Source organism: Verrucomicrobium sp. BvORR034 (assembly GCF_000739635.1).
GTDB lineage: Bacteria > Verrucomicrobiota > Verrucomicrobiia > Verrucomicrobiales > Verrucomicrobiaceae > Verrucomicrobium.
Window position 1 is genome coordinate 1 of record NZ_BATQ01000085.1, and the last position, 57,671, is coordinate 57,671.

41 protein-coding genes (1 of these 41 running past the window's edge) are annotated in these 57,671 nt (G+C 62.5%); 17 read left to right on the forward strand and 24 right to left on the reverse strand.

From position 1 onward, the window contains the following. From BV034_RS36825 to BV034_RS14545, 5 genes are all read right to left on the reverse strand, one after another. Positions 1-290, reverse strand: a 290-nt coding sequence (locus BV034_RS36825) for a DEAD/DEAH box helicase (protein ID WP_343123291.1), incomplete at its 3' end; no start/stop codon positions are given. Then, positions 241-1,098 carry a hypothetical protein gene (locus tag BV034_RS14530; protein ID WP_050027730.1) on the reverse strand — a complete coding sequence of 286 codons (858 nt, stop codon included), beginning with the start codon at positions 1,096-1,098 and terminating at the stop codon, positions 241-243. The genes BV034_RS36825 and BV034_RS14530, both read right to left, overlap by 50 nt. 37 nt (positions 1,099-1,135) lie before the next feature. Then, entirely contained in the window at positions 1,136-2,764 is a 1,629-nt protein-coding gene (locus tag BV034_RS14535) for a hypothetical protein (RefSeq protein ID WP_265593011.1), read from the reverse strand. Positions 2,765-2,823: 59 nt separating this feature from the next. Next, on the reverse strand, positions 2,824-3,423 hold the full coding sequence (locus BV034_RS14540) for a hypothetical protein (RefSeq protein ID WP_265593012.1): 600 nt from the start codon (positions 3,421-3,423) through the stop codon (positions 2,824-2,826). A 57-nt stretch (positions 3,424-3,480) separates the two neighbouring features. Then, positions 3,481-3,843 (reverse strand): FmdB family zinc ribbon protein, encoded by a 363-nt coding sequence (locus BV034_RS14545; protein ID WP_050027825.1) that lies wholly within the window; start codon positions 3,841-3,843, stop codon positions 3,481-3,483. Positions 3,844-4,023: 180 nt separating this feature from the next. On the opposite strand from BV034_RS14545, the gene BV034_RS14550 reads away from it, so the two are divergent. Further along, positions 4,024-4,674 carry a L,D-transpeptidase family protein gene (locus tag BV034_RS14550; protein ID WP_050027733.1) on the forward strand — a complete coding sequence of 217 codons (651 nt, stop codon included), beginning with the start codon at positions 4,024-4,026 and terminating at the stop codon, positions 4,672-4,674. A gap of 19 nt (positions 4,675-4,693) precedes the next feature. Continuing rightward, positions 4,694-5,026, forward strand: coding sequence for a rhodanese-like domain-containing protein (locus BV034_RS14555; protein ID WP_050027734.1), 333 nt, complete (start codon positions 4,694-4,696; stop codon positions 5,024-5,026). Positions 5,027-5,204: 178 nt separating this feature from the next. Here the strand turns inward: BV034_RS14555 and BV034_RS14560 are convergent, their stop codons facing one another. The 9 genes from BV034_RS14560 to BV034_RS14600 all read right to left on the reverse strand — a co-directional run bounded on the left by BV034_RS14560 (position 5,205) and on the right by BV034_RS14600 (position 15,573). Then, positions 5,205-5,561, reverse strand: a complete 357-nt coding sequence (locus BV034_RS14560) for a DUF1801 domain-containing protein (protein ID WP_343123292.1) — start codon at positions 5,559-5,561, stop codon at positions 5,205-5,207. An 11-nt stretch (positions 5,562-5,572) separates the two neighbouring features. Then, entirely contained in the window at positions 5,573-5,908 is a 336-nt protein-coding gene (locus BV034_RS14565) for a hypothetical protein (protein WP_050027736.1), read from the reverse strand. Between the two features lie 590 nt (positions 5,909-6,498). Continuing rightward, on the reverse strand, positions 6,499-7,035 hold the full coding sequence (locus BV034_RS14570) for a hypothetical protein (protein ID WP_050027737.1): 537 nt from the start codon (positions 7,033-7,035) through the stop codon (positions 6,499-6,501). A 448-nt stretch (positions 7,036-7,483) separates the two neighbouring features. Continuing rightward, on the reverse strand, positions 7,484-8,155 hold the full coding sequence (locus BV034_RS14575) for a hypothetical protein (protein ID WP_050027738.1): 672 nt from the start codon (positions 8,153-8,155) through the stop codon (positions 7,484-7,486). 130 nt (positions 8,156-8,285) lie between these two features. Next, entirely contained in the window at positions 8,286-8,999 is a 714-nt protein-coding gene (locus BV034_RS14580) for a zinc metallopeptidase (protein WP_050027739.1), read from the reverse strand. A gap of 60 nt (positions 9,000-9,059) precedes the next feature. Beyond that, entirely contained in the window at positions 9,060-11,639 is a 2,580-nt protein-coding gene (gene hrpB, locus BV034_RS14585) for an ATP-dependent helicase HrpB (RefSeq protein ID WP_050027740.1), read from the reverse strand. Positions 11,640-11,780: 141 nt separating this feature from the next. Beyond that, positions 11,781-12,326, reverse strand: a complete 546-nt coding sequence (locus BV034_RS14590; RefSeq protein WP_265593013.1) for a DUF4112 domain-containing protein — start codon at positions 12,324-12,326, stop codon at positions 11,781-11,783. 335 nt (positions 12,327-12,661) lie between these two features. Beyond that, positions 12,662-14,767, reverse strand: a complete 2,106-nt coding sequence (gene rho / locus BV034_RS36045) for a transcription termination factor Rho (protein ID WP_265593014.1) — start codon at positions 14,765-14,767, stop codon at positions 12,662-12,664. Between the two features lie 53 nt (positions 14,768-14,820). Next, positions 14,821-15,573, reverse strand: coding sequence for a YebC/PmpR family DNA-binding transcriptional regulator (locus BV034_RS14600; RefSeq protein WP_009962695.1), 753 nt, complete (start codon positions 15,571-15,573; stop codon positions 14,821-14,823). A gap of 373 nt (positions 15,574-15,946) precedes the next feature. On the opposite strand from BV034_RS14600, the gene BV034_RS14605 reads away from it, so the two are divergent. Next, positions 15,947-16,177, forward strand: a complete 231-nt coding sequence (locus BV034_RS14605; protein WP_050027742.1) for a hypothetical protein — start codon at positions 15,947-15,949, stop codon at positions 16,175-16,177. Positions 16,178-17,005: 828 nt separating this feature from the next. Here the strand turns inward: BV034_RS14605 and BV034_RS14610 are convergent. From BV034_RS14610 to BV034_RS14630, 5 genes are all read right to left on the reverse strand, one after another. After that, positions 17,006-18,868: an acyl-CoA dehydrogenase family protein gene (locus tag BV034_RS14610; protein WP_050027743.1), complete on the reverse strand. Its 1,863-nt coding sequence runs from the start codon at positions 18,866-18,868 to the stop codon at positions 17,006-17,008. Continuing rightward, positions 18,865-20,967 carry an FAD-dependent oxidoreductase gene (locus BV034_RS14615; protein ID WP_050027744.1) on the reverse strand — a complete coding sequence of 701 codons (2,103 nt, stop codon included), beginning with the start codon at positions 20,965-20,967 and terminating at the stop codon, positions 18,865-18,867. Before BV034_RS14615 ends, BV034_RS14610 begins: the two co-directional genes overlap by 4 nt. 56 nt (positions 20,968-21,023) lie before the next feature. Continuing rightward, positions 21,024-22,307 carry a thiolase family protein gene (locus tag BV034_RS14620; RefSeq protein WP_050027745.1) on the reverse strand — a complete coding sequence of 428 codons (1,284 nt, stop codon included), beginning with the start codon at positions 22,305-22,307 and terminating at the stop codon, positions 21,024-21,026. A 63-nt stretch (positions 22,308-22,370) separates the two neighbouring features. Then, positions 22,371-23,891, reverse strand: coding sequence for an AMP-binding protein (locus BV034_RS14625; RefSeq protein ID WP_050027746.1), 1,521 nt, complete (start codon positions 23,889-23,891; stop codon positions 22,371-22,373). Positions 23,892-23,966: 75 nt separating this feature from the next. Continuing rightward, the gene (locus BV034_RS14630) at positions 23,967-25,112 is read right to left on the reverse strand and encodes a patatin-like phospholipase family protein (protein WP_050027747.1); all 1,146 of its coding nucleotides are present in this window, start codon (positions 25,110-25,112) and stop codon (positions 23,967-23,969) included. Between the two features lie 233 nt (positions 25,113-25,345). Between BV034_RS14630 and BV034_RS14635 the strand changes: the two genes are divergently transcribed. Next, positions 25,346-27,904, forward strand: coding sequence for a CehA/McbA family metallohydrolase (locus BV034_RS14635; RefSeq protein WP_050027748.1), 2,559 nt, complete (start codon positions 25,346-25,348; stop codon positions 27,902-27,904). A 191-nt stretch (positions 27,905-28,095) separates the two neighbouring features. On the opposite strand, the gene BV034_RS14640 is transcribed toward BV034_RS14635, so the two are convergent. Continuing rightward, a complete protein-coding gene (locus BV034_RS14640; RefSeq protein WP_050027749.1) occupies positions 28,096-30,990 on the reverse strand; it encodes a penicillin-binding transpeptidase domain-containing protein in 2,895 nt (964 codons plus the stop codon). Beyond that, positions 30,987-31,436: a BlaI/MecI/CopY family transcriptional regulator gene (locus tag BV034_RS14645; RefSeq protein ID WP_081887827.1), complete on the reverse strand. Its 450-nt coding sequence runs from the start codon at positions 31,434-31,436 to the stop codon at positions 30,987-30,989. The genes BV034_RS14640 and BV034_RS14645 overlap by 4 nt, the downstream gene beginning before the upstream one ends. A gap of 767 nt (positions 31,437-32,203) precedes the next feature. Between BV034_RS14645 and BV034_RS14650 the strand changes: the two genes are divergently transcribed. The 13 genes from BV034_RS14650 (at position 32,204) to BV034_RS14710 (ending at position 55,154) form a co-directional block, all read left to right on the forward strand. Beyond that, entirely contained in the window at positions 32,204-34,342 is a 2,139-nt protein-coding gene (locus BV034_RS14650) for a cellulase family glycosylhydrolase (protein ID WP_050027750.1), read from the forward strand. A gap of 211 nt (positions 34,343-34,553) precedes the next feature. Further along, the gene (locus BV034_RS14655) at positions 34,554-35,006 is read left to right on the forward strand and encodes a MarR family transcriptional regulator (protein ID WP_265593015.1); all 453 of its coding nucleotides are present in this window, start codon (positions 34,554-34,556) and stop codon (positions 35,004-35,006) included. A 34-nt stretch (positions 35,007-35,040) separates the two neighbouring features. After that, positions 35,041-36,201 (forward strand): ABC transporter permease, encoded by a 1,161-nt coding sequence (locus BV034_RS14660; protein WP_050027752.1) that lies wholly within the window; start codon positions 35,041-35,043, stop codon positions 36,199-36,201. 34 nt (positions 36,202-36,235) lie between these two features. Continuing rightward, on the forward strand, positions 36,236-36,982 hold the full coding sequence (locus BV034_RS14665) for an ABC transporter ATP-binding protein (RefSeq protein WP_050027753.1): 747 nt from the start codon (positions 36,236-36,238) through the stop codon (positions 36,980-36,982). A gap of 27 nt (positions 36,983-37,009) precedes the next feature. Next, the gene (locus tag BV034_RS14670) at positions 37,010-38,011 is read left to right on the forward strand and encodes an HlyD family efflux transporter periplasmic adaptor subunit (protein WP_050027754.1); all 1,002 of its coding nucleotides are present in this window, start codon (positions 37,010-37,012) and stop codon (positions 38,009-38,011) included. Between the two features lie 102 nt (positions 38,012-38,113). After that, positions 38,114-39,967 (forward strand): hypothetical protein, encoded by a 1,854-nt coding sequence (locus BV034_RS14675; RefSeq protein ID WP_265593016.1) that lies wholly within the window; start codon positions 38,114-38,116, stop codon positions 39,965-39,967. An 82-nt stretch (positions 39,968-40,049) separates the two neighbouring features. Beyond that, positions 40,050-42,080, forward strand: coding sequence for a hypothetical protein (locus tag BV034_RS14680; RefSeq protein WP_265593017.1), 2,031 nt, complete (start codon positions 40,050-40,052; stop codon positions 42,078-42,080). Positions 42,081-42,192: 112 nt separating this feature from the next. Beyond that, on the forward strand, positions 42,193-44,064 hold the full coding sequence (locus BV034_RS14685) for a hypothetical protein (protein WP_050027757.1): 1,872 nt from the start codon (positions 42,193-42,195) through the stop codon (positions 44,062-44,064). Positions 44,065-44,118: 54 nt separating this feature from the next. Continuing rightward, positions 44,119-45,303 (forward strand): MoxR family ATPase, encoded by a 1,185-nt coding sequence (locus BV034_RS14690; RefSeq protein WP_081887829.1) that lies wholly within the window; start codon positions 44,119-44,121, stop codon positions 45,301-45,303. Positions 45,304-45,319: 16 nt separating this feature from the next. Then, positions 45,320-49,669, forward strand: coding sequence for a PQQ-binding-like beta-propeller repeat protein (locus tag BV034_RS14695; RefSeq protein ID WP_050027758.1), 4,350 nt, complete (start codon positions 45,320-45,322; stop codon positions 49,667-49,669). Next, positions 49,666-50,574, forward strand: a complete 909-nt coding sequence (locus BV034_RS14700) for a DUF58 domain-containing protein (protein WP_050027759.1) — start codon at positions 49,666-49,668, stop codon at positions 50,572-50,574. The genes BV034_RS14695 and BV034_RS14700 overlap by 4 nt, the downstream gene beginning before the upstream one ends. A 54-nt stretch (positions 50,575-50,628) precedes the next feature. Next, on the forward strand, positions 50,629-52,503 hold the full coding sequence (locus BV034_RS14705; RefSeq protein WP_050027760.1) for a BatA and WFA domain-containing protein: 1,875 nt from the start codon (positions 50,629-50,631) through the stop codon (positions 52,501-52,503). Positions 52,504-52,547: 44 nt separating this feature from the next. Then, positions 52,548-55,154, forward strand: coding sequence for a VWA domain-containing protein (locus BV034_RS14710; protein WP_050027761.1), 2,607 nt, complete (start codon positions 52,548-52,550; stop codon positions 55,152-55,154). Positions 55,155-55,927: 773 nt separating this feature from the next. On the opposite strand, the gene BV034_RS14715 is transcribed toward BV034_RS14710, so the two are convergent. The 3 genes from BV034_RS14715 to BV034_RS36055 form a co-directional block, all read right to left on the reverse strand. Further along, complete coding sequence (locus BV034_RS14715) at positions 55,928-56,482, reverse strand: hypothetical protein (RefSeq protein ID WP_050027762.1); 555 nt, start codon at positions 56,480-56,482, stop codon at positions 55,928-55,930. A 58-nt stretch (positions 56,483-56,540) separates the two neighbouring features. Beyond that, complete coding sequence (locus BV034_RS36050; RefSeq protein WP_050027763.1) at positions 56,541-56,999, reverse strand: host attachment protein; 459 nt, start codon at positions 56,997-56,999, stop codon at positions 56,541-56,543. Between the two features lie 85 nt (positions 57,000-57,084). Next, a protein-coding gene (locus tag BV034_RS36055; RefSeq protein ID WP_050027764.1) for a glycine zipper domain-containing protein crosses the window boundary here: on the reverse strand, positions 57,085-57,671 show its 3' portion. The gene runs 13 nt beyond the window's last position; 587 of the gene's 600 nt are visible here — the last part of the coding sequence; the start codon falls outside the window, past its right edge; its stop codon occupies positions 57,085-57,087.

The window sequence follows — 57,671 nt, forward strand, 5'->3', positions numbered from 1 at the left end:
TACACGGCCTGCCCCTTGGGTGGCGAGGCCTTCACAAAGAGCTCGAAGACGTAGGTCTTCCCGGCACCGGTCGGTGCACTCACAATGACATCACTGCCCGCCCGCAGGTGGTTGACCGCGGCATGCTGCCACAGATCGGGCAGTTTCAGGTGCTGGGTGAGGGCTTCGAACATGAGGGCAGCGAGGCAGTTCCGGCGCAGCCTCCTGCCGGCGGTGCGGGAAACAACGTGCGCCGGGAATTTATTCCTCGAACTCCTGCTGGATCGCGTCGAGATACCGGGATACGGCATCGGCGCGGGGAATGCTCTGTTTGTCCAGATCGTCCCGCAGCTTCATGTAGTCGTCGAAGGCATGGCTGTAGGTTTGCGTCTGGGAGGCTTCGTACCAGTCCACATAGGACTCTGCCGCGCGGGCCATCTCACGTACCTCCAGGTGGCGCTTGCGGATGGCGGCGAGCTGTTCCGCCACCCCGGTCTCGCGGCCCATCATGAGGCTTTGGATGACGGCGGCGTATTCGCCGATAACGGGCCTGTAGAGAGGGTGAGCCCGCAGTTTCACACTGTTGATGTGGTTGAGGGTGCGCTTGAAGATCTCATTGCGATCCTTGCGCTTGCCCAGTTTGGCGAAGTCTTCCAGCGGCAGCAGGTTGGGATCCGTCGGGCGGGTACCGGGCAGGGGGAGCGGGGATCCCGTATCCGTGTCTATATCTGGAGGGGGCGGGGTGGGGTCACCCGTCAGGAACGGGAGGCCCAGGGGCATCTCGGGCGAGGCCATCTGAGGATCGCCGGGCGCAGGGGGCACCGGCGAAAGACCGGGAGGAAGCGGCTCATCGGGGCGGCGTTCGCCTGCACTGGCCGGCATGGCGAGCTCCGGCAGGGCGTTGGGATTGGGTGCCGTGGATGTCTCACCTGCAGGCTTGGCGGGCTCATTTTTCCCCGGGGCAGGCGGGCCTACGAATTCGGGGTCAACGGGCACAATGGCAGCTGCCACCTCTTCCTTGGGCGCGCCTTCGGGCTTGTCCGTTTCCTTCCCTTTCTCTTTGCCCTGAGCTTCAGCTTCCATCTTGTCCGGTTCGTCCGCCTTGGTCGCACCCTTCACAGGAGCGGCGGGTTTGGCTGCGGGCTTTTCGACCGTTTCAGCAGGGGGCTTTTTTGGTTTGAGCAGCTCTGCGGGGCGTTGTTGCAGGCTTGTTGGTTTCGGCCGGGGCAGGAGTCGGTGCTGGGGCGGGCGCGGGCGTAGGCTGGGCCTCCTCTTTTTTGCGACCAAAGATTCCGCGGAACCCGCGGGGCTTCCTGGTTTCCTCAGCGGGTGCTGCTGCTGCGGGAGCCGCGGCGTTGCCAGGGGCTGCGGTAGCGGCGGCGGGTCTATTGCTGGCTGCAGGAGTGGGAGGTTTGGCTGGAGTCTGGCCGTCAACATCCTCTGGCTTGGCCCTGATCGGAGCAGCAATTTTGCGACCGCCACTGAAGTTGAAGAACCCACGCTTTTTCGGAGTCTCCTCCGGGGTGGGCGTTGCGGGCGTATTGGCAGGAGGGGGTGTGGCCGCAGGTCCCGGAGCGGGAGTCGTCGGGACCGCCGGGGCGGGAGCTGGCTGTGTCGGAGCCGCCGCTTCTTCCTTGCCGGTTTCAGTGTTTGTTTCCTCGTCCTTGTCCTTCCGGCCGAAGCGGAACCAGCTGCGGGATTTCTTCTCTGGCTGGGTTTCTGGGGGGGCTGGTTGAGCCTCGGCAGGGTTGCCAGACGCTGGCTTGTTACCGGAGCCGTTATGCTGCTCTGGCAGGCGGAAGGTGAGGGCTGGCTCCAGCGCCTCCTCCGTCTGCACGTAGGTCATGGCCTCGAACGTGGAAGGCGTCGCCAGGGAGGCCATCTGCAGGGTCCACCATTTCTCCAGACTGTTCTTGGAAACGCCCAGCGTGGGGAAGTGCTCCTTTAGAAGCTCGCGGTCGCCCTTTTTGCCGTTGGCCAGGGCGCTGAGGAAGCGGGAGAAGCGCAGACCGCCGTCGGCCTGGTCCAGCAGGGCCAGCACCAGGGCGCATGAGGAAGTTTCATAGATCCCGCGGGCCAGGGCATCGAGCTCCTTGGGATTCGCCTCGATGATGCGGTCAATGCTGTACACCTGGCCGCTGCGGAACACGGCGGCAAAGAGGGCGCTGGGCCGGCTGCGGCTGCGGAACTCCATGGCCTGGGTCACCCCCGTGAGCAGCCATCCGGAGAGGAGCTGGCTGCGGGTAGTCTGCACCTCCTTGTGGTTGCGCAGGATGCGCTCCGCCAGGAGCATGCGGACGAGTTCCTTGGAAAAGTCCTCCGTATTGAAGTCCTTGCGCAGCTCCACATTGATCTGCAGGTGGAAGCCGCCGTACGCCAGCTGGCTGAAGCTGGTGGTGATGACCGGCTCGCTCAGGTTGATGTTCGGCGGGGTCTTGAGCACCACTACGATGGGCAGGGCAAAACGCCCGTCATCCTTGAGCAGGCGACCCAGGTCGGAGGCGATGTCCTCGCACAGCAGGCAGAAGGCGCCGCGGGTCTGGAGGTCGGCTCCGTAGATGATGAACTGCTTGGTGGCGCTGGTGGAGCTGGTCACCTGAGCGCTCGTGTTCACCGAGGTCACGGCACCGGAAGTGGCCGACGTGCCAGGCGTGGTGGAAGTCGCGGGCGCAGTCATCAGCCCCTGCTGCGACTGCACGGCAGGGGGCAGGGAGGAGGGGCTTTGGGCTGGGCCTTGGACCGCGAAGGCGACGGTCAAGGCAGGCAATATGGAGGCCAGTCTCATGCGGGATGGGGCGCCGGAGGCTTTGCTTGCGCGGGGGCTTGCTTGCGTTGCGGACTTGCTTACTTGAGGGCTTCAGATCGCGGATCGAGGATCAATCTGTCCTTCTCAAAGCGGATCTTGTTCATTTGAAATAGCGTGTAAATCTCAACTTCGAGGCCTTTGGTCATCGTGTGCAGCGGGGGCAGCAGGGTACACAGGATGCCTCGGGGGAGGGGGAGCTGACCAAAGCGGCCATGGCGGGGCTCAATTATGAACTGCCCGCCGCGCCGGTCGATGGTAAAATTCAGGGTCGCAGTGGAAACCAGACCAAAGGGGCCTTTCCACGAGAAGCAGGCCTTTGACTCGCCCGCTTCCAGATCCAGGGCGACCCGGTCAAACTTCGTGCCCAGCAGGCTCGCGAAGGTCTGGCGACCCTCCAAGGCGCTGGCGAGGTAGCGGTTCACTTCGGCTTCCGTGATCTGCATCTCCGCATTGCGGCGGAAAACGGCCTGCTCCATACGGTCGAGCAGTGCGGGAGGTGCCGTTTTGGCGGTGCCTTCCGGTGCTGGCTCCAGACCCTGGATCTGTGACCAGTCCGCAGGGCGGTGCATCTGAAGCACAGCCGCCAGCAGGAAGCTGAACCACAGCAGGACGCAGCAGTTGGTAAGGAAGCGCAGCACGGGCAATCGAGGAGGAGGGATGCCGGAACGCGCGGGCCGGGAAGCCCGCCCGTGGCATCAAGCTGCCTTGGGCGAAGTCGAGGTGCTGGGGGCAGCGGGCGAACTGCTGCCGCTGGAGGAGGAAGTCGATGAGCTGGAGCCGGAGCTCGAACTGCTGCTGCCGCCGCTACTGGAACCGGAGCTGGCAGTGGCTGAACTGGCGCTGTCCTGCTTGGCCGCAGCTTTGTAGGAGTCACTGCGATAGTCCGTGATGTAGAAGCCCGTGCCCTTGAAGATGAGCCCTGCTCCGCGTCCGATCTTGCGCTTCACCGGACCGGCGCACTCCTGCTGGGGGCAGTCTTTCAGGTGCGGGTCTTTCATGGACTGCACGGTCTCGAATTGATGACCGCAGGTGGTGCATTCGTATTCGTAGGTCGGCATGGTGGATGCTGGGATGGTGAGAAGATGAGACGGAATCAGACTGATGGCCCATGCTGGCGGGGCTGGCAAGGGCAAAGACGACCTTGGAAATACGCCCAAGGAGTGGGGAATAGCACGGCAGAGGATGGACTTTCCTCCGTGAGTGTTTCATAGTTTGCGACTTCCCCCCAAAAAGTCTCGATGCAAAACCTCCGCAAGCTCTTCAGTCTCCGCCGGTTGTTGCCGCTGGTCGCCACCTCCGCCGCCCTTTCTGGCCTCACCAGTTGCGCGGATTTCTACTACTATGGACCGTCCACCACCCTGCGTGGGCAGACCCAGTACATGGAAGGGTATGACCCAGGGCTGCCGCGGGGGCAGCAGTTCCGCCAGACGGACAGCTCCTCCTGGTGGCGTGGGGACGGGGTGCCCGGCCCGGCCAAGGTGGTGATCTCACTGGGGCAGCAGCGCGCCTTCTTCTACAAAGGCGGTGAACTGGTGGGTGAATCCGCCATTTCCTCAGGGGATGAGCAGCATCCCACCCCGACTGGGCGGTACTCGATTTCCCAAAAGAACGCGGACCACAAGTCCAGCCAGTACGGCGACTATGTGGACAGCTCCGGCAATGTGGTGGTGGAGAACATCGACCGCCACTCTGATCCCCAGCCTCCGGGCACCCGGTACGACGGGGCCATCATGCCGTACTTCATGCGCTTCACCGGCGGCATCGGCATGCACGCAGGCTATCTGCCAGGCTACCCGGCCTCACACGGCTGCGTGCGCATGCCGCGCGACATGGCCCAGGCTTTCTTCCGGAACCTGAGCGTGGGGACCCCGGTGGAGGTGGTGTACTGACACGTGAGTTGGTCGATCGATGGATACTGACATCAGCCCCGAAGAACTGGACCAGCTCATGAAGCAGGACGGGCCGCGTCCCTTCCGTCTCATTGATGTGCGGGAGGAGGACGAGTTCCACATCTGCAAGCTGGAGTGGGCCGAGCTCATCCCTCTGTCCCGGTTTATGGAAGAGGCCCCCATCCGACTGGTGGACAAGGACAAACCCATCGTCGTGTACTGCCATCACGGCATGCGCTCCGCCCGTGCGGCTGCGGCTTTGCGTCGCCTGGGGTACGAGGAAGTGTACAACCTCACCGGCGGCATTGAAGCCTGGGCGGTGCAGATTGATCCGACGATGCGGAGATATTGAGGGGTTGTTGGTGGCTGATGGTTTGATTTAACCACAGAGGCACAGAGAACACAGAGGGGATGATTTTTTAGACAGAATTAACAGAATTTACGGAATTAGGATTGGCTTCGAATACCCATGTGGTTGGTGCCTTAGTTGAACTGTAACAAAGCTGATCCGTGACTCTGCCAACGCACTCTCAGAGATTTTGATCGCTTCTGGAAGCCAGGGCGAGCTTCTTGATGAGCTCGTCAGGGATTGGCTGACTTGGCGAGAAGGTGACGCCAGTTTTGGTGGACTTGAGCCCGGCCGCGGCAATGTCGTTGGCATACAACTTGATGGCGGAAGGTGATAGATAGAGTCCGCATTGCTTGCTGAACGCAGCATAACCCGCGACGATGGCTTGTCCGATCCTGAACCCCGGCATTTTGTAGGCGATGACTTCTTCGGCGTCCGGTAGCGCGTGCGCAAGTTGAGCACGCAATCGAACCAGCAGAGGGCGGAGGTCTTTTGGAGCCGCAGCAATGTAGGCGTCGTGATCAGCAAACATGGTCAGAGTGTATGGGTTTAGGACACAGGATGCTCACGCAGTGACAGGTGGAATTGCCCGGCCTTCGCAGCCGTGTCCCAACCGAGCTCAATCGCTTTGTGGATGATACGTCCGATGAACGCCGGTTTCATGACCCGGTGATCCTTGGATTTTGGCGGCTTGGGGCTGTTTTTCCAATGCGGCAATTGAGGAATGTCTGCGACGATCAGGAGGGATCCCGGACTGTTCCATCGTTGGACAACCAAGCTTTTCACCAGCCAGCCATCGGCATCATCGTCACTGATCGAAACGGTGTACTCGAAGGACCCATCTGGAGTCTTCAGTTCAAACGCCCTGGAACTGGGGAGAGACATGGGACAGGAGGGGGTTAAATGGAGAGTCGTCACGAAACGTCGGGCACGGCATGGAGTGGTGCAAGGGGATCTTCTCACCTAAGCCGTATGTGGTCAGCGCCTTCGTTGAAATTGCGCGACAGCCCCATCCAAATGGCAGTCATGCTAGATCTGAGAGTTATCGGCAGGCTTGTCAGTGAAATGACGGTGGCCAGGAGGCAACCAAACGAATCCGTCATTGGTGGCGGTCAAGCCGCGATCAGGGCCGTTCTCAGCGGACCAGCCGGATGCTATGGCCCAGCGGATCGAAGCGACGATATGACCAGGTGTGTGATCGAAATGGTGCGAGAAGGTGTCCAGATACAAGTAGTGTGGCCTTCCATTCTGACCGACTGTGATGCAGTCTTCACTGCAAAAAATGCAATGAGCGTCATAGTGGTACAGCCACTCGATTTGATCGATCAGAAGCTTCCTCGTTCCTCTTTTGGGCCATGCCATAACGTGTGCGGTCTTCGTCGCTAAAGTTTTCGCGTAGGGTGCCTAACGTGACCAACTTGGCTCTATGTCGGTTGCATGTCTCTGAGGAAGATGGCTCCACCCTGAAGGCGAGGTCAGCCGCCCGCGTGAGCGGGTGTGCTCGAACGGCTTTGTTCGTTCTGGATCTTCTTGATAGCTTCTTCAATATCAAGCTTCAGCAACTCGAAGGTGCCGTTGGGCTTCTTGTCGATCCAGTCAACCTTGCCGTCAATGATTGGACGCAAGTCGTACTTTTCGCTGTATCGATAGTGTCCCTGCTCTGAATTGAGAAATGCCAGGTAACGCCCGCTTTCAATCGGTGTCCAGACAGCGGAACTCATGGGAATCGTTGATCCAACGATGGCGATCTTTCGCTTGCTGGGTGTTGGAGACACGTCTGACTTTAGTGTCTGCAACACCTCGGCCTCCGCGACGTAGATCTTGGAGGTTTGGTCGTCGCCGGTGGGAACGGTGACTTCTGTGACCTTCTTGACATCCACGACAACTACAAGCCCCGCCCGATCCAAAAAATCCCTGATGGGCGCGAAAAGCGCTTGCCCGCCAAACGCAGGCCCTTGACCGGAAATCAGGAGGCAGGCGATGGCAACAACAGTTGATTCGAGCATCTTCATACTGATCAGGACGCTCGACGGCGCGGTTTCTTGGTTGATTGATTCAGCCTGGCCAACGTTTGACTGCTGAATGGGATTGGTCTGGCCCTTTTGAAAGTGCCGACACAGTAAACCGTCCTGAATGACGCCGGGCCTTCGGCTCTCAGGTTCATTTGTTCCCGAAAACCTTGGGCGTTGCCCAAGGCTGCCATGACACCAGGCCGTTGGCCCTCAGCTTGCAATCCAGCTGCGGGCCGTCAGTCGTGAGAAGGATCGCCAGCTTGCATCAAACCGAAGCCAAGGCGGTTTCCGGGATCTCGCGCCGTCGGAATGCCGGTAGCCTGCGTCCAGGTGATTCGCCTGTGCCTGATTGGATGAGTTCTCTCATGGAGATTCGGCTTTATCATCAACCTTTTTAAACACGCCCTAATATGGAAGGGCTCAACGCTGACGACGCCGAGCCCATCATTCACGGTCGCCAGACGTCGATTTGACCTGACGCGGTGACGGCCGTCAGGATGATTTGCGCACGCCAGTCAACCAGGATGAGCCCTTCTGCAGCGTTGAGCTTCATGAATACTTGGGTGAGTTTGATGTCTTCTCCGTCCTTGCCAACGTGCGCTCCAAGTACTGGTGTGCCCTCGGCGTCGGAATATCCGTAGAGAGTCACATTTCCGCCGAGTGCCAATGAGAAGCCATCTTTGACTCTGCCAGCCACGGTGCTGGAAGAAAGTAAAATGGGACCAGGGCCTGCTTTTCGCTCCAGCAGTTTTTCCAGAACCTCCACCGGGCTAGCGCCTTTGATCACGGAAGTTCGCTTGATTCGTCGGATGTAAGGTTTTAGCCAGCCATGTTTCACCCGATTGGCCTGTTCAAACTGGTTGTACTCCTTGAGCAGACGTTGCACCTCGGTCAGTTGTGATTTCGCGAAGAACTCGACTTGGGTCCACTCGTCTTCATGAAACATGCAGGCATCCTTGCCCGGCGCCTGTTTCACCGGCTCAAGCTCTGCGATGTCCTCCGACAAGGTGGGAATGCTAAACAGAATCTTGCTCGGATCGATAGACTGAATCGACTGCTGGCTTTGGGCGGAGCTGGCAATGCCGAGCAGGGCCAGAAGCGAGGTGAAAAGTTTTTTCATGCTACGACCGACTTGTTTCGCCACAGAGATTGCAACTGAACCTCGAACCCTAATTCCTTAAATTCTGTCTAAACCTCAGTTTCAGTCTCTGTGCCTCTGTGGTCAACCCGAAGCTCCCATCACCCCTGACTCACTTCTTCGGCGGTGTTTTCTGATTGGGCCTCAGTTTCCCGCCAATGGGCAGCACGCCGTAGAAGAAATACGCAGGGGATTTCAGGAAAATACCCGTGTCACGCCAGGCGATGCGGGGGAGGATGACGGCGAAGACATCGATGAGGGAGGCGTGGCGTTTGAGCTTCTGCTCGATCCAGGCCATGACGCGCTGGGAGGCATTGAACTCCACGGGAATGCTGAGCACGTTCACCAGCATGATGAGGGCGCAGAGGGCGGAGCACACCATCATGACGCGGGTGGCAGGCATGCGCTTGAGCACCATGAGGATGATGCACACCAGGGCCACCAGGGTGGGGGCGTAGCGGGTGAGGCGGATGTTGCCCTGCCGCCAGTTGAAGGCCTTGGCGGAATCTCCCTCATGGGTGGCGTGGGCGGCCTCGTGCAGGGCGACGGCCCAGGAGCCGGCGTCGGTGCCTCCGGAGATTGTGCGATCGAGGAAGAGGCATTTCCGCTTGGGGTCGTAATAGTTCGTGATCAGGGCGTTGTGCTCCATGATGGTCACGTTCGTGGCACCCATCTCGTCCAGGAATTCGCGGGCTGCTTCTGCCGCGGTTTGAGCACCCGGCACCGTGTGGATGGAGCCGGCCTTGAGCGCCTCTTCATACCGACTGGCGGCGAAGCGCGCGATGCCGAGGGTGATGAGCAGGATGATGAGGAAAATGCCGATCATGAGATCTGGGGGAGAGGGAAAGGGGATTTGGGGGCTGAGACTGGGTGCTGGACTTCGTTGCTATCGCCACTCGTGCCTCGGGTAGCGGCCTCGCAACTGGGTTTTCAGCGCCTGATAGCTGGTCTTCCAGAAGCTGCCGAGGTCTCCTGTTGTCTGCACGGGACGCTGGCTGGGGGCAAGAATCTCCACCAGCACGCTGACCTTGCCACCAGCAATACGGGGATTCTCCGTGGTATCATACAGGTGCTGCAGGATCACGGACATCTGCGGTGGCGCGTTGTCGCGGTATTCCACCCGGGCGGTGCGTCCACTGGCGAGCTTTACGCGCTCCGGGGCGTACTGCTCCAGCATGTCCCGCTGGGCGGCGGAGAGCCAGGCGTGCAGGGCGGCGTCGGGTGTGCGATCCTTGATCTGCCGGTAGGCGGTGGCACCGTAGCAGATCTGCTCGATGAGCAGGCGGCGGTCTTCCTCGCTGATGGTGGGCAGCTCCAGCTCCGGCATCCAGGCGGCCAGACAGTTCAGGCGGGTGATCCACTGCTCGGTCTTCTCCGTCCAGGTGGGCAGATCCAGCCGCTTGGAGACGACCTCCTCTGCCAGCAGCGTGGCCGCCAGCCCCAGATTGGGCTCGCCGCGCTCGCGGCTGTGCAACACCAGATCGCGGAAACGTGTCTGCTCCAGGTTCATGACGCGCTTGTTGATGGCATCATACGCCACGTGGAAACCGGAGGTCATGTCAGCGGGGAAGAGCTCCCGCAGCCAGGTTTCCTCGATCCGTGTCACCAGGTTCAGCTTCACCTGGAGCGCCTTGCCCTGGATCTCGGCGATCTCTGCGGCGACCAGCAGGGGCGGCGGCTTGATGTGGGCGTCTTTTTCCAAATGGCCCTTGTACCCGGCGGCCAGGGCGTAAACCCGCGACCCTGATGCAGTCTCCACGCCGAGGTGGTCGGAGAAGGCGGAGAGGATGACGCGGGCGAGATCCTCCGCACGAGGCTGGGGCACGTCCTCGTTGTTCATCTGCGCGCGGTTGGCCAGCCCCATGCGGCGGCACAGGCCACCGATCTGCTCGTACGTGCGCATGGCATCGTGCGCGGCGCGGGCATGGATGCCATAGGGTGCACAGGCCGTGGGGTCAAACTTGGTGGATGCAGCCTTGTCGAACGCGCGCATCAGCGCCTGGAACTCGCTCAAGTCGTCGCGTTGGAAGAAGTCCTCCTGCTTGCGTTTGGTCAGCTCCGTGGGCTTCATCAGGAGATCGCGGCCCTGGGCCAGCGCGGCACAGAGGGCGGCGTCTTCCAGGCAGTTGAACTCTGCCGCCGTGATGAGCATGCGGGAGAAGCGCGGGTGCAGCGGGAAGGCGCTCATCTTGCGCCCCAGCTCTGTCAAAGCGCCGTCCTGAGCCTGGATGGCACCGAGTGAGGCGAGCAATCCTGTGGCGCGATGGGACGACTCCTCGGTAGGAGATTCGTACCAGTCGAAGGTCATGCCTGCAGCCTTGGTCACCACTTTGAGGGTGAGAAAGGCTTCGCTGAGATCTAACCGGCGGATTTCCGGCAGTTCGTTCTCCGCCCGATGCAGATGCTCCCGCTCCGGCCAGAGACGGACGCCCATGCCGGGGCCCAGACGACCGGCGCGGCCGGAGCGCTGCTCGGCACTGGCGCGGCTGATCTTTTGCACAGTGAGGGTGTTGATGCCGCGGCGGGCGTCGTAGGAGGAGATGCGGGCCAGGCCGCTGTCGATGACGGCGCGCACGCCCTCGATGGTGAGGGAGGTCTCTGCGACGTTCGTGCTCACGATGATGCGGCGGCCCTGACCGGGCTGGAGCACCTCGTCCTGCTGCTGGGGGGGCAGCTCGCCATGCAGCGGGAGAATGCGGTAGCCGCGGGCAAAGCTGCGCCCCTGCAGGGCGGAAATGGTCTTGCGGATCTCGTGCCCGCCGGGCATGAAGATGAGGATGTCATCCTGCACGCCACGGGTGGTGACGAGGTCCTCAGCCGCACGGGCGGCCTGGTCCCAGATGGCTTCCTCGAACCCGCGTTTGTCGCGTTGCGGTGCCTGGTAGGAGATGCTCACCGGGAAGGTGCGGCCCTCAGAGTCGAAGATCTCGCATGGGTGCATGAACTCCCGCAGCGGCTCCGGTGTGATGGTGGCGGACATCACGATGATGCGCAGGTCCGGCCGATGCACGGCCTGGATGGCGCGGGCCCAGGCCAGGCAGAGATCGCCGTCCAGATGACGCTCGTGGAATTCATCGATCACCAGGCAGCCTACCTTGCCAAGGGTGGGATCATCCAGCAGATGGCGGAGCATCACGCCCTCTGTCACAAACAGGATGCGCGTGCGGGCGCTGCTGACATTTTCAAATCGCACCTGATAGCCGACTTCCTCACCGAGGCGGACACCGCGCTCCGAGGCCACGCGGGCAGCCAGCATGCGGGCGGCAATCCGGCGGGGCTGCAGCACGACGATGCGCTTGTCCCCAGCCAGATCATGATCCAGCAACATCTGGGGCACCTGGGTGGACTTCCCGGAACCTGTAGGGGCCTTCACCACGGCATTGGCCCTTGTGGACGTGCGACTGAACCATCCGACGAGCGGATTACGAATGGCTTCAATGGGGAGGTTGGACGTGCGAACTGACACCCCTCGTTGTGCCGCAAAGTTGGGGGGAAGGCAATCGGTAAGCGGTGAGTGGTAAGAAGTAAGCGGTAACTGGTAACAGGCGCGTGGTGTATCGGGGGCAGACAGCCGATGCGTCGATGGGCTGCACCACTATGCGCTGCCTCAATTCTGGAATGCGACGGCCCAGAGGGCGCGGGCAACGAGGAACCAGACGAAGATCCAGAACATCAACAGCACGAACCACACACCGATGAAGCCGACGAGGAACCAGCGGCTGCTGCGTCGTACCGTCCGGTCGCCGGTCTTCCACCGGTTGAGCAGGCGGAGGTTCCGGGTGTTGGACTTGAACCAGACGGAGAAAAGATCGCCGATGCCGGGAATCGTCCCGATCGCGTCGTTGATCAACACATTGGCCCCCATGCGGATGAGCACGGAGATGGGCAGTCCACTGCGGATGCCCTCGGTCACGAGCACGAGGCCGACGCTGGAGGCGAGCAGATCTCCCAGTCCAGGGACGAGCCCGATGATCGGGTCCAGCCCCACCCGGAAGTTGGTGCCGGGGATGCGGATGAAGTCATCCATCCACCGGGCGATGATGCGGGAGATCTCGGAGGCATTGTCGCCATCACGGCCGACGGGGGCGCGGCCTTTCCCGTCAGGCGGAAGGACGTCCACATCCACATCGAGGGGGCGTTTGGTGGCAGGCATGGGCTGGAGAGAGGGAAAAGGGATAAGGGCCAAGGGAAAAGAGGCTTGAGGAGAAAGAGGCCCTTGGGCAAGGTCCGACATTCAATGGCGGGTGGCGTTGAATGTTGTTCTGGGAATTGGCAGGGGGTGTTGTTTACAGAGAATCGTGGGAGAGGGCGTTGATGCATCGAACTTTTCGCCCACAGGTGCCACCGAAGAATAGAAGGTAGGGGCAAGGGGCCCTTCTGAGGCTGTGTCGCACTGGCGTTGAGACCTCTGCCGCAGGGTCACAAAAAAGAAGCCGCTGAATCAGCGGCTTCTTTGCGGGAAACTCTATTGTTGCAACCAACCCAGCTCTATGACGAGCGTCCGGGCAGCTCCACGAGCATCTGGGCGTTGTTGGGGAAACGTTCCATGAGGGAGATGACGCGTTGGATGGCCTCCATGGGCTTGTGGCCTGCCAGGCCGCGGCGCAGCAGGTGCACTTTTTCCATCTGGAAGGCGGGCAGGAGCAGCTCTTCACGGCGGGTGCCGGAGCGGAAGATGTTCACGGCCGGGTAGATGTACTGCTCAGCGATCTTGCGATCCAGCACCAGCTCAAGGTTGCCCGTGCCTTTGAACTCCTGGAAGATGAGCTCGTCCATGCGGCTGTTCGTCTCAATCAGCGTGGTGGCGAGGATGGTGAGGGAACCGGCGTCGCGAGTATTGCGGGCGGCGGCGAAGAGGCGGCGGGGCACCTCGAGGGCGCCTACACCCACACCACCGCTCATGGTGGCACCGTGCTTCTGGGCGTTGTTGAAAGCGCGGCCCATGCGGGTGATGGAATCCAGGAGCATGAAGACGTGCTGACCGGCTTCGACAAGACGCTTGGCACGCTCGATCGCAAAGAGGGCGGTGCGCAGGTGGCTCTTCATGTCGCTGTCGTTGGAGCTGGCATGAATCTCCGCAGTCGGCAGGGCGCGGCGGAACTCGGTGACTTCTTCAGGGCGCTCATCCACCAGCAGAATCATGAGGTGCATCTGCGGATGGTTTTGCACCACGGCCTCGGCGATGTGCTGGAGCAGGGTGGTCTTGCCCGCGCGCGGCGGGGCCACGATGAGACCGCGTTGACCGCGACCCACCGGGGTGATCAGGTCCATGATCCGTGTCGTGAGACGGTCGGGCCGGGTCTCAAGCTGGATGCGCTTGTTGGGATTGATGGCCTTGAGTTCCTCAAAGAGCGGCAGGTTGCGCACCTTCTCAGGCTCGAGCCCGTTAACCTCTGTAATTTCCGTGACCTGTGGTCCACGATGGCCGTCACGATGGATGCCCTTGATGAACATGCCTTCGCGCAGGCCCAGGTTGCGGATAAACTCGGGGGAAACCCACGGGTCCTGGGCGAACTGAGCAAAGAGGCGGCTCTTCTGGCGGAGGAAGCCGTAGCCCTTGGGTGTCATTTCCAGGATGCCTTCAGAAGGCTCCGGTGGGCCCAACGGACGTTCCGGGGGCGGCTGGCTGGGCTGCGGGGCATCACCGGGATGTCCTTGGCCTTCCTGGCCATGACGCGGCTTGTTGCGGAAGCGATCCTTGAAACGCTCACGCTTGTTCCATTTGCCGCCTCCCTGCCGATGTTCACGCTGGTCCTGACCATGACCTTGTCCCTGGCCGGGATGAGGGCCGGGCGCATAGGACTGGCCTTCACGGCCTTCGCCTTGAGATTGGGATTCGCCAGCGTTCTCGCGGTATTGACCTTCGCCACCCTGACCTCCGCCATGCGAGGGGCCATGTTGCGGATGTCTCGGTTGTGGGTACTTGCTCTGGTGACGGCGGCCGTACTGCTGATTGCGGGAGTAGTCCTGCTGCGGCTGCTGCGGACGCGGCTGGTGCTGCGGATAGCTGGCACCTTCAGGGGCGGGAGCAGGCGCAGGAGCCGGTGCTGACTGGACGGGGGCTGGTGCTGGTGCAGGAGCGTAAACGGCAGCCTGAGGTGCGATCACCGGAGCCGGAACTGGGGCCGGGGCAGGTGCGGAAACGGGAACTGGGGCGGGTGCAGGCGCAGGGGCTGACACAGCGGCAGGTGCCGGAGCGGATGCCTCGCTGCGAGAAGCTTTGGTGGTCTTGGCGGCTGTGGCGCGCCCTTTGACCGCCTTTTTCGCAGGAGCGGAGAATTTGGCCGGTGCGGGGGCAGGCTGAGGGGTGGGGGCCGCTACGGGAACTGGCGCTGGCGCAGGAGCGGGGGCCGGCTTCTCGGCCGCGACTTTCTTGGCGGCTTTCTTCGTTGCCTTCTTAGCAGCGGCTTTCTTGGCCGTGCTGGGGACCGTGGGTGCGCTTTGGGGCTCGTCAGAGAACAAGGAGCCAGCGGAACTGCTGCGGGCGGCAGGCTTGGCCGCTTTTTTGGCAGCACGCTTTTTGGTCGCACCGGCGCCGCGTGCGGAATCTGGAGCCAGCGGGAACAGCGTGTCAGCCAGAGGTGCGGGGTGCATAATGAGGTCTTCAGGCATTGTAAGAATCGTCGAAGAGATAATCTAACGCTGGCTCACTCTGAGAGCTGGGCTGCGACGTCGTCCGCGATCTCGAAGTTCGCGTGGACATTCTGCGTGTCGTCGTAGTCGTCCAGTTGGTCGTAGAGTTTCAGGAAAGCGCGTGCGGTGGCCACATCCGTGAGGGTGACCGTGGTGGAAGGCTGGTAAACAAGCTGCTGCGAGCGGGGTGAGACGCCTTTGGCCTGGAGCGCGCCGCCCACGGCAAAAAGCTGGTCTTGAGCCGTGTAGATGACCCAGTCATCCTCACCATCCACCATGTCCTCGCCGCCGGACTCCAAGGCCAGCTCCATCGCAGCATCCTCCGTGAGGGTGCCTTTGTCCAGACGGATTTCACCCCGGCGCTGGAACAGGTAGCTCACGCTGCCAGCATCGGCGAAGGTTCCACCCAGCTTGCTCATGATGAGCCGGATATCCGCGACGGCGCGGTTGCGGTTGTCGGTGACCACCTCGATGAGCATGGCGACTCCACCCTGGCCGTAGCCCTCGTACACAATCTCTTCCAGTGACGCGCCGCCGAGTTCGCCCGCGCCTTTTTTGATGGCGCGTTCGATGTTGTCTCCGGGCATGTTCATGGCGCGAGCATTGAGGATGGCGGTGCGCAGCCGGGCGTTCAGTTCAGGATTAGAACCGCCCAGCTTGGCAGCGAGGGTGAGTTCCTTGCTGAACTTGCTGAAAACTTTGCCGCGTTTCGCGTCGACTACGGCTTTTATATGTTTGACCTTCGACCATTTATTGTGGCCTGCCATGCAAAAAATAGAGCTGGGATTGGGAGTGAGGGAGGCCGGGCTTTCCGGCGCAAGTGGATGCCTGTGAGAGAACCATCAATGAACGAAGTCGGGCGTTCCAAGGGTTGGCTCCTGCCGGAAAAGCACCATCTAGGTCGCATCTACTGCGGCTTTTTGGGCGGGAGAACCGTTGCGCGGGAGGCAACTTCGGTCACATGCGCGGGCTTGCGAGCCCGTCGACACCCTGAGTGTGAATGATAACGGCGGCTCGCGCAACCATTTTTTATTCCGTTAGGGAGGGGGGAGAGGGGGCCAAGTGCCTTTAGCGAAACTTTCGTCTTGCTTCCTGCGAAGCCCGGTGGAAAGCTGACTGCCGTTTTTCAATCTGAACATCATGGGACAACAGCACAGCAAAATCATCAAGCGCCGCCGCCGCAAGGCCTACCTCGAACGTAAGAAGGCTCTTGCCAAGTCCGGCGTTGTCCGGAAATCCTCCCGCGTCAAAGCGGAGGCGGGTTCCGACGAAAAGAAGGCAGCCAAGAAGCCTGCGGCCAAAAAGAGCACCAAGGCCCCTGCCGTGAAGAAGGTGGAAGCCAAGGCACCTGAAGCTGAAGAGCAGGCCTAGTCTGGCCCGGTGAGTCTTTTTTAATCTTTGAGTGGCGGGGCTTCGGCCCCGCCTTTTTTGTTTTTTGGGTTCAAGGTCTTTGGTTTTCAAGCAGTAGGGGGGCGAGAGCCGCCGTTGCATGTTTTGTGCCGGAAAAGGGAGGGAAGGTGGAAATAATCCGGAGGCCGTAAGCCGTTGGGCGTAGGGTTGGGGGAAACTAGACAAGGTTCTTTCCTCGGCACCTCTCGCGGCCAGACGCAGGCCGAGGGCACGCGGTCGCACTCCGCGGGCCTTGGACGTGAAAGGCAGTCAGACCGCCGCAACTCCTTCGGAGTAAGGTCTCTCTCCTCTTTCCCAACGTAGACTCGCCGGAAGCTCGCCAACGTTGGGTTTGTAGCCATATCCTCTTCGAGGAGGAACTTCGATTGATCAATTGCCTCATCGGGGAGGTCGCGCGACAGAAGGAATTCTCAAACACCTTCTGCATTCGCACCCACCTCGATGGCTCACGCCCCAACGCTCACCCATTGGTGTTTGATCTCCAACCACCCAGCGCCCTTGTAGTTGTCGCCGTGAGGAGAGCGAACCAACCGCGTGCGTATTTTTGGGGGGGGCACCAAGGAACCACCTTGAAGCGTCTGCAAGCTTTGCCCGTGCGCTCTGCTGTCGAGTTTCGACCGACGCAGCAGGCACACCATGAGCGCGACGGGCTACCGGCAGTTCTGGCCAGCCAATCACTCCGCTCACCCTCGGCGGTTGTGCTTGAAGCACAAACCGCCGCTCCTTGGGGGGCTGCGTTGAATCGCACTGCGCCACCACTTGCCCTTTTATCACTCACCTCTTACCGATTCATCCAAGCATCCGCTTCGCGAGCGCATAACCCTCGTGGTCGGCGGGGTTGAAGAGTTCGCGGAATAGACGGCTGGTTTTGCCGCGAACCAGGCGGGTGTGGTACTTCACCAGAGAGGTCACGCGATCCACTTCTGCCGTGGGGCTGAAGGCATCCTCCACCTTGCTCTGGGCATAGGAGGCGGCGCATCCCAGCGCGAAGATCTCGGCGCCGATGTCCACCAAGCGGCCGAGGACGAGTTGCTCGCGTTCCAGCTTGGGTCCGTAGCGCAGCATGGCGTACAAGGTGTGCCGGGCCAGCTTGCGGCTGAGACGGCGGACGTCGCGCATGCTCTGCTCCAGTTCCGGGTGCAGGTTGATGTCGTCGCTGTCATCCGAGAACGGCAGGAAGCGCGAGGGGTACCAGGTGGCGTAGTGCCTGGCCGCACGCAGAAACACCAGAGCGCGGTCCTTGAACGGCAGCTTGGTGTTGAAGGCGGCAGCACCCAGTTTGAGGTGCGAGTCGAGCATCTCCCGCGCGATGAAGAGGCGCATGATCTCGCTGCTGCCTTCAAAGATGGTATTGATGCGGGCGTCGCGGAAGAAGCGCTCGACAGGTTCGGGCTTCTCACCGCGGGACTTCAGGCTGTCCGCCGTTTCATAGCCGCGGCCCCCGCGGATCTGCATGGTGTCATCCACGATCTCCCAGCCGCGCTCACTGCCCCAGAGCTTGCCCAGAGCGGCTTCGAGGCGGACATCGGCGTTCTTGTCGCGATCCACCAGGGCGCTGACATAGCGGACCACCGCCTCCAGCGCAAAGGTGTGGGCGGCCATGCGGGCCAGCTTGTCTGCGATGGCGGCGTGCCGACCGATGGGCTGGCCCCATTGCACCCGATCACGGGCCCAGCGGGTGGAGACGTCCAGGCAGTATTTGGCCAGACCGGCACAGGCAGCCGGCAGGGTGATGCGACCGGTGTTCAAGGTGGTAAGCGCGACCTTCAAGCCGCGGCCCTCGCCACCCAGCACATTCTCCGCCGGCACCCGCACGTCGTGAAAGCGCATGACGCCGTTGTAGAGGGCACGCAAACCCATGAAATGGCAACGCTGCACCACTTCCACACCAGGCATGCTCGTCTCCACAATGAAGGCGGTGGTCGCATGTGGGTGGGTTGGGCTGGGGGTTCGAGCCATCACTACCAGCATTCCTGCCTTGGTGCCGTTGGTGCACCAGAGCTTCTCACCATTGATGATGTAGTGGGTGCCGTCTGCGGACTTGACCGCCTGGGTATTCATCCTCGCCGGATCGGAGCCGACGTCCGGTTCCGTCAGGGCAAAGGCGCTGATCTCGCCCTTGGCGCAGCGAGGGAGAAAGCGTGCCTTCTGCTCCTCTGTGCCAAACATGAGCAAAGGCTGCGGCACCCCGATGGACTGGTGGGCGGAGAGCAGAGCAGCCATGTTCCCGCACACTCCGCCCAGTAGCATGGCCGTGCGGGAGTAGTTCGTCTGGCTCAGGCCCAGTCCACCATATTTGACCGGGATCTTGATGCCAAAGGCACCAAGGGACGCGAGCCCCTCCAGCACGGCATCTGGGATCTCACCCTCGCGGTCGATGGCGTCGGGGTCAGTATGCGATTCGAGGAAACTTTTCAGCTGCAGCAGGAAGGCATCCCCCTGGTCACGATCTTCCAGCGTCTGGCGCGGGAAGGGGAGCAGGGTGGAGGTGTCGGCGGCACCGTCGAAGAGCGAGGCAGCGAAGCCGGCGTTGCGGTCCCGCTCATCGCGGGCCGCCTCGGTCATCTCCAGCGCGGCCCGCTGGCCTTCAGACATCTTCGAAGTGTCGAGCACTGACTTGGGAGGTGTGGAGGAGGGATGCTTGATTTTCATGGCAGGTCGGATGGGGGTGAGGTTGCAGGAGGAAACAGGGACCGGAAGGCCGGGTAACCGGAACCGAGGATCATGGCCAGCTCGATGTCGCTGGCGGAGGCGGCCACGCCTTCCTCCAGGCAGAGCTGGCCCTCTTTCTGCATGAGGCCGTTCAGGTAGGTGGCCATCTGCTCACGCTCTGTGAACTCTGGCAGCTCCCTGGGCTTGATGTAGCGGAGGATTTCCGGATTGGGCTGTGGGCCATGCCGGTCATTGAAGCCGGTGTAGAAACCGCGGCCGTTCTTGTGCCCCATCATCCCCGCTGTGGCGAGTTGATCGAGCAGATCGCTCTGCGGGATGCGGTCGCCAAAGGCGGCTCGCAGGGTCTTCTCAACATGCAGAGCGACGTCGAAGCCAACCTCATCGAGAAGGCGGAGCGGACCCATGGGCATGCCAAAGTCCGTCATGGCGTCGTCCAGTTCCCAGGGGTCGCGCATGGTGGAGGCGATCTGCACCGCTCCCAGCAGGTATGGCATGAGGATGCGGTTCACGACAAAACCGGGACGGTCCTTCACGACGATGGGCGTCTTGCCCAGCCCCTGCACAAAGCGCAGCGCGGCGGCGATGGCCGCCGGGGAGGCCTGAGCAGGCGTGATGACTTCCACCAGAGGCATGAGGTGGGCGGGATTGAAGAAATGCAGGCCGATGACCCGCTCAGGATGCGGTGTGGCGGCGGCCAGCTCCTCCACAGAGAGCGCGGAGGTGTTGGTCGCCAGGATGGTGTCGGGACGGCACTGGGCGGCCAGTTCGGCAAAGAGATGCTTCTTCACCTCCATGTCCTCCACGACGGCTTCGATCACGAGGTCCATCTGTTTGAGCGGCACCTCCTCAGAGGTAAAGGAAATAAGATCATGCGTCTCCCGGCCCTGTTTGGTGGTGAGGGCGCGGCTTTTCACGCCGCTGTGCAGCAGTCCTCCGATGCGTCCCGCCCCTTTGGCCAGGGCGGCGTTGCTCATGTCCTTCAGCAGCACCCGGGTGCCCCGGCTGGCGAGGGTGTAGGCGATGCCAGAACCCATGACGCCTGCGCCGATGACGGCAGCGCGGGTGATCGGGGGAGCCTCGATTCCTTGAAACAACTGAGGCAGCTTCTTGGAGGCGGCCTCTTTGCGCAGGAAGACATCGATGAAGCGACGGGCCCCACCGGATTCGGTAAGGCGACGCAGCGTCTCCTGCTCCAGGGCCAGGGATTTCTCCGCCGTGCGACCGGCACCGCGGGTGATCACATCCACCGCCGCGATGGGGGCGGCGTCGTGATGGCGCATCCATGGGAACTTGCTCCAGAGCATGGTCTTCACCCGGAAGCGCAGGATCTGCGGCACCGGCCAGGCCTGGGTGAGGTGCAGATGATGGCGGCGGGGGCGATGGTTCGCGGAAAGCGCCATCTTGCGGGCCAGGTCCTCCATCCGCTCACGCGGCACCACGTGCTGCACGATGCCCAACTTCTTCGCATGGCTGGCCTTGACCAGCTTGCCCCGCACGATCAGGTCCAGGGCCTTGGGCAGGCCGATGAGCCGGGAGAGACGGGTGCAGCCGCCCCAGCCGGGAATGAGACCGAGCATCACCTCGGGCAGACCCAGGCGGGTGACATCGCTGTCGCTGGCAATGCGCCAGTCACAGGCCAGGACCGTCTCCAGGCCGCCCCCCACACAGGCCCCGTGAATGAGGGCGATCTTGGGAATGCGCAGGGCTTCTAGATGCGTGAAGACATCCTGCCCAAGCGCGAGCAGGTTGCGCCTTTCCTCATCCGGCAGGGTTTGCACCGCCTTCAAGTCAGCACCGGCGATGAAGACGCGGTCCTTGGCGCTGCGTAAGATGACGGCCTTGATGCCGGAGTCCCGGTGCAGGTCTTCGATGTGACAGTCGAACTCATCGAGTGTCTTTGGGTTCCACACATTGGCAGGGGAATCCGGGGTGTCGAATGTGAGCCAGCAGATGCCGTCGGCGTCCACCTCCTTGTGGAAGCAGGCGGGGCGGTGTTCGCTCAAGTGCTTGCGGATCGGGGTGGTCAGCATGGCATCTTCAGAGGGGTTTTCAGTGGGGTCGAGGACGATGAGATCCATGGCGGTAAAGGGGCTGAGGTTTGCGAAAAGGGTGCGAGGAAAGAAAGGGCGGTCGCTTAGAAAGCCTCGAGACAGACGGCACCACCCTGGCCACCACCGACGCAGAGGCTGACCAGCGCCCGACGTTTGCCGGTGCGGCGCAGTTGATACAGGGCGGTGAGGATGAGGCGGGCCCCGGTGGCTCCCACCGGGTGACCCAGGGCAATGGCGCCCCCCTGCGGATTGAGCTGCGTATCGTCCACCTCGCCCAAGGGGGCACTGAGGCCTGCCTTGCGAGCACTGGCGGGATCCTTCAGGCACTTGAGCACGGCCAGGATCTGGGCGGCGAAGGCTTCGTTGATCTCAATGATGTCCACATCGCTCAGCTTCCAACCCGCGTGGCCGAGCGCCGCAGCCATGGCGGTGACGGGACCCAGGCCCATGCGTTCCGGATCGCACCCGGTATAGGCATGGCTCACGATTCGTCCCAGCGGCGTCACTCCCAGCTTCTGGGCTCGCGCTTCGCTGCAGGCCAGGATGGCCACGGCACCATCGGTGACCTGGGAGGAGTTTCCCGCAGTGACCGTGCCGGTGAGGGGCTCGAAGATGGGTTGCAGCTTGGCCAGTTTGGCGGGGGAGCTGTCGGTGCGGACGCCATTGTCATCCTCCACAGCCACGACCTCCTTGCGACCGGAGAACATGGGCACGATTTCCTCACGCAGATGGTCACGATGCTGGGCGGCCAGCAATTGCGAGCGCACGGCCATGGCATCCTGGGCATCGCGTGAGATCTCGAACTCACGCGCAAGCAGCTCGGCCGTCTGCCCCATATTGATCTCGGCGACCGGGTCAGTGAGACCCATCTTGATGGCGAGCAGGGGCAGGAAGTCCTGGGGACGGAAGGCTGTGGCCGCCCGGAGCTTGCTGCCCATCCCGCGGGCGCGGGAGAGCAGGGCAAACTTGATCGCAGCCTCATGGCGGAAGAGGAGCGGCATCTGGGACATGCTCTCGGTGCCGCCCACGAGGAAGACTTCGCCCTGGCCTGCGGCGAGCTTTTCCTGGGCCGTGGTGACCGCCTCCATGCCGGAGGCGCAGTTGCGGTGCACCGTCATGGCGGGGCGTTCCTTGGGCACGCCAGCCCGCAGGGCGATGACGCGCGAGATGTTGGCAGCGTTCGCGGGCTGGGCCACGCAGCCAAAGATCGTCTCATCCACGGCCGCGGGATCAATGCCGGTTCGTGTAAACAAACCGCTGGCGGCGTGACGGCCCAGCTCCACGGCGTCGAAATCCGCCAGGGTACTGCCGGCGCGGCAGAAGGGGGTGCGGGCACCGGCCATTATGACAAGGGGGGAGGCATTCATGGATGATTGTCGGGGTGAAGGTTGTGGTGAGGTCAGAAGGCGAGGAACATTCCGACCTGGGGCTCACGAGCCCGGCGTGGCGGTCTGAGGCTGACTCTGGCCCTGGCCCTGGCCCGGTTGCCCTTGGCGGCGGTCGGCCACCTTCTCCTCCTTCAGCAGGCGTCCCACGCCCAGCAGATTGCGGAGCTCGGGCACGGTGTGGAAGAGGATCGCGTTCGGCGTCATCTCCGTGACTTCATGGAACCGGCGGATGAGCAGGTCCTTCAGCGTGTCCTCGTTGATGTTGCCGTCCGGGGCCACGTGGAGGTACACCTCATCGCACTCCAGCGGATCGTCGTGGCGCTTGCGCAGCTCGATCTGCCAGGCAGCCAGGCCGCGCTGGTCGTCCAGGAGGTGCTCCAGCACGTTGAAGTCCACCAGGGTGCCCTTGATCTTGTCCAGCCTTAGGGTCCGCACCTCACTGGCGCGGGAGATGGGCCCCAGCAGTCGCGGGCAACGGCGGCCACAGTGCGGGCAGGCGTCCCACGTGAGTCCGCCCTCCGCCATGTCACCCGTCCGGTAGCGCAGCACCACGGTGCCGCGGGCATCCAGCGGGGTGAAGACAATCTCCCCGGGGGCACCCGGAGGCACAGGAACCCCGGTCTTGGGATCCACGAGTTCGATGAAACCGAGATCGGGATAAAGGTGGAAACCGCTGGCGCCCTCATGCGGGAGGGTGGGGCACTCCGTCCAGGCCATCTTGGCCTCGGTGAAGGCATAGATGCTGATGACGTACACCCCCAGTGAGCCAAGCTGGGCACACAGATCGCGAAGCTTGGCGCGGAGGCCCTGCGGCGTCTTTTCCCCGCCGAGCACAATCCGCTTGAGCGTGGTCCAGTGGCGGTTCTCCTCCACTGCCTGGCGCAGCACGTGGTACACGAAGGTGGGCATGCCGATGAGCACGTCTGGCTGCATGCGCTCGATCAGCGCGATGTTGCCCTCGGTGCCCATGGACTTGCCACCCCCGCTGGAAATCATGAAGGTGCCGAAGCCCAGGCCGGCGTAGTGCGACTGCCAGAAGGCCAGGTGTGGCGCGTAGGGGAAGAGGTTCACATGGCGGTACTCTTTGTCAGACCGCCCGGTCTCCATGATGCGTTTGCCGGAGAGTTCGAGGAGATTGAGGTCGTGCTTCGTATAGAGGAAGGGCACCGGCTCGCTGCTGCGCCCCGTGGTACTGGTGAGTAGAAGGGGGCGGAACTCGGCCTCCAGCTTCTCCTTGGTATGGCTCATCCCATGCAGCAGGGTGTTGAAGATCACCTTGGGCTCGCGGCGGAGCGTCTGCTGATTGGGGATCATCACGAACTCCCGCAGCTTCTCTTTGGAGACGGTGAGGTCAGACTTGCTGGAGAAGGGCACCTTGGCCCAGTCATCCATGCTGCGGATGTCGCCGGGCTCCAGGCCAATGCTCTTGAACATCTCACGGTAGTGCGTGGAGAAGGGCAGGACCCGGGATTTCAGGTATTCACGCAGGCGGCGGATCTGCCAGGCCTGCCAGAATTCAGGGGCTCCGGCATCCCAGAGCGGGGAGGAGAGGAACGGTTTCATAGTGCTTGAGAGTTGGGATGATGGTTGGTTTGAGGTCGGGCATGTGAACGGATATCGAAAGAAAAGGGAGGGGGGTTAGACGTAGCCGGGGAGTCCGGTATGCCGCTTGGAGGCAGGGGTTAGGGGCGCGTCTGCGGCGTTTTTTTGCCCGTGGTTCACGTCAGAGCTGTGTTCTGGCACCGGAGTGGGCCGCTGAATGAGATCCAAAATGCGCGGCAGGGCAGCTTCGGCAGCCATCCTGCCGGCCTCGATGTAGCGGTTGAAATTCTCAAAATCGTACCAGCGGGACTCACCGAAATACGGATGCACGAGGATGTCTGCGCGTGTGCCCTCCTCGGCGATCAGTCGCAGCTGGGCGCTGGTCAGACAGCGTTTGAAGGTGTCCAGCACGTTGCCGTAGGCGAAGAGGTTCACCTTGCGGTTCGCGGAGTTGCGCAGGCGACGCCACACGCCTTCCGGAGGGGGAGGGGGAATGGGGTAGGTGGAGATGCCGGCGGCGGCGAGGTCAGCCGGAGTCGGCATGACGTTCACGGCAATGATGGCATTCATCGGGCTGGAAGTGATTTTCTGGTCGCCCGCGGCATGAGCGGACTCTCCGCGGGAAAGGATGTCTCGCAGCAGGTTCACCGGCAGCGGTTGGGACGCACCGCCATCGATGTAGCGTTTCCCGTCGAGTTCCACCGGGGCCACGATGCCCGGGATGGCGCAGCTGGCCTGCACCGCCGCCGCCGCCGGCGTGTCCATCGACATCACTTCCCACGACACGGAGTCGAGGTTGGTGGCCACCACATACATGGGGCGTTCCAACTGGGCGAGCGTGCGCTGGCCCAGGCTCTTTTCCAGATGCCGGCGCAGTTTGTTGCCCCGGAGGAAGCCGGATAGCGGCGGGCACACGGGATCGATGAGGCGCAGCAGGGTGCGGCGGTCTTTGATCTCGGCCGCGAGCTCCTCAAGCTGCTGGCCATTGAACCCGGCCGCCCAGAGGGTGCCCACATAGGAACCCATGCTGCTGCCGATGATGGCAGAGATCGGGATTTTCTCGCGCTCAAGTACCTGGATAACTCCCACATGAGCCAGACCGCGGGCACCACCACAGGAAAGGACCAGTCCCAATCGGGGTGGCGGGGGAGCCACCGGGGCGGGAGGAGCCTCCATGAAGCGGTTCAGCCAGTCTTCGGCGGAGAACCAGGGGAAGCGGCGCATGGCATCGGGCAGGCGCATGGCTTTTGGATGGGTTGTTGGAGGATTAGACTCACCACCAGTGAGTTAATTCAAAAGTTTCAATCAAATTGTGGTGCTAATGATCGACAAAACCGAAACGCGTTTAGAAACGTATCAGTCCAATGGCGCACATGTTCCGCAAGGGTGCAAAGGCGCGGTGGCTGGGCCGGACTTAAGTGATCCGGGTGACGGTTTTGTTGCTTGTTTCAAGGGTCTGGGACCGTTTGAGATGCATGATGCATTTCGCTCCCTCAACCCTGTGTTGTCCCTTCCGGCTGAGCCTGTTGGCCGCGCTTTTCATCGCGCCTGGCATTCACCTTCACGCTGCCGAGGCCTTTGAAGTCGGGGCCGGGAGGGAGGCGGAACTGCCCCAGGGCAAGGAGGCGGACGGCATTCGGGGAGATTTTGTTCTGCGCAATGACAAGATCACCGCCCTGGTCTCGCAGAATGCGCCGCTGCGTCGCGCGAACATGAGCACCTTCTATGGCGAAGATGGTGTCACTCCTGGCTGCCTCTATGACCTGGCGTTTCGTGAGAAGCAGGATGACCAGTTGATCTACTTTGGCCCGGCCGGTCAGCGTGGGCAGGTTTCCACTGTGAGCATTGTGGCGGATGGCAAGGCGGGAGAGGCGGCCATCGAGACGGTGGTGACCGCTGCCAAGAGCGGCGGGCTCTACAAGAGACACGAATACCGCGTGCGGGATGGTGAGCAGGGCCTGCGCATTCAGACGACTTTTCGCAACGAAGGGAAGGCTGCGGTGAAGGTCAGCACCAAGGACGCCTGGACGCGGTTCAATGAAACAGGGGATCGCGACGGCGTGGCCTGGGCGGACGCGGTGGATCCCGATGACCGTACCGGCTATGCCCATGGCAAGCTCACGGCACCCGGCGCGATGGTGCTCGCAGATGAGGTGGAGTTGCAACCCGGCCAGGAATTGACCTGGGTGCGCTTCCTGGCCATTGGGCGTTCCCCGGCCGAGGCGTGGTCGGTGGTTCGTGGAGCCAATGGCACCCAGACAGGCCGTCTGGAACTGGCGGTGACCGAGGCCGATGGCAAGCCGGTGACGGGTGCGGGGCTGGTGCTGGAGGAGGGGATCAATCCTGACCAGAAGTCTGACGGGAGCGTGGTCGCTTATCCAGACAGTCACGGACTCATCGCCTTGTCCCTCCCTGCCGGGACTCACCACGGGAGTGTGGAGGCAGCTGGACGGCTGCCACGGCGGGTATCCTTTACGCTAAATCAGGGTGAGGTGGTAAAACAGCACGAGAAGCTGGAGCCTGCGACTCGTTTGAAGTTCGACATCAAAGATGCGCGCGGGCAAGGCCTGCCATGCAAGGTGCAGATCCTGGCCACGGGCGAGACGAAGCCGGTGAATCTTGGTCCCGTGATGCGGGCGCATGGTTGCAAGGACCAGTATCACAGCGAGAAGGGTGAATTCTCCGTTCAAGTCCCGGCAGGCACCTACAAGGTGGTGGTGACGCGTGGGATTGAATACTCGCACCACGAACAGGAGATCACTTTGGCGCAGGGCCAGGAGTTGATCATCGGTGCCAAGCTAACACGACTGGTGGACGCCACGGGATGGATCAGCACGGACTTCCACAATCACTCCACGCCCAGCGGGGACAACATCTGCGGTACCGCAGACCGTCTCATCAACATCGCCGCGGAGCATCTGGAGTTCACACCCACAACGGAACACAACCGCATTTATGACTGGCGGCCGACCATCGAGCGCCTTGGCCTCGCCCAGGAGATTCAGACGGTGGTTGGCATGGAGCTCACCGGCAGCGGCTCGCACTTCAACTGCTTCCCCCTCAATCCGGTGCCCTTTGTGCAGGATGGCGGCGCCCCGGTGTGGAATGCGGATCCTCGCATCACAGCCTTGACTTTGCGGGGTTGGCAGGGTGAGCGGCAGGATCGCTGGGTGCAGATCAACCATCCTGACATGGCGTTCCTGTACAATGACCGCTATGCCGATGGTGTGGCTGATGGCGGCTACTTGGGCATCACCGAGATGGTGAATGGCATGGAGACGGAGAACTTTGTGGACGAAGGGGTGCTGGCGGATTCACCGTGGCGTCTGACCAAGGTCAAAAACTCGCTGGCCACCCGGGTGGAGACGGTGCGTCAGTTCATCTGGCTGCAGATGCTCAACCAGGGCCACCGCATTCATCCTGTGGCCGTGGCAGATGCCCACGCGGTTCATGGAAACGGCGTTGGCGGCTGGCGCATGTATCTGCCGAGCAAGACGGATGAGCCTGCGAAGATCGATTGGACCAATGATCTCGCCGCGCACGCTCTGGCCGGGCACTTCATCCTCACCACCGGACCGTTCCTGCAGGTTACGGCGGGCGATGGAAAACTTCCAGGAGATGACGTGCGCAGCTCCGGGGTGTTGCCTTTGAAGATCAAGGTGCAGTGCGCGGACTGGATCAACATCGATCGTGTGCAGATCCTGGTGAACGGCCGGAAAGAGCCCAGCCTTAACTTCACCCGCGCCACGCATCCCGACATGTTCAAGGACGGCGTGGTGAAGTTTGACCAGACGATTCCCGTGAAGCTCGGCAAAGACGCCCACCTTATCGTGGTGGCCCTGGCAGAAAACGGCGATCTTAAGACCGGCTACGGTACCAGCGGTCAGGCCAAGCTGCGCCCCATGGCGTATCACACACCCTTTTATGTGGATGTCGATGGCCATGGCTTCCAGGCCAACGGCGACAACCTGGGTTATGATGTGCCGGTGGCCAAGATGACGCCGGATGAGGTGCGGGCGAAGATGGGGAGGTGAGTTTTCAGTTTCAAGTTTTCAGTTTTCAGTTTTCAGATAAGGGCGGGAAAGCAGTCACAGTTTCGCATGCGCGTCGGTGAAGGCAGGCTAAAGCCTGCCACTGCTTTCCGGCTGCCCTGTGCTGAGTAGTCCGGCTGTCCCCAGCCGGTTTGGGAGCGGGGGAGTCGTTCGCCACCAGCCCCCGTCGCCCCTCAACCATCCGACCCAGTATCTCCCGCGGTTTCCACGAGATTGAAGTGCCCTTGCGCCGGAGGCAGCGGCTGGATGTCCACCTTCAAGCTGCCGGATTCCACGGCGGCGACTTGCTCGAAAATCCGTTCTGCCAGGGGCAAGGTGACACCGCCGGAGGTGCGGCTGTTCTGAACCACAAGGCTGAGCACCCAGCGGGGTTTGTCTGCTGGATAGTAACCGGCTACACAGGCGATGTTGTCTTTCACCATCTCTTTGGATTGCCGGTCATTCCTCCAGTGTTGCGCCAGACCGGAGCGGACTGCCATCCTGACTGGGGCATGGTGGTCGGGCCGCAAGCGCTCAGTGGATTTCGTGATACCAGACCTGATGAGTTCCAAACCTGTTTCGGTGAGCCCATGTTCTCGCAAGTTGGCGGCACGAACCTGTGGAGCGGGTATCGGTGATTCCGAACCGGGAGAAGCGATGCTGGCGAGAAGCCGTGGCCGCCACACGGTGCCTCCATTGGCAATGGTCGCATAGACATTGGCCAGTTGCAGGGGTGTTGTCTCCACCGCGCCCTGGCCAATGGCCATGTTGCAGGTGTTGCCTTCTGACCATTTCTCCGGAAACGAGGTCTTTCTCGCAAGCCGATCCCTTTCCAACCAGGCGGGCCCTGGCATGGTTCCTTCTGCCTCCTCCCAGAGGCCAATGCCTGATCGTCTGCCCAAGCCAAGCATTGCTCCGCTGTTTTCCAGCTTCGCTCCGCCGATGGCCATTCCCAGGGCATAGAAATAGGGGCCGCAACCGTGGCCCATGGCATGATCCATCGTTTGAAAACTGTGCCGCCCGTCCCGGCTTTTGATCCAGCAGCTGAGGCTCTTGCTTCCCACTTCCAGAGAACCCGTGCATTCGTACTGGTCGTTCTCGTGACCCGTCATCACTCCAGCCAGCGCGGTGACAGCCATGAAGGTGCTCCCGGGGACATAACCTCGGACCGCACGTGCCAGGAGCGGGACGGTGGGGTCATCACGGTAGGTTTCAAATTGCTTCTGGCTGATTGAGGGGATGAAGTGATTGGGATCGTAGCTGGGTAGAGACACCATCGCCAGGACATCGCCTGAGTGCGGATCCATCAACACGGCGGCCCCGCGACCCACCTTGGCTTCACGCAGGATGCGCTCGATGAGGAATTGATACCGGAGGTCCAACGTGAGCTGGAGATTGCTGGGCGGGATGGGCTTTTCGCTGGCATTCGCGTCGCCGTGGCCCTGGGCGGGGCTGAGCTCTTGGTTCCAACCTTTCTCGACTCCGGCGGTTCCTTCGGTGAGGCCTTCGTCCGTCGATGACTTGCGCACGTAGCCGAGCACATGCGCTGCCAGGGCCTGGTAGGGATAGTGGCGGAGGTAACGGGTGCGAACCGCAAGTCCGGGGATGGTTTCTGCCAGCTTTCCGGCCGTGACATACTCTTCCGGGGATAGGTCAGTTCTATAGATGAACGGTCGCTTCTCGCGGTAGCTGCGTTGCAGCTGGCTGGCGTTGTAGCTTCTTGTCAAGCCTGCCTGCTCCAGAGCTGGTGTGCAGATATCCGTGAAGACGGTGGAAACGTTCACGCGACGGCCCTTGGCTTTCTCTCCCTCTTTCGTGGTGAACGCGAATTCCTCCATGGGCAGAGTTTCGCCATGCTTGGCCTGCCACGCTTTGACCACCGCTTCGGTATCGAAGGTGATTTGCCGGTCAGGCCGGCTGTCTGCTGCGAGGACGATGCCGTTGCGATCACGAATCTCGCCGCGCTTGGGAGGAAGGGAAGCGGGTGTGCCTTCTGCGAGGACGGCTTGCGGAGAGCTGGGCGCAAAGATTGCGAGCAGGACCAGTGCGATGGTGCCGAGGCCCGGGAGGCTGCGGAACGCCGGCGGGGCGCAGGGTTCAGGAGTCAAGAGCCGCTCCACCCTCCTGCGCAATTCACCCCCCGTGGATCGGGTGGCCGCCATGGCAAGGGCTGGGGCAGGACTGAGCTGGCACTCGGCCAGTTCCACCAAGGCCCGTGCATAGTCATGCCGGTTCTGCGTGGCCCGGACGGCCGCATCGTCACAGGCGTGCTCTCTTTCCCGGCGGATCTGGGCGTTGATCCACCACATCGCCGGGTGATAAAAGTAAACGGTCTCAGCGGCGGCCTGCAGCAGGTTGATGAGAAAGTCATTCCGCCGCAAATGAGCCAGTTCGTGAGCCAGGACCATCTGCCATTGCTGCATGCTCAGCCGACTGGTCAGGGAGGAGGGCACGAGGATGAGTAAATGGAAACAACCCATGGCGATGGGGCCCGCCACGCGGTCCGAGAACCGGATGGTCACTCTCCTACGGATGCCCATCACCTTGCGGAGCTGTTCCAACATCGCTTCAAATTCGGGAGTCGCCGGGTGGATGCCGTGACGGCGTAGGCGAGAAAGGCCTATCCACCCCGCAGTATGACGTGCAGTCAAGCCGAGCATGCCCAGTAGCCATGTGCCGACGACGAGTTGCTGCCAGTGCATGGCCCACCGCCGGGACAGGGACGAAGACACTTTGCGCTCAGCCGGGATCACGCCGCCGGGTGCTGCCAGCGTGTCTGCTTTCCCTGTCGGCGCCTGCATCCGGGCATCTTGTGGGACTGACGGCCCTGTGGATGCAGCCCATGGCAGATCCACAATGACGGGACGCTGCGCATGCAGGTGTTGAAACGTCAGGCATGACGTCAGCATCATGGCGGCCAGGCCCAGACAAGCGAGCCCATGTCGGGACCCGGGTGAGGACCGGCGGAGGTGCCACAGCAAGGCCTTCAGCGCCACAGCAATCAGGGTGCCTTGCCAGAGGGAGTGCAAAAGGGTGAGGGCAAGGAGCTCGACCAAACCCTGTTGGGGTTGCCAGGAGAGAAGGTTCATTTGGAGGAAGGGGGAGTGTGGTCGATCTCGTTGAGCATGGCCTTGATTTCGCGCACCTCATCCGCGCTGATCTTCCTCGAACCCAAGGCATGCATGACCAGCTGGCTGACAGAACCGGAGAACACGCGCTCCAGGACATCCTTCACCAGATGGCGCTGCGTTTTTTCAGCGGCGACCGCAGCCCGGTAAACATGCGTCTTGCCCTGAGAGTCCCGCAGGACCAGGCCTTTGTCTGTCATGATTTGGAGGAACGTCAGCACCGTCGTGTACACGAGAGGAGGGGTACGGTCCTCATTGATGGCATCCAGGATCTCGCGCACGGTGGCGGCTCCCTTGGCCCAGAGCACTCGCAGGATCGCAAGTTCAGCGTCGGTCGGGCGCGGGGTGGGTGTTGGAGATGCCGCAGAGGCGGCGGGGGTAGATTTGTTGGCAGCTTTTTTGGCCATGGGCTACTTTCTACTAAAGTGTTCGTAGGTTGTAAACTAAAATGTTAGTAGATGTGTTGAGGCTCCCGCAAGCGGGATGGTTGAGGCGCTACGCTGGTTTAGGCGGGCTTCGCCCTGTCCAGATGAACACGGCGGTGGTCCTGGTAGCGCAGATTGGCAATCTGCTGTGCCGCCGATTGGCAATCGGCTTCAGTGGAGCTTGGGGATGCGACAATAGGAAACGAGATGATGGCTACATGGCAGATGTTTTTGGGAGGATGCGTTGGGCAACATCAAAGTAGTCACAGGCTTTAGCCTGTTCAGTCGTGCGTTTACGTCATGAAGGCAGGCAAAAGCCTACCACTACCTTTCGGCTGCGATGCAAGGCGTAGTCCGGCTGTCCTCAGCCGGTGCGGGAGCGGAGGATGGGCGTGGGGCGTTGATTGGTCGTCATGACCGCCTGCCGCGTCAGGGGTAAGGCGTCCTGAGCCGCGTAAACGCGGTACTCCAACCCTGACGGCGGAATGGAGTGGGTAATCCGGCTGTCCTCAGCCGGTGCGGGAGCGGAGGATGGGCGTGGGGCGTTGATTGGTCGTTATGACCGCCTGCCTTGTCAGGGGTAAGGCGTCCTGAGCCGCGTAAACGCGGTACTCCAACCCTGACGGCGGAATGGAGTGGGTAATCCGGCTGTCCTCAGCCGGTGCGGGAGCGGAGGATGGGCGTGGAAACGTGCTTGGTCGTGCTCCACCCCTGCTTGCGGACATGACCCATTCGTACCACCGTGCATCATGTCTTTCGTGAGTTCGTGCCGTTTTCTCTCTGCTTCCTCTGTCGCCTTCGCCTTCGCCACTGCCAGTCTCGTGCTGGGCCACGGGCTGATGGCTCAGATCCCAGCTTCCGGAATCGTGACGGATGCCAGCGGGGTGAACATCCACTTCACCCATCCGCAGGAGGGAGAGTTGGAGATGATCCGGGCAGCGGGATTCAAGTGGATCCGGATGGATCTCACTTGGGAGGCGACGGAGCGCAAGAAGGGGGTGTACGACTTTGCAGCCTATGATCACCTCATGAAGTCGCTGGAGGCGCAGGGGTTGCGGGCGGTCTTTATCTTGAACTATTCCAACAAGAACTACGAGCCGCTCCGCTCCATCACCTCTGAGGAAGGCAGGGCGGCCTACGCGCGTTGGGCCGTGGCTGCGGTGCAGCACTTTCGGGGCAAAGGGGTGATTTGGGAAATCTGGAACGAGCCGAACATCGAAGGCTTCTGGAAGCCCAAGCCGGATGTGGAAGCCTACGTCAAGATGGCGCGGGTGGCGTGTCAGGCCATCGAGGAGGCGGCCCCGGACGAGTGTGTGGTCGGGCCGGCGAGTTCGACCATCGATCTTGAGTTCCTGGAAGGTTGTTTCAAAGGCGGGCTGTTGGAGTGGTGGCAGGCGGTGTCGGTGCATCCCTACCGCCAGGGCGGTCCGGAATCGGTGGCCGCAGAGTATCACGCGCTGCGCCAGTTGATCGGCAAGCACGCCCCGACGGGAAAGAAGGTGGCCGTCCTCGCGGGTGAGTGGGGCTACTCGGAAGCTTGGGCGAACTTCGATGCCAGTCTGCAGGGGAAGATGCTCACCCGCCAGTGGGTGGTGAATGCCGCGAGCGGGGTTCCGGTATCCATCTGGTATGACTGGAAGGACGATGGCCCGGATCCCAAAGAGGCGGAGCATCGCTTTGGCATGGTGGAGCGTCAGCATTTCCCAGGTCGGACGGCGGCCTACAACGCCAAGCCAGCGTATCTTGCCGCCCAGACCTTTAATCGTGAGCTGGAAGGCTTCCACTTTGTGAAGCGGATCAACTTGGGGAATCTGGACCACCACGGCTACTTGTTTGAGCGGGCCGGGGCGCAATGCCTCGTGGGCTGGACGGCGGGAGGCGTGCCAGCCAGCGTGAAAGTGCGGGTGTCGCCGGGGACGATCAGCGCGGTGGGGCATCTGGGGCAGGTGCTGCCACCCCTGAGTGGGGGCGAGCTTCAGTTGGCCCTCACCGACGCCCCGGTTTATGTGAAGTTTCAGGAAATAGACCCGCTGCTCCGCCAGGCGATGGAGGCGGTGCCCATGAAGCTGACCGTGCTGCCTTGCGCCGGAGACAGGGCGGCGGTGCAGGTCACCACCTATGGGGAGCATCCCGTGACTGGAAAGGTGAAGCTGATCGGCACGGAAGGTATGGAGGCGCAGGAGGTCGTGCAGTCGCTGAAGTTGGCCCCGGATCAGGCGGCGACCACCGTCTTGTTTCCTCTGAAGGCATCCGCCTCACCCAGCTACCGCCTGGGGGCCGAGCTGGAGGTGAATGGTCAGACCGTGCTCACCGTCCCGGCTCGTCATTTTGTGGCCCAGCCCGCGGAGCTGGCGAATGGGCTGCGCACCTTTGTGACGGGCGACGACAAAGTGTCGGGCGAGGCCGAGCTCAGCCGCGGGACTGCTCCCATCGCCCCGCCGGTGGGGAGCGCTGACGCTTGGCGGCTCAAGTGCACGTTCGGCGCGGGTTGGAAATTCGCCCAGATCATCGGGGCTGAGGGGGCGCGCTATCGGGTGGCAGGGGTGCCAGAAGCGGGTCCAATTGATCGCGTCATCCGGTTCGGCATGTGGGTGCACGGTGACAACAGCAAGACCGCCCTGCGTCTGCGTCTTCAGGATGCCGCTGGACGCACCTGGCAGCCGGATGGCCCCAATGTGAACTGGACAGGCTGGAGGTTCGTGGAATTCAAGCTGGATGAGCGGACCTCCCACTGGGGTGGAAATGCCGCGGGAGCGAAAGATGCCCCAACCAAGGCGGTGCCGGTCGCACCCTTGATCTGGAACACGGTGCTGCTGCTGGACAATCCGGCGCGTACTGCCTGCGAGGTCGAGATCTGGTTCCAGCCGCCGCTGCTGTTGGAAGAGTAGGGGGGAATCAGTGCGCAGTAGGCAGTGCGTTAGTGGTCAAGGTGTTGGCTGCGGGCTCGGTTCGGCGGTGCTGGCTGAGCCTGCGGATGCTGGATAGGGCAGCTGCGTAGTGAGTCAGCGTATGGGGTTTGCGGATCGCAAAGTCTCCCAATTGACAGTTAGGAAATCATCAGCAATACTGACAATCATGGGTGCCGACTTTCCATTTTCAATGCCGCGATTTCCAGAGGACGCCGAGCGCGAGCCGCTTCCGGAGTCGCTCACCCGCTACACCGGATTCCTCATTGCCAAAGCGCATCAGCGTCTGTGGACGCTTTTTAATGACGAGTGCAAACGACTGGGGTTCGACGTTCCTTGCGGTGGGGTGCTCCATCTTTTGGATGAGTGCGGCTCCATGTCCCAACAGCAACTGGGCAGAAAGTTGCGCATTGACCGCACCTCCATGGTGAAGCTGGTGGATGCGCTGGAGGAGAAGAAACTGGCGAGACGCCGGGATCATCCGGAGGACCGCCGCATCTATCTCGTGGAGATCACGGCTGCGGGGAAGAAGGCTCTGGCCGAGCTCCAGGTGGTGGGAGATGCGATGGAAAAGCAACTCCTGTCTCCGTTTTCAGAGGATGAGGTCAAGACCATCCGCCGAGCGTTGTTGACGCTGGCGGGTTAGACCTTTCCCAATCCCTTCAAATCCGCCGCCTGCCATGCTGGGACTCGCCCTGAAAATGCTCTTTGGCGACACCGCCAAGTATCTGATGCTGATCCTGGGGTTGTTCTTTGCGACCTTCCTCATCGCCCAGCAGAGTTCCGTCTTCTGTGGCCTCATGATGTGGACCACCGCCACGCTTACGAACGTGCCTGCACCGATCTGGGTGGTGGATGAGAAGGTGGAGCAGGTGAATGAAACCAACCCCCTGCGTGACACCGATGTGGCCCGCGTTCGCTCCGTGGACTCCGTGGAGTGGGCCATGCCGCTCTACTCTGGCATCCAGCGGGTGCGCTTGCAGTCGGGCAGCTTCAAGATCATCCAGTTGATTGGCATCGATCCCACCACGCTGGCCGGAGCCCCGGTGAAGATGATCGAGGGCAGGCTGGAGGACCTGCGACTGCCCAACACGGTCATCATCGACGACCTGGCGGTGAAGCGGCTCGCGAAGGTGCGAGGCCAGACCATCAAGGTGGGAGACGTGTTTGAGATCAATGACATAGAGGCCCGGGTGGTGGGCATCTGCGAGGCCATGAACAGCTTCACCGGCGGTCCGTATGTGTGGACCACCTATGAGCGCGCCCTGCAATACACCCCAGCCTCACGCAAGATGCTCTCCGCCGTGATCGCCGCCCCGCGGGCCGGGTTCACGGAAGAACAGGTGGTGGAGGATATCCGCCGCACGACGGGGCTGAAGGCCTTTGTGAACAAGTCCTTCAACTCTTCACCGCATGACTTTGGCACCTCCACCATCTGGTGGTATGTGAAGAATACCGGCATTCCCATCTCATTCGGCACGACTGTGATCGTGGGCTTCATCGTGGGGGTGGCCATCTCCTGCCAGACGTTCTACGCCTTCGTGCTGGAGAACATCAAGCACCTTGGGGCCTTGAAGGCCATGGGCGCCTCCAACGGCAAGCTCTGTCTCATGCTCATCGTCCAGGCCTTCACGGTCGGGATCGTCGGGTTTGGTCTGGGGCTGGCAGGCACCACTCTGTTTGCGATGGGGGCGCTCAAGAATGAGCAGCCTCCGTTCTACATGTCCTGGCACATTCCCGTGTTCGCTCTCGCCGTCATTCTTTTCATCTGCAGTCTGGCTGCATTGCTGGGCATCTGGCGGGTGAGCCGGTTCGAGCCTGCCATGGTCTTCCGCGGTTGATGCGTCGCCCTTCCGCCTTCGTGGCCACTCTCTCATGACCTCGAACCCTGATCCCGTTCACCTTGCCAACCATGCCGTGCGGCTCTCCGGCATTGTGAAGAGCTTTGGCGATGGCAACTCCCGTCTCACGGTGTTGAAGGGTATTGACCTCGATGCCCGCTCCGGGGAGATCATGATGCTGGTGGGCCCCTCGGGCTGTGGCAAGACCACGCTGCTGAGCATCATGGCTGGAACGCTGCACGCTGATCAGGGCGGGGTGGAAGTCTTTGGCACGCGCCTGGACAAGATGAAGTCCGCGCATGTCACCAAGTTTCGGGCTCAGAACATCGGGTTCATCTTCCAGTCGTTCAACCTCATCCCCACCATCAACTGTGCAGAGAACGTGAGCGTCCCGCTGCTCATCCAGGGCACGCCCGCCCGCAAGGCCGAGGCGCGGGCCAAGGAGTTGCTGGCTGCGGTGGGCCTTGGAGATCGCTGGCACCACCGCCCCACGCAACTCTCGGGTGGGCAGCAGCAGCGCGTGGCCATCGCGCGAGCCCTGGTGCATGAGCCGCGTCTCATCATTTGCGATGAGCCAACCGCCTCATTGGACGCGAAGAACGGCACCATGGTGATGGAGCTCTTCGACACGGTGGCCAAGGCTCCGGGACGCGCCGTGATCATCGTCACTCACGACAACCGCATCTTTTCCCACGCCGACCGCATCGCCCAGATGGACGACGGCCAGATCGTGGAGGTGCATGATGTGGACAAGAGCCGCCCGCCGGAGCTGCATCACTGAATTTTCTGCGACCCTATATTTATTTCCATGAACCGGATCTTTAACAACCTGGTCAAGTATGCCACCTTCGCCGGGGCCGCCGCGGGATTTCTGGGCATCAGCATGGTGGTCATGCGGATCCAGGCTGGGGAGTCCCGTCAGACCCCGCCGCCGCCCGTGGCTCCGCCGCAGAAGCCTTATGCCAGCACGGTGGCCGCGACAGGCATCCTGGAGGCGCTCAGTGAAAATGTCGCCATCGGCGTGCCGGTGGCCGGGCTGGTCACGGAGGTGCCGGTGAAGGTGAATCAGTCCGTGAAAGCGGGCGGCTTGCTCTTCAAGATCGATGACCGCGACCTGCAGGCGCAGAAGGTGCGGCAGGACGCCTCCGTGGAGGTGGCCCGTGCCAGGGTAGGCGTGCAGAAGGCCAACCTCGCCAAGTCTCAGGACCAGTTGGATCGGGTGAAGTCCGTGCCGGACTCCCGGGCGCTCAGTGTGGATGAGATCCGCGCCAGGGAGAATGAGGTGGCGATCAGCAAGGCTCAGCTCCTGGCCAGTGAGGCAGAGCTCACAGCCGCCCTCGCGGAGGTGAAGCAGACCCAGATCATGATGGACCGACTCCATGTCCAGGCCCCTCGGGATGGGGTGGTGCTCCAGGTGAACATCCGGGCCGGCGAGTTCGCCACCAACGTCAAAGACTCGCCCGTGATGGTGCTGGGGGATCTGGAGAAGCTCCAGGTGCGGGCCGATGTGGATGAACAAAATGCGTCCCGCATCCGCGAGGGACAAAAAGCGACCGCCTTCATCAAGGGCGATACGAAGACCGCCATTCAGCTCGAGTTCCTACGCGTGGAGCCGTATGTCATCCCCAAGGTGTCGCTCACTGGCTCCAGTACCGAGCGTGTGGACACCCGGGTGCTTCAGGTGATTTACAGCATGAAGCGGCCCAATGGCGTGCCCGTGTACGTGGGCCAGCAGGTGGATGTCTATATTGAGGCCGCCAGTTCGGAAGCCTCCTCCGGAGCGGTTGCCAAAGGGACTTCCGACAAGTGAGCCAGTCGGGCAGCGTGGATTCTCTGTGCGAATGTGCAAAAACGCACTTTTGAGTTTTCATGATCCAAGGCACCCACTAGTGTTTGCGTCATGCAATGGCGCATGCGTATTCCGTTTTCGGCCAGTGGACTGTGGGTGTGGGCTCTCGTGGTGAGCCCACTGGCCTTTGCGCAGAGTGAGCAGGACTGGAATCTGGAGGGCGGGACCGTTTGGAAATCCAAGACCCTCTCCGTAGGTCGCTTCTTCCAGATGGGCATCAATGGCCAGTCCACGCCCTACCGGACGGCCATGGATGCGGTGGAGAAGGCGGCCAAGTCTGGCGGCAATGCAGACAGCGAAGCGCCGGCGGATGGTCGCCAGTCCCAGATGGGGTTCGAGGTGCGTCCTTTTAAAGTGGACCGTCTGGTGCGTCGGGATGACAAGCGCAATGCGCTGCTTGTCATCGACACCATTTCCAACACCCAGGGGCAGGAGAACAATCTCCAGCTCGACTACTCCACGCCAGTCGGCAGCCAGGGCGGGGTGAGATTCAGCGGCACGCTGAGCCAGAGCGGCGAGATGCGGGATCTGGGCAACGGGATGCCAGATGGGACATGGTCTGCCATTGTCATGGCGGAGAAGCAAGGCACCCCTGCGGTGCCGCTTTTTATCTGGGGTCAGCCAGATGCGCCCTGGCGGGCGGTCCTGCAGGATTCAGGATCCACGCTGCGACTCCGCTATGAGGGGGTGGTGCCCGCCAATGGGAAGGTGGCCTTCCTCCACTGGGTCGGCACGGCCGGACTGGATCCCAAGGTGAAGCTGGAGCGGACCTTCGATCTCTTCATCAAAGACGGCAAACTGCTCGAACCCGGTGTCTCGGCTGAGGTGGCGGCGCTCGTGGTGAACTTCAAGCCCACTTCTCTAGGGGCGACCACTACCGAGGGCGGCGCGCCAACCTTTCCGCGTGCGGGCCGTCTGCTGGCGCTGGATGCGCTGACGGGTAAGTTGGACATCAAGCGCACGGACAAGGGGCTTCTCTGGATGAGCAAGGACGAGCAGATCCCCGGCGATATCTCAGTGGTGAAAGTGGTGCTGAATCTGGCGTCAGGTGAGAAAGAGGTGCCGCCTGCCAACATTGCCGCTCTCCGCGGAGGAGCCGGGCGGGGTCGGGATCACCGGCTGTATCTGCGGGATGGCACCGTGCTGACGGGTCGAGTCCGTTTGATCAAAGGGGCGCTAAAAGGGGATCTGGGGGAACTCGCGCTGGATGCCGATGCGATGGAACTGCTCACATGGCCCGTTTCAACGGAAGACGGTCGCGTGCCCGAGTCGGCCGCAGAGTTTGTCCAATATATGGATGGCTCGGTACGATGGCTGGCCAAGGGCGCGCCGGTAGCCATGGACTTGGTCGCGTCATTTGGGAAGCTCAAGATCAGCAGCGAAGAACTGTGGACCCTGGGGCGTCGCACCGATCCTCCTTATTGCATGGTCGCCACCCTGACGGATGGCAGCCGCATTCAGGGCGTGGTCGGCGGGGGGGCGATCCGTCGCGAGGTGGTGGGTGATGGCCCGTCAGACATCGCTCTGCCGCAAGTGGTGCGCTGGGGTGCGGTGGAGGCCGCCTTGAAAGAAATGGCCGGCGGACCGGAACCGAAGGAAAGCGCCAAGCCCACGACGGGAGATGCGCTCAATCAATATTGCTGGATGCGGGACGGATCCCTGCTGGTGGGCATCCTTCAGGAGGATGAAACGCTCCGCGTGCGGACCAGCACCGGCGTGCTGACTCTGAAGCCTGATGCCGTGGCCCGGGTGTTCTGGGACTTCGGCACGGGCGGTGAAGCGGCTCTGGAGCTGGGCAACGGCACCAAGGTTCGTGGGGAAATATTGAACGAAAACCTCACCTGGAAGCTCGACAAGCAGACGGTATCCCTGCCGGTGGGGCTGATCACCGAGATCGTCCGGAAGGCCAAGTCCTAGACCCTGACACCCCAAGCGATCCTGCCGCAACCGCCATTCGCGCCAGGTCATCCGCACACAACTCAGACATTACCCCCATAGCATGCACATGACGCAGTGGATGAAAGGCGCGGCCGCCGCGGGACTGGTGTTCTGCTGGACTCTCGCGGCAGCGCAAGCCCAGCTCAGCGGTCTTGTACCGGTGAACCCGCAGCCCCGCACAGACAAGCTGGGCAACGACTGGTACGTGGAGCAGAATGGCATGATCTCCCGCCAGGGCGGGGGCAACTCCATCTTGAGCGGGGCCATGATGCTCATGGTGGGATCGGAGCAGTTCTACTGCAATCAACCCATGGGCACCTCAGACGGGAAGGAGATGGTGCTGATGGGGCAGCAGCCCATGCAGGGGCTGCAGGTCACCCGCTATGTCCGCATGCTGGAGAAGGAGGGCGGCATGCGCTTCATGGAGATGTTCACCAACACCTCCGGCCGTGACATCGTGACCAACGTGGAGATCCGGCACAACTTTAGCGGCCAGGTGAAGAGCATCGTCACGGATGCGGCCAGGGCCAACAACGGCACTTTTGAAAAAGGGGAGAGCGGCATCGCCATCGTCCCCGGTTCCACCAACTACCGGGGCTACCTCTTCACCGCGTGCGCGCCACGGAGTTCGGTGAAACCACGCATCGCTTCACAGAACCAGTACCAGATGTCGTTTTTCTACAGCATCACGGTGCCGGCGGGGAAGTCGGCCTCGATTCTACACACGGTGACGCAGGCCAAGCTTTCCCTGCGCCCGGATGCGGCAGAGCTGGAGAAGCTCTTCCGCCCCTTTGCCCTGGTGAGGTTTCTCCGCGATCTGCCGAAGGGCAGCGGTTCTACGCTGGTCAACGTGAGGTCCACCGGCACGGGTGCTTCGGATCTGGCCTCGTGGTTCCCGGAGGAGATTCTCGGGATCAAGCGGGAGCCAGTGGATGTGCTGGCCATGGGGGAGGGCACGCGCCTGAGAGGGCGGGCCACCTGCGGTCAACTCACGCTCAATCATCGACTGGGCAAGGTGGTGGTGCCGTGGGCCCAGGTGGTGGCGCTCACTGGGGGCCGTTTCGAAGGCAAGGAGAGTCGCCTCTATTTGAATGATGGTCAGGTGCTGCGGGGTGAGCTGGAGACGGAGGAGCTGAAGTTCTCCCTGAGCAGCGGTCTTCAAATGTCGCTGAAGATGGCAGACGTGGATCGCCTGGTCATGGGGGCCACATCAGCCACGGGAGCCGCAGAATGGCCCAAAGGCGTGGCGGCCCTGATGGAGACGTGGAACGGCGAACGCTGGGCCATGCGGGACTCCAAGCCACCAGAGATGACGCTCGCCACCACCTGGGGCGTGCGAAAGGTGGCGCTCAATGACGTGGCCGCGCTCACCTCGAATGCGGAGGAGGGTGCCGCCCCGAGTGTGACCTTTAAGGACGGATCCCGCCTGCGGGTCTGGATGGGCAGCCAGGGGGAGTTCAGCTTCGCCACCGCGCAGTTTGGCGCGCAGACCATCCCCGGAGTGCAGGTGCGCTCGCTGGTGGTGGCGGCGACGGGGCCGCAGGTGTCTGAGGAGAGCCGTGAATCGGACGATGGCGAGCCCGCCACAAGCTTCGTGGATCTGGCCGGGGAGCAGCGCCTGGTGGCGGCTCCGGCAGATCCCATCTGGCACATCGTGACCTCCGGCGGCGTGGTGCCGCTGGATCCGGCCAGCATCAAGGAGATGCGCAACGTCTCCGAGGACGTGCCTGCCAGTGGCACGGATGACTCGGCGTGGTTCCAGATGGATCTGTGGGGTGGCGGTACGGTCATGGGCCAGCTGCGCGAGAGGGTGCTGGGTTTCCAGGTCGGCGGCGCCTCCTGGCAGCTTCCGGTGAAGGAGGTGGTCCGCGTGGTCAACCCGGTGCCGAAGATCGCCGACAGCACGCTGGCCCGGATTGGTCAGCTGATCCGTGAGCTGGGCAATGACGACTGGAAGGTGCGCGAAAAGGCCAGCGCGGAACTGGCCACCTTTGGCGAGATGGCCCGCACCTCTCTGCAGGAGGCCTTCAAGCAGAGTGAGGACCCTGAGGTGAAACGCCGGATCGAGGGCATCCTGGGCGATCTCGAGTGAGGTCAGCAGACGATTTCCCACAAATAGCACTGACTGGCCGCCGCCATGCTCTCAGAAAGACAAGACAATCGCCCCCCAGCCGTATAGACTCTTCAAAGCCAGTGTTTTTTGCATGACTGAAACACCCCCAGCTCCCGCGCTCACCTTCGCCAATGCCGCCAGTTCGCTGCAAGGGCGGCTGGTCCTCCGGAAAGGGCTGCTGCACCTGCTCCAGACCTGGAAATATGCGGCGGGACTGCTCGTCCTGCTGCTGGTGATCCGCCTCTTCGGCCAGGGCTGGTCGGGGGCCACCGTGGGCCTCATCGCCCTGGGGCTTTGGGTGCTGGGCAGCTTCGGCTGGGCGTGGTACAAGAGGCCCGCTCCGTATGCCGCCTTTTCCTACTGGGACCGGCAGGCCTCCCGCAGTGACGCGTTTGCGAACGGCTGGTGGTTCGAGGGGCAACCGCAACTCACGGAGGGGCAGCGCCTGCATGTGGAGAGCAACCGCCGCAAGCTGCCAGAGGCTCTGGGGAAGCTGGGGCGCGACATCCCGCTGCCGGACGTGCGGTGGCTGCCGCTCCTGCCCGTGGCGGCGCTGGCTATGATGTTTCTTCCTTCTGGGGCGGTGATCGGTTTGCCTGACCCAGAGTTGACGGCGGAAGGCCGCCGTCTGGCCGTGCAGCAGGGGCGTGAACTTGCAGAGAAGAAGCTGGACGTGGACAAGATGCAGTCCCTGACGGAGCAGGAGAAGAAGGATGCTGAGGCCCTGCAGCAGAAGGTTCAGGAAACCGCGAAGGCCCTCCAGCAGAACGAGGCCAAGACCGCCCGTGATGTGCTCTCTGAGCTGGAGAAACGAGCCCGTGAGGCCGAGCAGCTGGCAGACAAGCTCAAGGCTGGCGAGGACGCCTGGGCCTCCGCCCAGATGGTGGCGGAGATGCGCAAGCACGCGGACACGGCCGAGCTGGGCGATGCCGTGGCCAACAAGTCGGCGGAGAAGACCGGCGACAAGGCCCAGGACCTGGCGGACAAGCTGCGCGACGAGAAGCTGACGCTGGAGACCAAGGAGCGGTTCGCGGAAACGCTCAAGGAGATCGGCAAGGCCTCCGAGGCGGAGGACAAAACCCGCACCGTGGGGCAGCATGTGCTCGGGGCGGATCGCAATCTCTCCCAGGCGCTTCCCAAGGAGGCAGGGGACGAATTCCAGTCGCTGGCAGACAAGATGAAAACCCTGGCCGCGCGCGAGAAATCACGTGAGCAGCTGGAGAAGCTGGCCCAGCAGCTCCGCCAGTCCGGCAGTGACATCGCTGGCCAGAGCGGGCAGGGGATGAAGCAGCTCGCCGGATCTCAGGCGCAACAGAACCAGGGGGCTCAGGGGCAGCAGGGTCAACAAGGACAGCAGGGCCAGCAGCAGATGATGACCATGCAGAATGCGCCGCAGATGCAGCCCATGCAGATCCCCGGCCTTTCCATGTCGCCCCCCGGAAGCAATCCGCAGGGCAACCCCAACCAGGGGCAGCAGCAAATGGGGCAGATGAGCCCCGTCCCCGGCACGGGGCAGCCCATGGCCATCGTGCCCGGCAGCAACCAGCCGCCTGGAGGCAACAATGGCAACAAGCCGATGCTGATCGCCCCCATTCCGGGCATGACGCCTGGCCAGACACCCGGTGCCGCCGCCATGCTGGGCTCCATGCCAGGGGCCAATCCCGGCGGACTGCAGGCGGGCAACGGTACGGCCGCCATGGGGAACACCCCCACCGCCCAGACCAAGGCGGGTGTGCAGGCCACGGTGGATGCTCAGCGCAATGCCGACGGTGCTTCCTCCGTACGCGCGGTGGAAGGTCAGGCTCGCAGCGAGGCTGCCGGTCGCAAGGCTGAGGCCACCACGCTGGAGTCCATCGCCGCAGAAGAGAACGCTCTGGATGACCAGGCCCTGCCTCCGGCCCGCCGCGAGCAGGTGCGACGTTATTTCACAGAACTAAGAAAGCGGTTTGAGAAGGGCAACTGAAGCCACCCGCCCGCCATCACCATCTTCCCACCTCCCTTTCCATCCTGAAGAAACATGAGTGACGACCTTTCATCCGCCAGCAGCCAGAACCAGAGTTCCAAGAAACGCCCTCCAAAGAAAGGCGGCAAGCCCGATGGACTGAGTGCCGGTGCTGGCGAGTCCGGCATCGTATCGGACGATGTGCCGATCGAGAGAGCTGAGGCACCTGCCAATGTCATCGACATCCGCACGCTGCCGCAGCGTCCCCTTGAGGAGGAGTTGGAAGGTTTCCGGACCCTCTTCAACAAACTGAAGACGGAGATCCAGAAGGCCATCGTGGGCTATGACGATCTGCTCACAGATACGCTGTTGGCCATCTTTTCCGGCGGTCACGTGTTGCTGGAGGGGGTGCCCGGTTTGGGCAAGACCTTCCTGGTCCGTGTACTCTCCCAGGTGGTCGGTCTGGAGCCGGGACGGGTGCAGTGTACGCCGGACCTGATGCCTGCAGACATCCTTGGCACGCACATCGTGAATGAAGACTCGCATGGTCGCAGGGTGCTGCACTTTGAGAAAGGCCCGGTCTTCAAGAATCTGCTTCTGGTGGATGAGATCAACCGCGCCACGCCCAAGACGCAGGCGGCCCTGCTGGAAGTGATGCAGGAGCGGGCGGTGACCACCGGAGGGGAGCGCCATGTGCTGCCGGAGCCTTTCTTCGTGCTGGCCACGCAGAACCCGATGGAGATGGAGGGGACCTACCCGCTGCCCGAGGCGCAGCTGGACCGCTTCATGTTCAAGATCAAGGTGCCCTTCCCGACACTGGAGTCGCTGGTGGAGATCAGCCGCCGCACCACCGGGTTCGAGGAACCGAAGCTGGAATCCGTGCTCAGCGGCACGGAGCTCATGCGCCTGCAATACGTGATGACCCAGCTACCCGTGGCGGATCCGGTGGCGGCCTATGCCTCCAAGCTGGTGCTGGGTACGCATCCAGATCAGCCGGGTGTGCTGCCCGTGGTGGGGCGCTATGTCTCCTACGGGGCGAGCCCCCGTGGTCTGCAGGCCCTCATTCGCGGAGCGCGCGTGTGGTGCGCCGTGCGCGGCGGCACGGCGGTGAGCACGGAGGACATCCAGCGCGTGGCCCTGGTGGCTCTGCGCCACCGGGTGATCCTGAACTTCGAAGGCGAGGCCCAGCAGATCAAGGTGGACTCCCTGGTGGAGGATCTGATCAAGCAGGTCGCGACCCCGGCCATGGAGGCGGCTTAAGGAAACTACCCTGCACATGCGGTACGGGGAACGGCTGATGATGGGGCACGGCGGCCTTCGCAGGAAGGCGGCCGGGCTGCGTCTGGCTGCGGTGACCGTGGCCGCGTTGGGCTTGGGTCTTGGACTAAGCCTGAACTGGGCTCCAGCGGCGGAGGAGGAAACGGCGGATTTTGACAAGACGTCTGTCACCCTGCGCACCGCCCTGCATTACGACCCCTCCGTGGAGGTCCCGCTGCAGAAGCTGGTGGAGCTCTATCGCAGTGCCGGACGCACGGAGGAACTCCTCAGTCTCTACAACACCCATCTTGCCCAGTACCCTGATGATGCCGGAGCGAGTCTGGTGCTGGCGCGCATTTACACCCTGCTTCAGGACCGCAAGGCGGGTGATTTCCTGAAAGCCGCAGTGGCGCGCCATCCAGACAGCGCGCTGCTGGCCTGGCAGTTGGGGCGCATGCTCCAGGAGGAGCGCAATCCCAAGGCCGTGGAGGCCATGGCTTCTGCCGTGCGGCTCGAGAAGTCCGCCGCGCGGAAGGCGCAATGGTTTGGTGAATTGATGAAAGTGGCCGCCACCCAGGGGCGCGAAGATCTGGTGCTGGAAGAAACGCGCCGCCTCATCGAGGAGGGGGCGCTGACTCCGGAGCAGCGTCTGCGCTGGGCCCGGCAAGCCTTGGGCCAGAAACTGACCAAGACGGCCGTTCGCATGATGGAAGGCGTGGATGCCGCCCGCCTGGGTACGGATAATCAGGTGGATGCCACCATGCTGCAGGCAGAACTGCTGGCTGCCGATGGCAAACCGACGGAGGCAGGCTCCCAGCTTGATGCGTTGTTGGAGAAGCTCGCCCCGGACTATTGGCGGCGGCGGGAGATTCTCATGCTGCGCCTGGATGTGACGGGCGCCGACGGACGCGACCTGATGGTGGAGGCGGCCAGAAGCCGCTGGCAGGCCCAAGACGGGCGCACCGCCATGAACGCGCTGACGCTCGCGGATGTGCTGGACGCGGCTCATCGAGGCCATGAGGCCTTGCAAGTGCTGAGGGAGGCCCTGGACGCTCTGCCCGGCACCCCGCAGGTGGAGCAGCGTCTCCTGGACCTGTGGGAAAAAGAGGGGACGGATGCCGCTGCGCTGGAGTGGCTGGAGAAGCTGATGGCGGCCCATCCGGATCGCCAGGATCTGTTGCTGCGTCAGGTACGCTGGCTCTTCGCCAACAACCTGGGGCCCAGGGCACACGAGACTTTTAAGACGCTGCTGTCCAAGCTGGAACCGGTCGATCAGGTGGGGCGCAGTGTAGAGCTTTCCCGCTGGCTGCGCCGGCGCAATCAGCTGCAGGATGCCGGCCTTCTCCTGGAGACGGCTCTTGGCAAATCCCCGGACCGTTGGGATCTGCGCCGGGAGCTGGGCGAGCTTTACTTCGCCCAACGTCGCACGGATGAAGTGGCCGCGCTGTTTGAAGGGGATTGGACCAAGACTCTCACCCCGGACGCCCGGCTGGAGATCGCGCAATTCCTGATGAGCAAGCAGCTCTGGGTGGATGCGCGAAAGCTGGTCGAGCCCTGGTTGGTGGCCCAGCCCACGGCCTTTGAAGGACACCTTCTCCTGGCCAAGATCGAGGAAAAACTCGGAGATGACGCCCGCGTGGCCGCTGCCTTTGAGGCTGCCCGGGCTCTGTGCGATACGGACGCCCGCTACCAAGCCTGGATCGACGCGGTCATGCAGCACGCCGAGGCGCGGGAGATGGTGGAGCTGGCGGTGCAACAGGAGGCAGGTCTCCTCGCGCCGGGCGGCAGGCTTCCTGAGGATGAAGTGAGCTTCAACCGCTGGCTCGCGCTCGTCGGCCAGGCCTCTGCCCACAAGGCAGAGAAAACGGCCGAAGAAATGCTGAAGCTGGCCCTGGCCCGGCAGGGGCTGGCGGCAGACCGCGCCCTGATGCTGGAGAAGCTCCGGCTCGACCTCATGGCGTCGGACAGCACCCGCGCCATGGAGACAGAGGCAGGACTCCGCAAGCTGCTGGAGACGGACACTGCCCATCGTGAAGATCACCGCCTGCGTCTGGCGTTGCTATACCATCAGGCCGGACGGCAGGATTTGGCCATGCAGTTTCTGGAGGCGCTGGATGCGTCCAAGGTCACCGAGGTCTCGGGATTGCGCAGCATGGTGCCCATCTGCCTGGAGCGGGGTTCCTTGGCCCTGGCGTTGACTTGCGCGGAGCGGCTTACGCGTTTGGAGCCGGCGGAAATGTCGCATTGGTCGCAGTGGACAAACCTCCTGGCTCAAAGCGGACAGGAGGAGCGGCTGCGGTTCGCCTTGCGCGAGATCCTGGGCCGGGCGCATGACTGGAAGCTGACAGAGGCCGTGCGGGAATCCCTGCAGGAGCATCTCGTGGCCAGTCAGTGGCGCAGCGTGATGTCCAGCCTGAATGCGACGGACCCCAGCACCTGGGCTCTGGCGCGACGCGAGGCGTCCGCGCTGGAGAAAGCGGATCTCACCAATGACCAGCGTCGCTGGATGGACTGGCTGGTGGCGTACCTCAGCTCACGCATGGGCGATAAGAAGGCGGCGGAAGATGCCTTCTCCGCCTTCGGCAAGCTCAGCGACAATCAATGGATCACTTTTCCGGATGGGATGGAACTCAGCGTGGCGGGTGCGAGGGAATCACTGCGTGAAGGCCCCTCTGAAGCCGCTGCCGCCAGATCGCAATCGGGTCCGGTGCCCTGCCTGCCGCCTTTCTCCCTGGGCTGGGGCTTCTCCGTGGATCAGGGGATGCTGATCACCCGGGTGCTGACGGATGATGCTGCTGGCCTGGCCTATGTGGTGGATGATCGCAGCAACGTGCACGCGCTGGACCTCCGCACGGGCAAGCTCCGCTGGCGTGTCAGCCCGGATGGCGGGAGCAAGCCGACGCGTGCGGCCACACCGGCTGGCGGACGTGCCATGACCACGACCATTGCAACAAGGGTGATCGTGAGAGGCTCCGGCCAGCCAGACGTCCGCACCCCACTGGAAATTTCGGTTCATGGAAACCGTCTGTGCCTGCTGGAGAATGAGAAGGTCACCTGTGTGGATGCCCGCACCGGGGAACTGCTCTGGCGCAACCAGCTGGCCGAAGTGGACGGTTCCGCTGCGGGTCCACCAGCCATGAGCCGCCTGCTCCAGGATGAGGGGCATGTGTTTGTCTGGCAGCCGGGAGTTTCCACAGTTTCCTCCATGAACCCTGTCACTGGCAAGCTGCTGTGGCAGGCGCTGGTGCCGTCTCCACCGATACCGGCGCCGAATCCCTACAACAGCTGGGGCGGTTATGATGCCTACATCAAGCTCAAGTCCGGCCTGAGTGTGGAGCATGGCCGGGTCTTCGTCTTCGCCCAGTCTGCGGCGTTGCTCCGTGCGGACAACGGGCAGGTACTGTGGCGTCTGGCCACCGGAGATGTGCCGGGATTCCCCATCGATCTCCAATCTCAAGGCGACTCCGCCACGCCTCTGGCACCGCCTTCGCCCCGGCAACTGGTGGCCTTCTCGCCGTCGCGCATCCAGGTTTCAGGCGGGTTCATCTCCGGGTTGCACATCACGGGCATGCGAGGCGGCATGGGCGCTGCCAGCGGCGGCTGGGGCTACGCGACGGGGCTGAGGGCACTGCTGCAAGGGCAGGGTTATTACTCGCCCTACGCTCTCCTGCACGAGGGCAAGGTGTGGATGGTCAATGGCAATGGCACCGGCATGGTGAGCGCCATGGGGCTGCCGCTGGGTCAGCTCTCGCACAGTGGGATGGTCATTGGGGTGGGGGAGGGGCAGCTGGTCTGCTTCAACGGTTCTGGCTTTGGCAGCACCTCACCACAACGCAATGGCGTACAAACTTCCCTTGGCGTCGTCGAGAGCGCCGCACCGGCGGGACAGCCTGCGCGCGCCGATGTCCTGCCTTCCGGCAGCCTGCACGGCTCACGACTGTACGCCAGCCTGGGCACGCGGTTGCGTATGTCTGACCTGCGCAGTGGCAGTGTGTTGTTTGACGTGCCGCTGCCCCCTGAGGTGGATGCCTGGGCCAAGACCTTTGCTGACGAGACGGCTCCCGCGCAGGCCAATACGATGGTTGTTACCTCTTCACGCCGGGTGGTGTCTGGTGGACTTCAGAACCGGCGCACTTATCTGCCTTCAGGCGTGCTTTATCAGAACGAGCGGGGCGGTGGCACTCTCTGCGGTTCCACCACCGCCGTGGCACCGGGCGTGTGGATCCTGCCCGTCAATGAGCGGGCTCTGGTCTGCCTGCGCGGAGCTCCGATGGGGCCGCCTGCTGTTTCCACGAACTCGCCGCCTCCCGCCCGCCCGGTCGACTCCGCTTCCTCTCCTGCTTCTCCCGTCTCCGTTCCCAATCCATGACCACCTCCCTGACCCGCGAAGATCTCTTCGACGCTCATTTCCTGGACCGTCTGCGCACGCTGGCCCTGCGGCTGCGCAAGCGGCGGCAGTTGATGCGCCGGGGCATGCAGAGCAGCCCTGCGACTGGGCACACCCGGGAGTTCAAGGATTACCGCCATTACACGCCCAAGGAGGACTTCCGTGCCATCGACTGGCGGCTCTATGCCCGGCTCGACAAGCTTTTTGTCCGCCTGTACGAGGAGGTGCAGGAGTTGCACATCCACATCGTGGTGGACACCAGTGCCTCCATGGAGAAGCCTTTTATCGAGAAGCGCCGCCAGTCACTCCGCTTCGCCGTCGCCTTGGCCTATCTCGGGCTTTCTGGCCAGCATCGCGTGAGCCTGTACTCCATGAGCGATACCACGCGGCAGGAATTGCCTCCGCTGCGGGGGCAGGGGAACATTGAGAAAGTCATCACGGCCGTGACCAAGTGGGCGTATGGCGGCGTGACCGATCTGGAGAAGTGTTTCACAGACTTCCGCCCGACCCGGCAGCGCTACGGCAGCATCTTTGTCATCTCCGACTTCTTTGGTCGTGAAGTGGGATCGGCAGTGGAAGCGGTGAAACGCGCCGCCGGTTGGTCCGGAGAGACCCACTTCGTGCAGGTGATCCACCCCTGGGAGCAGCGGCCCGAGCTGGATGGTGAGGTGGAGCTGGCCGATGTGGAGACGGGCGAGCGTCGCCGCTTCTGGATCACAAAACGCGAGGTGAAGCTCTATGCGGAGATGTTTGACGCCTTTGCCGAAAACCTGAGTTCCGCCTGTGCCGGCCGCCAGATTGACTTCTACACCTGCCGCAGTGATGAACCGTTCGAGGATCGTTTCCTCGATCTCCTGATGCGGGGCGGTTCCCTGGCCTCTGCGTAAACGGCTTCCAGCATTTTGATCCTCTTTCTGCCGTCTCTTTCGACACTGTTCTGAATGAAGTTCCTTTCTCCCAACTTTCTCCACTGGCTCTGGCTGGCGCTGATCCCCATCGCTCTCTGGCTTTTCCGTCGGAAGGCCAAGCGGGTGCAGGTGTCCACCTTGCTGTTCTTCCGCACGCTGGCGAAGGAGCATCAGGAGTCAGCCTGGCTCAGGCGGTTCAAGCGCATCCTTTCACTGCTCATGACGTTGCTCGTGGTGCTGCTGGCGGTGATGGCGCTGGCCAAGCCCTTCCGTGAAGGTGGTGGGGAGACGCCCAAGAGCCTCGTGATTCTGCTGGACCGGTCGGCCTCCATGGCGGCGGCGGACGGCAACGGACGTACCCGCATGGAGGAGGCCAAGACGCAGCTTAAGGATCGCCTGAGCGCGCTGCCGGAGAATGTGGTGACCTCACTTATCGTGTACGATGCCAAGGCAGAGGTGACCCAGTCCCGGAGCACCAACCGGCGGGAACTGCTGCGCATGATCCAACAAGCCCAGCCGGTGCCGATGGAGGATCGTGCGGATGAGGCTCTGCTCGTGGCGCGACGGCTCGCTGCGCTGGATGCGCCTTCAGAGATTTGGCAGATCACGGACGAGGTCTCGCCCCAGGAGCCGCTGACGGCTGAAGCCCCAGCCGAGGGAGTGAAGGCGCCGAAAATGCGCCTTCTGAATGTGGCACTGGAGAGTCCTGTGAACTGCGGCATCACCGGCTTCCAGATCCGTCCGGCACCACTGGCTCGGAACCGGTTCGAGGTATTTGTAGAGGTGACGGCCGGGCGCGCCAACAGCGGACCGGTGGAGAGCACGCTGGAGGCCCGCCTCGACGGCCGTCCGGTGCAGTTGCGTCAGATGACGTTGAAGCCGGGCGAGAGCAACCGCCTCATCCTGCCGCTGGAAGGGGGCAAGGGCCAGCGTCTGGAGATGGAGGTGCGCACCCCTGGCGACTGCCTCGGCTGGGACAACGTGGCCGTGTCGCCCTTGCCGGAAACCAAACCGCTCGTGGTGGCATGGTTTTCAGACTCGCCCGACCCCTTCGTGGAGCTGGCGCTCACTTCCATGCTGGCAGAGGATCGTATCCAGGTGCTGAAGGGCGGGGTGAAAGACTGGCCGATGAAGGAGAAGGCGGATGTCTATGTGTTTGAGAACTGGGTGCCGACGGACTGGCCCACGGACCGCCCCGCGCTAGTGCTGAACCCTCCCAACAGCTCTGGCCCGGTGCATGCGAAGAAGCTGGGCTCAGGCGTGCCCTATGAGGCGGTGCGGGCCGTGCAGCCAGAGCACCCTGTGCTCTACCGGGTGGCCAGTGGCCGGGTGGCGGTGACACAGACGACGGTGCTCAATGTCAGCGACACGCTGGAGACCCTCTGGATGGCGGGCAATGAGCCCGTGTTGGCCGCAGGGGAGTCTGGCGGGCAGCGTCTGGTGGTTATTGCCTTTACCCCGGGCCGCAGTGAGCAGCTTGCGTTGCTTTCCGCGTTCCCCCTGCTGGTGGGCAATGCGATCTACTGGGCGGCGGAGAACAATGACGCCCTGGCCTCCCTGAAAGCCGTGCGGCCTGGGGACTTGGTGGAGATGCCGGCAGGTCTGGTAAAGTGGCATGCATGGACGGGGACTCGATTCGAGGAAACCTCCCAGGATGCCAAAGGAGGCTGGCTGGAGCTTTCTCAAGTGGGGCTGGTGGACGGCGGTGACGGCCGCACCCTGGCCAGTCTGCTGATCTCTTCGCAAGAGACCGACGTCCCTGCCCAGGCCAAGGCGGAGTCTGGCACGGGTCCGGAGGTGAGCGAACGCTGGGCCCGTGGGGGCAACTGGAGCACCTCGCTCCTCTGGCTCGTGCTGGGAGTGCTGCTGGTGGAGAGCTGGTTGTTCCACCGTCAGGCGGTGTATTGATCGAGCGATGATTTTCAAAATTTAGATCCGGGAAGACCTATTACATGGACTGGGAGTCACCTTATTTACTGTTGCTGATCTTTCCCGCCCTGGCGTTTCTGCTGTGGGCGGAGCGTCGGTCGGCGCACCCCATGCCTGCGCGACGCAAGCAGATCCTGCTGCTGGTGCGTGCCTTGGGCATCATGCTGGCGCTGGTCGCCCTGGCGGGCCCCGCCAAGGTAGTGACGAGCAGCCAGCGCGCAGTGGTGCTGGCGCTGGACAACAGCCAGAGCCTGGGTGCGGAAGGCGTGAAGACGGTGCTGCAGAAAGCGGACGAGATTCGCAAAGCCCTCCCGGGTGATGTGGAGGTGTACACCACGGGGTTTGGCGATGAAGCCCGACTCTACTCTGAAGCGGAGCTTAAGGTGGGTGGGGAGAAGTTATGGGCTGATGCCCTGAAGACACACGGAGCCCAGAGCAACTATGCAGGGGCGCTGGAATATGCACGCTCCCTATTCCCGGCTGGCACCTCGCGGCACGTGGTGTTTGTGGGGGATGGGCATGAGACCCGTGGCAGCCTGATGGAGGCCGCCCGTGCGGCGATGGTGGCGGATGTGCACCTTCATGCCGTGCCCGTGGCGGGTCCCCGGAAGCCGGATGTGCGTGTGCGCCAGTTCCTGCCGAGCCAGAGCCGTCTGCATGAGGGAGCCGCCCTTCAGCTGAAGGTGGAGGTGGAGAGCACCATGGACGGCACGGGTCTGCTGAAGCTGTTTGAAAACGGCGTGGAAGTGGAGCGCCGCAACGTGAAGGTGGTGAGCGGGAGCACGGTGACGGAGACCTTTGTGCGTCACCCGGATACTCGGAACATCTACAAGTACCGTGCGGTGCTGGAGGGATTCGCGGGCGATGCCATCCCGGCCAACAATGAGGCGCTGACGCTGGTGGATGTGCGCGGACGTCTGCGCCTGCTCTATGTGGAGGGCGACATGAATGAAGGCCAGTACCTCGTGCAGGCCATGGCCAAAGAGGGGATCGAGCTGGAACTGCGCGCACCCAACAGCATCCCAACCACGCCGCAGGAGTTGAGCGGGTTCGATGGCGTGATCCTTTCAGACGTGCCCGCCCACCAAGTGGGGGAGACGGCCATGGTGGCCATTCGTGACTATGTGGACAAACTGGGTGGCGGCTTCATCATGCTAGGTGGCCCCAACTCGTTTGGCGTGGGTGGTTATTACCGCACCCCCATCGAGGAAGTGCTGCCCGTGCGGCTGAAGGCTCCGGATGAGGAGGAGAAACAAAGCAGTGCCCTGGCCCTCGTGATTGACCGCTCCGGCTCCATGTCCGGGGAGAAGCTGGAGATGGCCAAGAGCGCGGCCATCGCCACGGCGGAGGTTCTTACCCGCAACGACAGCATCGGTGTGTTCGCCTTCGACAGTGAGGCTCACGTCGTGGTGCCCATGACGCGGCTTACCTCCAGCAGCGCGGTGGCCGGACAGATTGCCGGGTTGACCAGCGGCGGGGGCACGAACCTGCACCCTGCCTTCACTGAGGCTCGCAACGCCCTTCAGCGGACCAAGGCCAAGATCAAGCACATGATCATCCTCACCGATGGTCAGACGAGCGGCCAGGGGTATGAGGCCCTGGCTTCGCAGTGCCGCGCTGAAGGTGTGACGATCTCCACGGTGGCGATTGGCGACGGGGCGCATGTGGGCCTCTTGCAAGCCATCGCCAGCCTGGGGGGCGGCAAGTCCTACACCACGCTGGATGCCGCCAACATTGTGCGCATTTTCACCCAGGATACGCTCGTGCACACCGGCCGCATGATCCGGGAGGATGCCTTCGAGCCCAAGCTGGTGGAGCGCCATCCCATTCTGGCAGGTTGGGACAAGTTCGAGTCGCCCCCGCTGCTGGGCTATGTGAAGACCTTGCGGAAGAGCACCGCTCAGGTGCCGCTGGTCACGGATCTGGGCGACCCGCTCCTGGCGCACTGGCGTTATGGTCTGGGCAAGGTGACCGCCTTCTCCAGCGACGCGAAGAGCCGCTGGGCCAGCCTTTGGATCAGCCGTTGGAATGGCTTCGGCCAGTTCTGGTCTCAAGTGTTGCGGGAGACCGCTCGCCCACCGCAAGGGCAGAATATGGATCTGCGCTGTGAAACCGCCGGCGAAGAGGCCCGCGTGAGTGTGGACGTGCTGGAAGATGCTGGTACTCGTGGCAATGAGGCCCGTGTCACCGCAGAGGTGTTTTATGTTTCTGCGGAATCCTTGGGCGCTCCCTTGAAGCCGGTGCAGGCGCTTTCATTGCGCCAAGATGGCCCGGGATTGTATGAGGGTACCTTCCGTCCCGAGCAGCCCGGCGTGTATCTCGTGCGGGCCCAAAGCGGCGCCCAGATGGTGACCGCAGGTTGGGTGCACAACCCGAGCAGCGAAGTCAGTCTCGGCACGGTGAATGAGAAGTTGCTACGGGATGTCAGCAGCCTCACCGGCGGCACCTACATGGACCAGAGCACCGCTTTGGATCTAGGAACCACCAAAGCCCGCCGATATGTCGAGCTCTGGCCCTACATTGTCATAGCTCTGCTCGTGATGTTCATGCTCGATGTCGCAGTGCGGCGCTGGGAACACGTCACCGGCCTGTGGGACATCGCCACAGGATGGATCCCGCGGAAGGCGTAGGGGGGAAACGCAACGTCAACGCAGGTTGCCCGGCCCCAAGGAGCGGCGGTTTGTGCTTGCTCAACCGCCGGTGGTGGTCGGAGGAAGAGCGATCGCATCCAATAAGTAACGATGGGGTAGCGAACCGCGTCAAGCAACCAGCAGATCCGGCGTTGGGTGAGCGTGGGCTTTCGTCGGCTGCGCTTGCTTTAGACCGGAAAAAATGTGCCTCCTTACGTCGACAGCTACAACCGCCGGTGAAGAGACGCGGCTGAGGGGATCTGTTCCGAGTCAATGCACACGTAGTCGGCCGGAACGCTGCCGCCCGGGGCGAGAGCTAGCAGGCTGACTGCGGTCATAATATCTGGTTGCATGGTCTCTCTACTGCTTCCGAAGGCGGCTGTAGTTGTCGACGTGAGGAGAACTGACCAACCGCCGCGCTCGGGGTGGCCGCCAAGGAACCGACGCCAGTTCGGTCCGCAGTTTATCCCCGAAGGGGATATCTAGCCCAGCCCAGTGGTTGGACGAGCCTTAAGCGAGTCAACCCTGGGTACCTCCGCAGAGGATGATCAGGTGGGAAGGCCGACAGCATCTGCTTTCCCCCACCGCCGTCAACACCTCCATGTCAGACCCCCAAGGTTCCTTGGGAGGCACTAGCTAGGCGTCTGCAACGGGGCCTCACTCTGCAATCCCAAAGTGCGCATGACCCCGCGTGTGCTAATGGCTACGCATGGGCGAACCCTTCGGGTTCAAGGAGTAACTCGGGTGAGTCGCAATGGGGGCTTGCCCCCCCCTCACGCCTTGCCTGGCCTCATGTGCAACATTTCCGGCGTAAGCCCAGAGAGCACCGAGATCGCTCCTTTGAGCTGATCCCAAAGGGCTTCTGGTTTGGGTTCGGTTTTCCCGCGACGATTCTTGTCCCACTCCTGATAATACTCCATGAAGTGGTCATTCAGATCCTGGCTGTGCCACCAGTTGGGCTCCGACTTCGTGAGCGCCTTCATGCACTCCCTCACCGATCCCAAGGTGGGCCAGCGCAGCGTGGCAGAGAGGTGATGCACCAGATGCGCCCGCAACTGCACCGGCAGGTCCTGATGATAGTACACCTGGAATTCGTGCAGGAACAGACGCGGATGCAGGATGAAGCGATCCGTGCGCCAGGCGCATTTCTTCTCCACGAGGCGGTGCCACTGATCATAGTCAGAGGCATGCTCCATTTTGTGGATCATGTCCCTGGCCTCAGCCTCACCGATGTCGGCGGGGTAGGATACATTCATGTACCGCAGGTAGGCGAGTTGTTTCAACGAAGCGGGCCGCGGTACGGGGGTGCGATGATGGTAGGACGTCATGGCAAACCGGGGGTGTTTTATTAGGATACGTGCCTGGGAAAAAAAGGGGCAACTCGGATCACGCTGCGCCGCGGGCGGCGAGGAAGTGATCGCGCAGATGTGTAGGGCTTTCTTTGGTAAGATCCTTGGTGAGATTCACTTCGATCGCGTTGGTCCACGCCTGGGACAGGTGGGAGAGGATGGCTCCATTGATGTCTGAAGGAGCGGCGAAACCCCACTTCTTCGGGCGGTGGAGATCCAGCAGTTCCGTCAGGTGTTCGCCGATGAGGCGGATGATGCGCGTCTGTTTCTCAGTGTCCAAGTGCATGCGCTCCGCGGTGGAGTTGCCCACATGGCCGGTGCCGCGCTTCGCAAACGATCCCGCCTGATCCGTGTAGATGTCCTGATATTTCTGGTGGGCTTCGTCGATGCGGATGGTGTCGGCAAGCTGGGGCACCGAGCCGGGCTGCTGCCCATTGGCCATGAAGGTTTTGATCACGCCGCGGTCGGCGACAATGAGAAGAGGAGGCGTTTTCATGGAAAGGAAGTTCGCTCTGAAATGATTCTGAATGGGGCTGCCCCCTGGGTGTTCGGGAGGGGGAGTATTGGATGCAGTACAGGGTCTAGGAAGCTTGGGGAGGCGTGGGCGGATCAAAGCCCGCTTCGCCTCGTTCATCGAGCACTCGCCAGGAGGATTTGATCGCTTCTTTGGCGATGGACCACGGGAGACGCGAGGTGCCGCGGGTTTCCTCCCAGCGGTTCTCCAGAATGGTCTCGATGTCCTCAAACAAGGTGCCCGTTTGCCAGGCGTGCGTTTCATAGCCGAGCCGATAGGCTGGCAGGTACTCCTCGAAATCGAGAGTGGGATCCAGATACGGTTCGCTGAGATAAGCGTCGCGCCACCAGGCCTCCCAGCCTGCGGGGGCGATCGCCAGCACACCGTCCTGTGTGTCCAGCGACTCTGCCACCTCCTTGCCCATGAGCCCGCCGGTGACGCCACCGACGATGGCCCCTACGGCGGAGCCGACAGGTCCTGCAATGGCACCCGCAATGGCGCCTGCCACAGCTCCGCCGGTTGCCCCGATGCCAGCGCCCAAGGGATGGCTCCCTGGTTCGCCTGTAACGGGATCTTCATGATGCTGGTGCAGAAGCTCATCCTGGCGCTTCTCCCTTGCGACGTGCTCTGCCAGCCCTGTGGCGTCAGTAATCG

Bases quoted from the DNA above. Each gene is read 5' to 3' on its own strand.
- rho (WP_265593014.1), bottom strand. From the start codon at position 14,767: ATGCACCCCGCACCTCTGGCTGACACGCTGTTCCCGCTGGCTCCAGAT.
- BV034_RS14660 (WP_050027752.1), top strand. From the start codon at position 35,041: ATGCTGGGACTCGCCCTGAAAATGCTCTTTGGCGACACCGCCAAGTAT.
- BV034_RS14590 (WP_265593013.1), bottom strand. From the start codon at position 12,326: ATGCCTGCCACCAAACGCCCCCTCGATGTGGATGTGGACGTCCTTCCG.
- BV034_RS14600 (WP_009962695.1), bottom strand. From the start codon at position 15,573: ATGGCAGGCCACAATAAATGGTCGAAGGTCAAACATATAAAAGCCGTA.
- BV034_RS14535 (WP_265593011.1), bottom strand. From the start codon at position 2,764: ATGAGACTGGCCTCCATATTGCCTGCCTTGACCGTCGCCTTCGCGGTC.
- BV034_RS14545 (WP_050027825.1), bottom strand. From the start codon at position 3,843: ATGCCGACCTACGAATACGAATGCACCACCTGCGGTCATCAATTCGAG.
- BV034_RS14605 (WP_050027742.1), top strand. From the start codon at position 15,947: ATGGGACAACAGCACAGCAAAATCATCAAGCGCCGCCGCCGCAAGGCC.
- BV034_RS14680 (WP_265593017.1), top strand. From the start codon at position 40,050: ATGCACATGACGCAGTGGATGAAAGGCGCGGCCGCCGCGGGACTGGTG.
- BV034_RS14650 (WP_050027750.1), top strand. From the start codon at position 32,204: ATGTCTTTCGTGAGTTCGTGCCGTTTTCTCTCTGCTTCCTCTGTCGCC.
- BV034_RS14695 (WP_050027758.1), top strand. From the start codon at position 45,320: ATGCGGTACGGGGAACGGCTGATGATGGGGCACGGCGGCCTTCGCAGG.
- BV034_RS14555 (WP_050027734.1), top strand. From the start codon at position 4,694: ATGGATACTGACATCAGCCCCGAAGAACTGGACCAGCTCATGAAGCAG.
- BV034_RS14675 (WP_265593016.1), top strand. From the start codon at position 38,114: ATGCGTATTCCGTTTTCGGCCAGTGGACTGTGGGTGTGGGCTCTCGTG.
- BV034_RS14550 (WP_050027733.1), top strand. From the start codon at position 4,024: ATGCAAAACCTCCGCAAGCTCTTCAGTCTCCGCCGGTTGTTGCCGCTG.
- BV034_RS14640 (WP_050027749.1), bottom strand. From the start codon at position 30,990: ATGAACCTTCTCTCCTGGCAACCCCAACAGGGTTTGGTCGAGCTCCTT.
- BV034_RS14655 (WP_265593015.1), top strand. From the start codon at position 34,554: ATGCCGCGATTTCCAGAGGACGCCGAGCGCGAGCCGCTTCCGGAGTCG.
- BV034_RS14670 (WP_050027754.1), top strand. From the start codon at position 37,010: ATGAACCGGATCTTTAACAACCTGGTCAAGTATGCCACCTTCGCCGGG.
- BV034_RS14700 (WP_050027759.1), top strand. From the start codon at position 49,666: ATGACCACCTCCCTGACCCGCGAAGATCTCTTCGACGCTCATTTCCTG.
- BV034_RS14615 (WP_050027744.1), bottom strand. From the start codon at position 20,967: ATGGATCTCATCGTCCTCGACCCCACTGAAAACCCCTCTGAAGATGCC.
- BV034_RS14715 (WP_050027762.1), bottom strand. From the start codon at position 56,482: ATGACGTCCTACCATCATCGCACCCCCGTACCGCGGCCCGCTTCGTTG.
- BV034_RS14580 (WP_050027739.1), bottom strand. From the start codon at position 8,999: ATGATCGGCATTTTCCTCATCATCCTGCTCATCACCCTCGGCATCGCG.
- BV034_RS36050 (WP_050027763.1), bottom strand. From the start codon at position 56,999: ATGAAAACGCCTCCTCTTCTCATTGTCGCCGACCGCGGCGTGATCAAA.
- BV034_RS14635 (WP_050027748.1), top strand. From the start codon at position 25,346: ATGATGCATTTCGCTCCCTCAACCCTGTGTTGTCCCTTCCGGCTGAGC.
- BV034_RS14710 (WP_050027761.1), top strand. From the start codon at position 52,548: ATGGACTGGGAGTCACCTTATTTACTGTTGCTGATCTTTCCCGCCCTG.
- BV034_RS14705 (WP_050027760.1), top strand. From the start codon at position 50,629: ATGAAGTTCCTTTCTCCCAACTTTCTCCACTGGCTCTGGCTGGCGCTG.
- BV034_RS14625 (WP_050027746.1), bottom strand. From the start codon at position 23,891: ATGAAACCGTTCCTCTCCTCCCCGCTCTGGGATGCCGGAGCCCCTGAA.
- BV034_RS14665 (WP_050027753.1), top strand. From the start codon at position 36,236: ATGACCTCGAACCCTGATCCCGTTCACCTTGCCAACCATGCCGTGCGG.
- BV034_RS14575 (WP_050027738.1), bottom strand. From the start codon at position 8,155: ATGAAAAAACTTTTCACCTCGCTTCTGGCCCTGCTCGGCATTGCCAGC.
- BV034_RS14690 (WP_081887829.1), top strand. From the start codon at position 44,119: ATGAGTGACGACCTTTCATCCGCCAGCAGCCAGAACCAGAGTTCCAAG.
- BV034_RS14620 (WP_050027745.1), bottom strand. From the start codon at position 22,307: ATGAATGCCTCCCCCCTTGTCATAATGGCCGGTGCCCGCACCCCCTTC.
- BV034_RS14645 (WP_081887827.1), bottom strand. From the start codon at position 31,436: ATGGCCAAAAAAGCTGCCAACAAATCTACCCCCGCCGCCTCTGCGGCA.
- BV034_RS14610 (WP_050027743.1), bottom strand. From the start codon at position 18,868: ATGAAAATCAAGCATCCCTCCTCCACACCTCCCAAGTCAGTGCTCGAC.
- BV034_RS14570 (WP_050027737.1), bottom strand. From the start codon at position 7,035: ATGAAGATGCTCGAATCAACTGTTGTTGCCATCGCCTGCCTCCTGATT.
- BV034_RS14630 (WP_050027747.1), bottom strand. From the start codon at position 25,112: ATGCGCCTGCCCGATGCCATGCGCCGCTTCCCCTGGTTCTCCGCCGAA.
- BV034_RS14685 (WP_050027757.1), top strand. From the start codon at position 42,193: ATGACTGAAACACCCCCAGCTCCCGCGCTCACCTTCGCCAATGCCGCC.
- BV034_RS14565 (WP_050027736.1), bottom strand. From the start codon at position 5,908: ATGTCTCTCCCCAGTTCCAGGGCGTTTGAACTGAAGACTCCAGATGGG.